Annotated in this window: 37 protein-coding genes; 34 read left to right on the top strand and 3 right to left on the bottom strand. The window is 37.7% G+C overall.

Going from position 1 to position 41,366, the window contains the following annotated elements:
- From FYJ25_RS11695 to FYJ25_RS11675, 5 genes are all read left to right on the top strand, one after another.
- Window positions 1-614 (top strand): RNA-guided endonuclease TnpB family protein (locus FYJ25_RS11695; protein ID WP_154581363.1); only part of this gene is annotated, 614 nt, incomplete at its 5' end.
- 129 nt (window positions 615-743) lie between these two features.
- A complete protein-coding gene (locus tag FYJ25_RS11690; RefSeq protein ID WP_167513823.1) occupies window positions 744-1,445 on the top strand; it encodes a helix-turn-helix domain-containing protein in 702 nt (233 codons plus the stop codon).
- 134 nt (window positions 1,446-1,579) lie between these two features.
- Window positions 1,580-1,852: a hypothetical protein gene (locus tag FYJ25_RS11685; protein ID WP_005347742.1), complete on the top strand. Its 273-nt coding sequence runs from the start codon at window positions 1,580-1,582 to the stop codon at window positions 1,850-1,852.
- The gene (locus FYJ25_RS11680) at window positions 1,836-2,114 is read left to right on the top strand and encodes a DUF4160 domain-containing protein (protein WP_005347744.1); all 279 of its coding nucleotides are present in this window, start codon (window positions 1,836-1,838) and stop codon (window positions 2,112-2,114) included. Before FYJ25_RS11685 ends, FYJ25_RS11680 begins: the two co-directional genes overlap by 17 nt.
- A gap of 147 nt (window positions 2,115-2,261) precedes the next feature.
- Window positions 2,262-2,669: a recombinase family protein gene (locus FYJ25_RS11675; protein ID WP_021906721.1), complete on the top strand. Its 408-nt coding sequence runs from the start codon at window positions 2,262-2,264 to the stop codon at window positions 2,667-2,669.
- Window positions 2,670-3,083: 414 nt separating this feature from the next.
- On the opposite strand, the gene FYJ25_RS11670 is transcribed toward FYJ25_RS11675, so the two are convergent.
- The gene (locus FYJ25_RS11670) at window positions 3,084-4,313 is read right to left on the bottom strand and encodes an argininosuccinate synthase (protein ID WP_096240432.1); all 1,230 of its coding nucleotides are present in this window, start codon (window positions 4,311-4,313) and stop codon (window positions 3,084-3,086) included.
- A gap of 445 nt (window positions 4,314-4,758) precedes the next feature.
- On the opposite strand from FYJ25_RS11670, the gene argC reads away from it, so the two are divergent.
- From argC to holA, 11 genes are all read left to right on the top strand, one after another.
- Window positions 4,759-5,799, top strand: a complete 1,041-nt coding sequence (argC, locus tag FYJ25_RS11665) for an N-acetyl-gamma-glutamyl-phosphate reductase (protein WP_021906723.1) — start codon at window positions 4,759-4,761, stop codon at window positions 5,797-5,799.
- Between the two features lie 65 nt (window positions 5,800-5,864).
- The gene (argJ, locus tag FYJ25_RS11660) at window positions 5,865-7,091 is read left to right on the top strand and encodes a bifunctional ornithine acetyltransferase/N-acetylglutamate synthase (RefSeq protein WP_096240430.1); all 1,227 of its coding nucleotides are present in this window, start codon (window positions 5,865-5,867) and stop codon (window positions 7,089-7,091) included.
- 15 nt (window positions 7,092-7,106) lie between these two features.
- Window positions 7,107-8,003 carry an acetylglutamate kinase gene (argB, locus tag FYJ25_RS11655; protein WP_096240428.1) on the top strand — a complete coding sequence of 299 codons (897 nt, stop codon included), beginning with the start codon at window positions 7,107-7,109 and terminating at the stop codon, window positions 8,001-8,003.
- Window positions 8,004-8,134: 131 nt separating this feature from the next.
- On the top strand, window positions 8,135-9,337 hold the full coding sequence (locus tag FYJ25_RS11650) for an aspartate aminotransferase family protein (RefSeq protein WP_096240426.1): 1,203 nt from the start codon (window positions 8,135-8,137) through the stop codon (window positions 9,335-9,337).
- Window positions 9,338-9,458: 121 nt separating this feature from the next.
- Complete coding sequence (locus FYJ25_RS11645) at window positions 9,459-9,899, top strand: DMT family transporter (protein ID WP_096240424.1); 441 nt, start codon at window positions 9,459-9,461, stop codon at window positions 9,897-9,899.
- A gap of 143 nt (window positions 9,900-10,042) precedes the next feature.
- Window positions 10,043-10,660, top strand: a complete 618-nt coding sequence (locus FYJ25_RS11640) for a helix-hairpin-helix domain-containing protein (RefSeq protein WP_162290856.1) — start codon at window positions 10,043-10,045, stop codon at window positions 10,658-10,660.
- Between the two features lie 8 nt (window positions 10,661-10,668).
- On the top strand, window positions 10,669-11,358 hold the full coding sequence (locus FYJ25_RS11635; RefSeq protein WP_021906729.1) for a response regulator transcription factor: 690 nt from the start codon (window positions 10,669-10,671) through the stop codon (window positions 11,356-11,358).
- Between the two features lie 79 nt (window positions 11,359-11,437).
- Window positions 11,438-12,802, top strand: a complete 1,365-nt coding sequence (locus tag FYJ25_RS11630; RefSeq protein WP_147607473.1) for a sensor histidine kinase — start codon at window positions 11,438-11,440, stop codon at window positions 12,800-12,802.
- 11 nt (window positions 12,803-12,813) lie between these two features.
- On the top strand, window positions 12,814-13,815 hold the full coding sequence (locus FYJ25_RS11625; RefSeq protein ID WP_154581360.1) for a GerMN domain-containing protein: 1,002 nt from the start codon (window positions 12,814-12,816) through the stop codon (window positions 13,813-13,815).
- A 143-nt stretch (window positions 13,816-13,958) separates the two neighbouring features.
- Entirely contained in the window at window positions 13,959-16,415 is a 2,457-nt protein-coding gene (locus FYJ25_RS11620) for a DNA internalization-related competence protein ComEC/Rec2 (RefSeq protein WP_154581359.1), read from the top strand.
- 19 nt (window positions 16,416-16,434) lie between these two features.
- Window positions 16,435-17,421 (top strand): DNA polymerase III subunit delta, encoded by a 987-nt coding sequence (gene holA / locus FYJ25_RS11615; protein WP_096240416.1) that lies wholly within the window; start codon window positions 16,435-16,437, stop codon window positions 17,419-17,421.
- A gap of 146 nt (window positions 17,422-17,567) precedes the next feature.
- Here the strand turns inward: holA and rpsT are convergent, their stop codons facing one another.
- On the bottom strand, window positions 17,568-17,831 hold the full coding sequence (gene rpsT, locus FYJ25_RS11610) for a 30S ribosomal protein S20 (RefSeq protein ID WP_021906734.1): 264 nt from the start codon (window positions 17,829-17,831) through the stop codon (window positions 17,568-17,570).
- A gap of 202 nt (window positions 17,832-18,033) precedes the next feature.
- Between rpsT and hemW the strand changes: the two genes are divergently transcribed.
- The 11 genes from hemW to trpS all read left to right on the top strand — a co-directional run bounded on the left by hemW (window position 18,034) and on the right by trpS (window position 32,457).
- Complete coding sequence (hemW, locus tag FYJ25_RS11605) at window positions 18,034-19,224, top strand: radical SAM family heme chaperone HemW (protein WP_243145743.1); 1,191 nt, start codon at window positions 18,034-18,036, stop codon at window positions 19,222-19,224.
- 126 nt (window positions 19,225-19,350) lie between these two features.
- Complete coding sequence (hrcA, locus tag FYJ25_RS11600; protein ID WP_096240412.1) at window positions 19,351-20,400, top strand: heat-inducible transcriptional repressor HrcA; 1,050 nt, start codon at window positions 19,351-19,353, stop codon at window positions 20,398-20,400.
- Window positions 20,401-20,415: 15 nt separating this feature from the next.
- Complete coding sequence (gene grpE, locus FYJ25_RS11595) at window positions 20,416-21,015, top strand: nucleotide exchange factor GrpE (protein WP_096240410.1); 600 nt, start codon at window positions 20,416-20,418, stop codon at window positions 21,013-21,015.
- A 47-nt stretch (window positions 21,016-21,062) separates the two neighbouring features.
- Window positions 21,063-22,928 carry a molecular chaperone DnaK gene (gene dnaK / locus FYJ25_RS11590; protein WP_096240408.1) on the top strand — a complete coding sequence of 622 codons (1,866 nt, stop codon included), beginning with the start codon at window positions 21,063-21,065 and terminating at the stop codon, window positions 22,926-22,928.
- A gap of 289 nt (window positions 22,929-23,217) precedes the next feature.
- The gene (dnaJ, locus tag FYJ25_RS11585; protein WP_154581358.1) at window positions 23,218-24,390 is read left to right on the top strand and encodes a molecular chaperone DnaJ; all 1,173 of its coding nucleotides are present in this window, start codon (window positions 23,218-23,220) and stop codon (window positions 24,388-24,390) included.
- Between the two features lie 11 nt (window positions 24,391-24,401).
- Window positions 24,402-25,367 carry a 50S ribosomal protein L11 methyltransferase gene (gene prmA, locus FYJ25_RS11580; protein ID WP_154581357.1) on the top strand — a complete coding sequence of 322 codons (966 nt, stop codon included), beginning with the start codon at window positions 24,402-24,404 and terminating at the stop codon, window positions 25,365-25,367.
- Window positions 25,368-25,566: 199 nt separating this feature from the next.
- Window positions 25,567-26,505, top strand: coding sequence for a GPR endopeptidase (gene gpr / locus FYJ25_RS11575; RefSeq protein ID WP_154581356.1), 939 nt, complete (start codon window positions 25,567-25,569; stop codon window positions 26,503-26,505).
- Window positions 26,506-26,616: 111 nt separating this feature from the next.
- Window positions 26,617-27,837 (top strand): stage II sporulation protein P, encoded by a 1,221-nt coding sequence (spoIIP, locus tag FYJ25_RS11570; RefSeq protein WP_096240400.1) that lies wholly within the window; start codon window positions 26,617-26,619, stop codon window positions 27,835-27,837.
- 441 nt (window positions 27,838-28,278) lie between these two features.
- Window positions 28,279-29,286, top strand: a complete 1,008-nt coding sequence (gene trpD / locus FYJ25_RS11565) for an anthranilate phosphoribosyltransferase (RefSeq protein ID WP_154581364.1) — start codon at window positions 28,279-28,281, stop codon at window positions 29,284-29,286.
- Between the two features lie 212 nt (window positions 29,287-29,498).
- Window positions 29,499-31,313, top strand: coding sequence for a translation elongation factor 4 (lepA, locus tag FYJ25_RS11560; RefSeq protein WP_096240398.1), 1,815 nt, complete (start codon window positions 29,499-29,501; stop codon window positions 31,311-31,313).
- Window positions 31,314-31,395: 82 nt separating this feature from the next.
- Window positions 31,396-32,457: a tryptophan--tRNA ligase gene (gene trpS / locus FYJ25_RS11555; RefSeq protein WP_021906745.1), complete on the top strand. Its 1,062-nt coding sequence runs from the start codon at window positions 31,396-31,398 to the stop codon at window positions 32,455-32,457.
- Window positions 32,458-32,573: 116 nt separating this feature from the next.
- On the opposite strand, the gene nagB is transcribed toward trpS, so the two are convergent.
- Window positions 32,574-33,299, bottom strand: coding sequence for a glucosamine-6-phosphate deaminase (nagB, locus tag FYJ25_RS11550; protein WP_021906746.1), 726 nt, complete (start codon window positions 33,297-33,299; stop codon window positions 32,574-32,576).
- Between the two features lie 364 nt (window positions 33,300-33,663).
- Here nagB and FYJ25_RS11545 point away from each other — a divergent pair, with 364 nt between their 5' ends.
- The 7 genes from FYJ25_RS11545 (at window position 33,664) to yajC (ending at window position 40,730) form a co-directional block, all read left to right on the top strand.
- Window positions 33,664-34,365 carry an N-acetylmannosamine-6-phosphate 2-epimerase gene (locus tag FYJ25_RS11545; RefSeq protein WP_154581355.1) on the top strand — a complete coding sequence of 234 codons (702 nt, stop codon included), beginning with the start codon at window positions 33,664-33,666 and terminating at the stop codon, window positions 34,363-34,365.
- Between the two features lie 3 nt (window positions 34,366-34,368).
- A complete protein-coding gene (locus tag FYJ25_RS11540; RefSeq protein ID WP_154581354.1) occupies window positions 34,369-35,208 on the top strand; it encodes a MurR/RpiR family transcriptional regulator in 840 nt (279 codons plus the stop codon).
- Between the two features lie 13 nt (window positions 35,209-35,221).
- The gene (nagA, locus tag FYJ25_RS11535; protein WP_154581353.1) at window positions 35,222-36,445 is read left to right on the top strand and encodes an N-acetylglucosamine-6-phosphate deacetylase; all 1,224 of its coding nucleotides are present in this window, start codon (window positions 35,222-35,224) and stop codon (window positions 36,443-36,445) included.
- A gap of 659 nt (window positions 36,446-37,104) precedes the next feature.
- On the top strand, window positions 37,105-37,851 hold the full coding sequence (locus FYJ25_RS11530) for a 16S rRNA (uracil(1498)-N(3))-methyltransferase (protein ID WP_096241604.1): 747 nt from the start codon (window positions 37,105-37,107) through the stop codon (window positions 37,849-37,851).
- A gap of 121 nt (window positions 37,852-37,972) precedes the next feature.
- The gene (gene aroC / locus FYJ25_RS11525; RefSeq protein WP_154581352.1) at window positions 37,973-39,082 is read left to right on the top strand and encodes a chorismate synthase; all 1,110 of its coding nucleotides are present in this window, start codon (window positions 37,973-37,975) and stop codon (window positions 39,080-39,082) included.
- Window positions 39,083-39,150: 68 nt separating this feature from the next.
- The gene (gene tgt, locus FYJ25_RS11520; RefSeq protein WP_021906695.1) at window positions 39,151-40,293 is read left to right on the top strand and encodes a tRNA guanosine(34) transglycosylase Tgt; all 1,143 of its coding nucleotides are present in this window, start codon (window positions 39,151-39,153) and stop codon (window positions 40,291-40,293) included.
- Between the two features lie 116 nt (window positions 40,294-40,409).
- On the top strand, window positions 40,410-40,730 hold the full coding sequence (gene yajC / locus FYJ25_RS11515) for a preprotein translocase subunit YajC (RefSeq protein WP_021906694.1): 321 nt from the start codon (window positions 40,410-40,412) through the stop codon (window positions 40,728-40,730).
- The last annotated feature ends 636 nt before the right edge of the window (window positions 40,731-41,366 follow it).

The following is a 41,366-nucleotide window of genomic DNA, read 5'->3' as shown; positions in this document are numbered from 1 at the left end:
TTTTTGAGTATGAAGACCAAGTACAGGAAAAGGAACTGCAAAAGTTTTTAGGCTTAGATTTTTCCATGCATGAATTATATCGTGACAGCAACGGTAAGGAGCCTGCCTATCCAAGGTATTACAGGAACGCAGAGAAAAAATTAGCGAGAGAACAACGTAAGCTTTCTAAAATGCAGAAAGGTTCGAACAATCGCAATAAGCAGAGGCTTAAAGTGGCAAAACTTCACGAAAAGGTTTCCAATCAACGAAAAGACTTTCTGCATAAGCAGTCAAGACAGATAACCAATGCTTATGATTGCGTATGTATAGAAGATTTGGATATGAAAGCGATGTCGCGATCACTGAATTTTGGGAAATCTGTTTCGGATAACGGCTGGGGAATGTTCACAACATTTTTGAAATACAAACTGGAGGAACAGGGGAAAAAGCTTGTGAGAGTGGACAGATTTTTTGCAAGCAGCCAGACCTGTTCTGTTTGTGGTTACAAAAATGCAAAAACGAAAAATCTTGCGATAAGAGAGTGGGATTGTCCGCAGTGTGGAACCCATCATGACAGAGATATAAATGCGGCGATAAATATCAGAAATGAAGGAATGCGACTAGTAAATGCATGACCGCAACATAATAACCTAATACAAACCGTGGGACACACGGGGATAGCTCGCATATGCTTAGCACAGTAGTGTTATCGAACGAGAACCAACCTCGGCAGGTGGGGGAGGATGTCACGGGAGCGTGAAAATATGGTTGAGCCAATAAAAGTAGGAAGGTTCATAGCACAAAATCGAAAGAATCTAAATTTGACACAAAAAGAACTGGCAGAAAAATTAGGAGTAACAGACCGGGCGGTTTCAAAGTGGGAAAATGGACGATCTATACCAGATGTAGGAATTATAGAATCTCTTTGCAAAGAATTGAATATAAGTATTGGCGAATTCTTTGCGGGAGAAAAAATACAGGAAAAAGAATATAAAAAAGAAACAGAAAAAATGTTACTTGCTTCCCTTGATGAAAAACAGCTTTATGGAGTACAGATAGTAATCTATATTCTCGAATTTGTGAGCTTGGAATTGCTCATGCTGCCATTTCAATTATCTGAAAAATGGCCTTTTATTAATAGAATAAATATAATTTACTGGATCTTGGCAGCAGTAATTTTTTTCTGTATGTGTTATCTTGATAAAAAAATGCCAGAAAGAAAATTGCGTAATTCAAATAAATGGATACAGGGAATCGAAGCGGCTGTAGGATTCTTGTGGGTGGTATTTCCAATAGCATCAAAGGAAAGAATGAATATATTTCAAGGTATGAGTATTGAGGAAAGTATAGCAATAGGTCTTGAAATAATCATTGGATTTATTATAGTAGTTGGCGTGGCAGTTATACAATCAAAAACGAGAAAGAAAGAATGGGAAGAAGAAAACAATAGTAAAAAACCTGATTGAGCAACATGGTTGTGCCATAGCTTTCCTAAGCCATCACGTCGCGATGTTGTTCAATCAGGATTTAGATTTGAGTTGTTGCAATGTATTATTACTTATATTACAATAAATATAACAGATAGAAGGGAGGGATATTTATGATGTATCCTTTTATGACACTGAATGATGATACGGAAATCACTCATTCTGAGATGAAGGCAGATGGTAGTGTAAAAGTGTATATTGAAACTCCAGATGAAGTAGGTGGATTCCATAATGCAACATGTTGGTTGCCAGCCTATAAATGGGAAAATATTGAAGGATATAGTGATACAGAAATATCCTATTTTAAACAGTTGATTCGTAAGAATGCTCATCTTATTATAGAGTTTTCGCAAGAAGGGGGCGTTTTAAATGCCGCAACTTCTTAGAATTGGACCATACAGTATTTATTTTTGGTCTAATGAAGGTGATCCGTTAGAACCTATTCATGTCCATATATCTGAAGGGCGAGCTAAATCCACTGCAACAAAAATTTGGATTACCAGCACTGGGAATGTAATTCTTTCTAATAATAATTCACAGATTCCTGAAAGAATATTAAAAAAATTAATGCGGATGATAGCTGCAAACAGTGATGATATCATAAACGAATGGATTAACCGTTTTGGTGAAATAAAATATTTTTGTTAACATAATTCTTGGGCTTTGTCTGTTCCTTTATCTCACTCCACATATTTCCCAGATTTTGTGTGAATCTGTATCTATATTAGATTACCTGCTGTTTTATAATAAATAATAATTATTTTTTTTATTATAAATGGACGGGGTGGAATGAAAATGAAAAAGAGAATAGGTATTTATCATTATCAATACTATAGAGGGGCCTGCAAACTATGTTACAGACATTTTATTCAAGAGATGGTAGAATCCTATGAAAAATGCCATGAAGTAGCGGAAGAAATCTATGGAAAAGAGAATTGTGAGTTCCTTCATTATACAGATTTTGGACAATATGATTCAGAAAATACAGACAGACCAGGCTTTCGCCGTATCATGGAAGCGATAGAGAAAAAAGAGTTAGATGTAGTGATGTGTTATGGGCTGAATAACATTACGATCAATGAAGAGCTTTTAATTAAGTTCTATAAATATGTTCGCTCACAGGGAATGGAATTTTTAACAGCTGATCATGGAAGAGATGCGATGAAATATATAGATATCTACATCGAGAAAAATAACTTGTGAGGTTGCAAGACAGACGAACTCCTAAAGATAAATAAAGCATATTTGTGACTTTAGTCGCTGCAGGTTGAATGTTCGCTTAACTGTTTGTATTCAACCTTTGCCCCTAGGCCACAAATATGCTTTATTAAAATGCTTTCTATCAATAATTTAAGCGGCAGGCTTCAGAACTTTAATTTTTCGGAAAGCCACAACCTGCTGGCGAATCCTCAAATCCTCCAACATTAATTCTGATTTTGTTTCTGCAGTTACAGCCAAAGACAGCTCCCCAAAAGAAATAATAACCTATATTTGTGGCCTTAGAGCGAGGATTGAATGTGAGCCTATAAGCGAACATTCAACCCACAGTGATAGAGTCACAAATATAGGTTATTATTTCTTTTAGGGAGCGTCTACCCTGCCTGCAGCAACTCAGAATTATTTACTATGGTTCTTCTCTAATTCCTGCATTCTCATTGCACGAACTTTTAATGGAAGTCCGAATAATGTGATGAATCCTTCAGCATCGTGGTGATCGTACTGATCGCCTGTTGTAAAGGATGCAAGTGTTTCGCTGTAAAGGCTGTATGGAGAAGTTGTTCCGGCTTTGATGATGTTACCTTTATAAAGCTTGAATTTAACTTCACCAGTTACATATTTCTGTGTGGATTCTACGAATGCCTGGATTGCCTCACGAAGTGGTGTGAACCATTTTCCTTCGTATACAACCTGAGCAAGCTTATTACCCATATCTTTCTTTACTGCCATAGTGTCTCGGTCAAGTACGAGTTCTTCTAACTGTCTGTGTGCTTCCATAAGGATTGTTCCGCCTGGAGTTTCATAAACACCACGTGACTTCATACCAACAACGCGGTTCTCTACGATATCAACGATACCGATACCATGCTTTCCACCTAATTCGTTTAACTTACGAATGATATCAGCAACTTTCATTTCTTCGCCATTGATTGTTTTAGGAACGCCGGCTTCAAAAGTCATTGTAAGATATTCTGGTTCATCAGGAGCTTTTTCTGGAGAAACGCCTAATACTAATAAGTGATCATAGTTTGGTTCGCAGGCAGGGTCTTCAAGTTCAAGGCCTTCGTGGCTGATATGCCATAAGTTACGGTCGCGGCTGTAGCTGTTATCTACAGAGAATGGAAGGTGAATGTCATGTGCCTTACAGTATTCAATCTCTGCATCACGAGAATCCATCTGCCACTTGTCATCACGCCATGGAGCGATGATCTTTAAATCAGGAGCTAAAGCTTTGATACCAAGTTCAAAACGAATCTGGTCATTACCTTTACCGGTAGCACCATGACAGATTGCAACGGCATTCTCTTTACGTGCAATCTCAACTAATTTCGCTGCAATTCCAGGACGTGCCATAGAAGTACCGAGAAGGTATTTGTTCTCATATACTGCATCTGCCTGTACGCATGGCATAATGTAGTTTTCGCAGAAATCGTCTGTAATATCTTCTATATATAACTTAGAAGCACCGGAGTAGAGAGCACGTTCTTCTAATCCGTCAAGTTCTTCGCCCTGTCCACAGTCAACACAGCAGCAGATTACATCATAATTATATGTTTCTTTTAACCAAGGGATAATTGCGGTAGTATCAAGACCACCGGAATAGGCTAAAACTACTTTTTCTTTACTCATTCTATATATCCTCCTAAATTTTTCATCAGATGATTAAATTGTCTTATATACTATACGTCATTATAAAGGAAAATGCAAGAGCTTTTTTTGCATATTATTAATAAAAATTAATTAATACTTGCATAAATCGCTTTTTAGCTGTATAATTATGAATAATTTCGAATAAATATGCAAATAAACATGCAAAAATGATGCCTCTTGTTTTTTGGAAAACTTTGTGGGATAATAGAAAACTGAAATTGATTTGCGGTTTTCATATATAGATTATGTATATTCAAGAATGTCTTGGCATTCTTGCTGCGAGATGCGCATCATCTCACATCTGATATAAAAGATGACTACAAAGAGTAAAAAGAATGATAAGGATGCTAAGAATAAAATGTACTCACAAAATCAAGTGAAAGAAAGACTCTGAGAGTACATTAAAGAGAAAGGATGATAAAGAATGATAAGAGCTGGTATTATTGGTTCGACAGGATATGCAGGACAGGAGCTTGTCCGCATTTTACTTGGACATAAAGATGTAGAGATTAAGTGGTATGGTTCTAGAAGTTATATAGATCAGGCATATGCGAGTGTATTTCAGAATATGTTCCAGCTGGTGCCGGATATTTGTAAAGGAGAAGATTTAGAGCAGCTTTGTGAGGAGGTTGATGTTGTATTTACGGCTACTCCGCAGGGGCTTTGTTCTTCTTTAGTAAGTGAGAATGTATTATCTAAGGTAAAGATTATTGATCTGAGCGCTGATTTCCGTATTAAAGATGTAGACACATATGAGAAGTGGTATGGAATCAAACATCAGAGTCCACAGTTTATTGAAGAAGCTGTTTATGGGCTTTGTGAAGTGAACAGAGATAAGATTAAGAATGCCAGATTGATCGCAAATCCAGGATGTTATCCGACCTGTTCTTTCCTTTCTATTTATCCGTTAGCTAAGGCAGGGCTTATTGATATGAAGTCAGTGATCGTAGATGCAAAGTCTGGAACATCTGGAGCTGGAAGAGGAGCTAAGGTTGCGAATCTTTACTGTGAGGTTAATGAGAGTATTAAGGCGTATGGTGTAGCAACACATCGTCATACACCGGAGATTGAGGAGCAGTTATCTTATGCATCCGGACAGGAAGCGGTTATTAACTTTACGCCACATCTTGTTCCGATGAACAGAGGTATTTTAGTAACAGCTTATGCAAATCTGGTTAAGGATGTTACGGAAGAAGAGCTTCGTAAGATTTATGAAGATGCATATAAAGATGAACAGTTTGTACGTTTCTTAAATGCAGGTGTATGTCCGGAAACCCGCTGGGTAGAGGGAAGTAATTATGTAGATGTCAATGTGAAGTTAGATGAGAGAACACATCGTGTCATTATGATGGGTGCGATGGATAATCTTGTAAAAGGTGCAGCCGGACAGGCTGTGCAGAATATGAATTTATTATTTGGTCTGCCGGAAACAGAAGGACTTTTAATGCCTCCTGTATTCCCATAAACAATTATTTTGATTTTTACAAGGTAAACATATAAGGTAAATATATTCTGAAGCTGGAGGTTATTATGAGAGTGATAGAAGGTGGCGTTACTGCCGCAAAGGGATATAAAGCAGCAGGTCTTCGTGCCGGGATTAAGGCAGGAAAGACAAATAAAGATATGGCAATGATTTATTCTGAAAAAGAAGCAGTTTGTGCAGGAACATTTACAAAGAATGTTGTGAAAGCAGCTCCGGTTTTTTGGGATAGAGATGTTGTATATAAGGAAGGAAAGGCACAGGCCGTTGTCGTAAACAGTGGAATTGCGAATGCGTGTACAGGAGAAGAAGGGCTTGCGAATTGTAAGAAAGAAGCACAGAAGGCAGGAGAACTTCTTAACGTAGCACCAGAGCATGTGCTGGTAGCTTCTACCGGAGTAATTGGAGCACAGCTGGTGATGGATGTTGTCGAAAAAGGAATTGAGATGCTGGTTCCACAGCTTGCTTATGGAAAGGAAGCTGGAGAGGATGCCGCAACAGCTATTTTAACAACAGATACCTGCAAGAAAGAAATCGCAGTAGAATGTACGCTCGGCGGAAAGACAGTAACACTTGGCGGTATGTGTAAAGGTGCTGGTATGATTCATCCAAATATGGGAACCATGCTTTCCTTTATTACAAGTGATGCGGCAATTGATCAGAAGCTTTTACAGCAGTTTTTAAGTGAGATTGTAGAGGATACCTTCAATATGATTTCCGTAGATGGAGATACTTCAACGAATGATACCTGCCTTGTACTTTGTAATGGTATGGCAGAGAATTCGGTAATTACAGAAGAGAATGAGGACGCTGAAGAATTTAAGGCAGCACTCGCTTACGTTATGGAATATCTTGCAAAACAGATTGCAGGAGATGGCGAAGGATGTAACCGTCTTTTTGAAGTAACCTGTAATGGGGCTGCAACAAAGGAGGATGCGAAGATTATCAGTAAGGCTGTTGTATGTTCGACTTTAACAAAGGCAGCTGTATTTGGAAAGGATGCTAACTGGGGAAGAATTCTCTGTGCGATGGGATACAGTGGAGTAACATTTGATCCAGGGAAAGTAGATATTGTTTTAGAGAGTGAAGAAGGAAGCCTTGCTATTGTAAAAGATGGTATTGCAACGGATTACAGTGAAGAAAAGGCAACACAGATTCTTTCAGCAGATCCGGTGAAGGCGATTCTCGATATTCATGCCGGAGAGGAAAAAGCAACCGCATGGGGATGCGACCTTACTTACGAATATGTAAAAATTAATGCAGACTACCGTTCATAAAGAGGAGATAGAGATATGACAGAAATGGAAATCAACAACAATGTAGATGAAATTATGACAAAAGCGAATACGCTGATTGAAGCGTTACCTTATATCCGTCGTTTTAATGGAGCAACAATTATTGTAAAGTATGGTGGAAGTGCCATGCTTGATGATCAGTTAAAAATGAACGTAATTAAAGATGTTGCTTTGCTTAAGTTAGTTGGTATGCGTCCGATCATTGTTCATGGTGGTGGAAAAGAAATCAGTAAGTGGGTAAAACTCAGTGGAAAAGAACCAGAATTTTATAATGGTCTTCGTGTGACAGATAAAGATACCATGAATGTTGCGGAGATGGTTCTTAATAAAGTAAATAAAGAACTTGTTGGTCTGATGCAGAAGATGGGTGTCAATGCGGTAGGTCTTTGTGGTAAAGACGGAAATATGATTCGTGTTAACAAGAAGATGCCAGATGGAAAGGATATCGGATTTGTAGGTGAAGTTTCTACAGTAAATACAGATCTTTTAAATACATTAATGGATAATGATTTTATTCCTGTAATTGCACCAATTGGTCTTGATGATGAATTTAATGCGTACAATATCAACGCAGATGATGCTGCCTGTGGTGTAGCAAAAGCGATGAATGCAGAAAAGTTAGTATTTCTTACAGATATTGAAGGGGTCTTTATTGATCCAACGAATAAAAAGACATTAATTTCTGAGATGGATATTAAATCTGCAAAAGAATTTATTGAGAATGGTGTAGTTGGGGGAGGGATGCTTCCAAAACTCAATAACTGTATTGATGCGATTGAACAGGGCGTTTCAAGAGTACATATCTTAGATGGCCGCGTGGCACATTGCCTTCTTTTGGAGTTCTTTACAGAAAAGGGTATTGGTACTGCTATTTTAAAAGAGCCTCTTTTTTAATATAAGATGTACTCTCGGAGTCTAAATCAAGCACAAAACGATTCCGAGAGTACATTATAGAATAAAAAACAGAACTTCAAACAATTATATAAATACTTTACAGTGGTTAAATTAAGTGAGGAGTGAACAGTATGACAAAGATGCAGGAATATATGCAAAAGGGAGAAGATTATATTTTAAAAACATATAATCGATATCCGGTTGTATTTGAAAAAGGAGACGGTGTTTGTCTTTATGATATGGATGGAAAGAGATATCTTGATTTTGCAGCAGGTATTGCAGTATTTGCATTAGGATATAATAATAAAACATACAATGATGCATTAAAAGAACAAATTGACAAGATCTTACATACTTCTAATCTTTATTATAATCAACCGGCGATCGATGCCGCAGAGAAAATCGTTAAGACTTCAAAAATGTCTAAAGTATTCTTTACAAACAGCGGTACAGAAGCGATTGAGGGTGCTTTAAAAGTGGCAAGAAAGTATGCTTATTTAAAAGATCCTTCCAAAGACTATGAATTTATTGCTATGAATCATTCTTTTCATGGAAGAAGTCAGGGAGCATTATCTGTAACAGGCAATGCACATTATCAGGATGGTTTTGTACCGGTAGAAATGCGTGCAGTATTTGCAGATTTTAACGATCTTGATGATGTAAAGTCTAAGATTACTGATAAGACATGCGGTATTATCTGTGAGGTTGTTCAGGGTGAAGGCGGAATTTATCCAGCAAAGAAAGAGTTTTTAGAAGGACTTAGAAAACTTTGCGATGAGAAAGATATCCTGCTTATATTTGATGAAGTACAGTGTGGTATGGGAAGATGCGGTTCTTTGTATGCTCATGATCTTTATGGAGTGAAACCGGATGTTATGGCACTTGCCAAAGCACTTGGCTGTGGTGTTCCGGTAGGAGCTTTTGTAACAAATGAGAAAGCTTCTCATGCCTTAGTGCCAGGAGATCATGGAACAACTTACGGTGGAAATCCATTTGCAACAGCAGCGGTGTGTGAAGTATTCCGTCAGTTTGAAGAAAGGGATATCGTATCTCACGTGAATGAAGTGGGAGCCTATTTATATGAAAAGCTTGAAGAAGTGAATAATCAGTTTGCACAGATTAAAGCACATCGTGGTGTTGGTCTGATGCAGGGACTTGAATTTGAAAAACCTGTTGGGGATATTATTGTTACTGCTTTGAAAAAGGGTCTGGTTATTATTTCAGCAGGAGCCAATATTATTCGTTTTGTTCCGCCGCTGGTTATTGAGAAGAAAGATGTGGATGAAATGATTGCCATTCTTACGGAAACATTGAAAGAGAATGGAATTCAGTAAAAATTAAATATCGTATAAAAAAGTAAAAAATCTCCATACTAAAAGAAAGGTACTCAGGGAATCTTTCTGTGCTTGATTTTGTGAGTACATAAAAATAAAGGAAAAAGTATGGAGGTTTTTTATGTTTGGAATTATTGCAGCGCTGCTATCCGGAGCGCTTATGAGTATTCAGGGAGTTTTTAACACAGAAGTAACGAAGCAGACAGGGACATGGCTTACCAATTCTTTTGTGCAGTGTACGGGTTTTCTTGTCTGTCTTATTATATGGTTTTTTAAAGAAAGAAAAAAGAATCCGCCAATAGAAATTTTGACAGTAGAACCGAAATATTATCTTTTAGGAGGGGTTATAGGGGCATTTATTACATTTACTGTAATTGCAGGGATGTCAGCGTTAGGACCGGCAAAAGCAGTGATGCTTATTGTGGCGGCACAGCTTATTGTGGCATATCTTATTGAAGTATTCGGAATCTTTGGAGTGGAAAAAAGTGGATTTGATTGGATGAAATTATTAGGAACGGGACTGTTTCTTGCAGGAATCATTCTATTTAAAGCAAGAGAGTAAAAGAAAATTGTCATATCCTCTTGTGTTTTTTTTAGATATTCGGTATTATTAATAAGACTATGGACAATATGCAAAGGCAACATTTTCTGCGGAATATGAAGAAATATTCCGGAACTGTTTCAGTAAGGAGGAGAATTCCTGATTTGAGACGGAGTATAGTGAGAAGGTTGATTAGCACAGCACTTGGAATCGTAATGATTATTTTGTCAGGCTGTTCTTTTTCTGTTCCTGTAAGAGAGGAAGAAAGTATAGATTCTACAGCTATTGTAAGGGCAGAAAGAAAGACAGAATGGAATACAGAGCAGACGAAAGAGACAGAGATTTATGTTCACGTCTGTGGATGTGTGAAGAAGCCGGGAGTATATTCGTTACATTTTGGTGCGAGAACGCAGGAGGCGATCAATGCCGCCGGAGGTTTTTCGGAGAAAGCGAATCAGACAGCATGGAATTTGGCGGAAGTTCTTCAGGATGGAATGCAGATTTATGTTCCGTCAAAAGATGAGGCGAAGGAAGCGCTTAATGAAGAGCAATCTTCACAAAAAGATTTGTCAGCTTCCCAAAGAAAAGATACGGTGAACATTAATAGAGCATCGAAAGAGGATCTGGTAACCCTGCCGGGGATTGGAGAATCAAGAGCAGATGCGATTATTGCCCGCCGGGAAGAAAAGGGAACCTTTACTTCCATAGAGGAAATTAAAGATGTCGCTGGAATAGGAGATGGCATTTTTAATCGAATAAAAGATTTAATTACAGTTAACTGAGGTGTGTTATGGGAAAAAAAGTGCTGGTTGTCGATGATGAGCGTCTGATTGTAAAGGGAATTAAATTTTCTCTTGTACAGGATGATATGGAAGTTGACTGCGCCTATGATGGGGAAGAAGCCCTTGAGATGGCTAAGAAGACAGAGTACGATATTGTTCTTCTTGATGTGATGCTTCCGAAGATGGATGGGTTTGAAGTCTGCCAGAGGATTCGGGAATTTTCTAATATGCCAATTATCATGCTGACAGCAAAAGGTGATGACATGGACAAGATTCTCGGTCTGGAGTATGGAGCAGATGATTATATTACAAAACCATTTAATATTCTTGAAGTAAAGGCCAGAATTAAGGCCATCATGCGCAGAAGCTCCAAGAGAGTAACAGAAGATGAGAAGAAGAAAGTATTTGAGAAGAATGGATTGAAGATAGATTGCGACAGCAGAAGAGTATTTGTTGAGGGAAGTGAAGTGAAACTTACCGCCAAAGAATATGATTTGTTAGAACTTCTTTCTTTCCATCCTAACAAAGTTTACAGCAGAGAGAATCTGCTCAATATTGTATGGGGGTATGATTATCCGGGGGATGTTCGTACAGTGGACGTACATATCCGAAGGCTTCGTGAAAAGATCGAAAAGAATCCGGGTGAGCCGCTTTATATTCATACAAAATGGGGGGTAGGATACTATTTCCAAGATTAGTATAAGGAGAGTTTTCCGCTATATTTCATTATATCAGGTAGTCGGAATCTTAACATTTTTCCTGATTAATATTTTTTTGATAGTGGGAATTTCAAGTCAGATCAATTATTATGAGAAAAAGGCGATTGATCAGAGAGTACGGTACACACAAAAGCAGTGTGCCGTACTTTCTAATCAGATTGTAAATAACGGATTCCGAAATTATAATATGAGCAGTCTTTCGGGAGAGTCTGGGGCGAGTATATTTGAAGTGGAGCAGCTTGCCAATAATCTTGAGGGGAGGATTCTGTTAATAGACAGCCGCTTTAAGATTCTTGCTGACACATATAATCGTAACTGTGGAAAGTACCTTGTTACAAAAGAGACGATTCATGCTATGAACGGTGAAGAAGTTTCCTACCGATATATAGGGGATCAATATCTTCAGATTATTCTTCCCATAGAGGATAAGAGCAGTGAAAAGCCAGATATAAGAGGATTGATCATTGCAGTTGTTTCGCTGCATAATTGTAATGAGATGTCGGAATATCTATATGATCAGAGAGATAATCTTCTTGGTATTTTTATAATCATTACAATAATTTTCAGTGTTCTCGTTGCACTTCTCATTCGTAATAGTTTTCGAAGAATGCAAAATGAACTTGATATTATTGCAGCAGGACATCAGGAAGAAGGATTGGTTGAAGAGAATTTTAGAGAATTTTATAATCTTTCCTCTACTTTTAATAAGATTATTAATCGATATAAGGAACTGGAGAATACAAGACAGGAATTTGTATCGAACGTTTCTCATGAATTAAAGACACCGATCACTTCTATGAAGATTCTGGCAGATTCCCTGTTGATGCAGCCAGATGTTCCAGTGGAGCTTTATGAAGAATTTATGAATGATATTGTTCATGAGATTGACAGGGAGAATCAGATCATTACAGATTTGCTTACATTAGTGAAGATGGATAAAACGCAGGCAAATTTAAATATTTCCTCTGTAAAGATTAATGATCTGTTAGAGGTGTTGTTAAAGAGGATTTCTCCTATTGCGGAAAAGAGAGGCATTAAGATTCGTTTGGAGACGATGCGTGAAGTAATAGCAGAAGTAGATGAGGTAAAGCTTTCTCTGGCATGCAATAATCTTATTGAGAATGCTGTAAAGTATAATGATGATAACGGAAGTGTAGATGTTTCACTGAATGCGGATCATAAGTTCTTTTATATTCGTGTAAAAGATACGGGATGTGGTATTCCGGAAGATTGTCAGGAACAGATTTTTGAACGTTTTTATCGGGTAGATAAGGCACGTTCAAGAGAAACAGGCGGTACCGGTCTTGGTCTTGCTATAACAAGAAATGTTATTTTAATGCATAAAGGTTCCATTCGTGTTCACAGCAAGGAAGGAGAGGGTTCAACATTTATTATCCGTATCCCTCTCAATTATATTGGATAGGAGACAGACACATGAGAAGATTAAAGAGAAAAGGATATCTGTTATTTTTCCTGAGTCTGCTTTTATTAAGTACTTTGTGTGGATGCGGTGGCAATACGGCATCTTCCGCAGCATCAAAGGAAAAGACGGACAGTGGGGAAGGGATAACAACAGAAGCGGCAGAAGATAAGAATACGATTAGCTTATATTATCTGAATGCAGAAGAAGATGGGTTTAAAAAGGTTCCATATACTTTACAGAATCCGAATGATTCGGTAAAGGCATCTTATGAAGTACTTTATAAACTTTCCGATACGGAAGGGAATAATACAAGTGAGTATAAGGCATCCATTTTTGATGGGATTGCAGTGAATGATGTTTCTCCTTTGGAAAACGGAAAGGAGAATATAGACTTTGGTGCGGCCTATGGTCAGCTTAGTCATGTAAAAGAAGTATTACTTCGTACATCTGTTGTGAAGTCGCTGCTTCAGATCAAAGGAGTTGAAGGGATTACTTTTTCTGTCAATGGTTCTAGTTTATTAGATACAGATAAAGTTCCGGTAGGGCTGATGAATGAGGATACTCTTTTGACAGATGATGGAGAGAAGAGTATTTATTCAGAAAAGAAAAAAGTAAAACTATATTATACGAATAAGACAGGAGATAAGCTTATTTCCTGTTTTAGAGAAGTGGAAGTAAAGAATAATGTTCCACTTGAAACGCAGGTTCTTCTTATGCTGAAGAATCCTCCGGCTTCAAAGAAGAATTTGAAGAGTCCGCTCTCACAGGATTTTCATGTGAATCAGACGCAGATTATGAATAATACCTGTTATGTGGATTTGAGCAGTGATATAGAGAATGCTGTAGCAGATGTAAAGGAAAAGATTACGGTGTATGCGATGGTGAATACTCTTACTGATCTAGATACTGCTTATCAGGTTCAGTTTACGATTGATGGGAAAAGAGTCAGTAAGTTAAATGAATTTGAAAAGTTCGATACGCTTCTGACAAGTAATTTTTCTTTATGTAAATAATATGATGTCAGGGTTAAAAGGTCAAAACGCCGTTCGTGCTTGTACGATAAGGTGTTTGACTTTGGGACCCTAACATCATAATATTGACCGTAGATCAGGTATACGTATAGGTGATTTGCGATGAACCAATAAAGGGAGAATAAGTGAAAAGACCATTTTTTCTGTTTTTTATGGGGCTTGTGCTTGGAGAGGCTGCAGCCATTTCTTTAAACAGGACAGGTTTTTTTGTGATGGCTTTGTTTCTTTTTATTCTTATTTTAATCTGTTTTGGATTGTATCAGAGAATAAAAAGAAAACGGAGCCTTCTTTTTATATATGCAATTATATTTTATGGTTTATTTTTTGCCGGAGGTCTTTTGCTTCTTAGAGCAGAATACCCGGATACGGCAGATCAGATACTTGCGAAAAGAGAGATTGATGGTACATTAAGCGGAAATGTAGAGTTTGTAAAGAAAACAGCGGAAGGGGAGTACCAGCTTACATTAAGTGAAGTTTCATTTTGGGAAGAAGGGAAGGGTTCTTTAAAGTATAAAAAAGAAAGTTATTTTTTTGAAAATTATAAATTAAGGGCGAAATGCCGTATTTTAAAGATTAAAGTATCTGAAAAGAAGATTTATCCGGGAGATCAGATCAGTTGTACAGGCAGACTGAGTGCAATCAAAGAAACTTCTAATCCAGGAGAATTTGATGCAAGAACATATTATTATTCCTTAGGAATCCGCTATCAGTTTTTTGGAAAGGCGATTAGCAGAAAGAAGGAACGGCCTTTGTCAGTATATCGGATGGCAGGCAGGGTAAGAGAAAGAATGGATGCAGTTTATCGCTATATACTTTCTGAAAATGAATATGGTTTATTAAAAGCAATGTTTCTGGGAGATAAGACAGAACTGTCTAGTGAAGAGAAACGTTTATATGAAGAAAATGGAGTGGCGCATCTGTTGGCCGTTTCCGGTCTTCACGTTTCTATCGTTGGAGGAATGTTGTTTCGTTTTTTAAGAAAAAGAAAGTTTAGTTATGCTGTTTCATGTATCTGTTCAAGCTTTGTTCTGTTATTCTATGCGATTATGACCGGTTTTGGAAATTCTGTTTTCCGGGCGGTCATTATGTTTTTGATTTTTTTACTAGCACAATATTTCGGAGCGGAATATGATATGGTTTCTTCTATGAGTCTGGCGGGAATATTAATGTTATATGACGATCCGCTGAGAATTCTGGAAAGTGGATGTATTATTTCATTTACTTCTATTTTTGCCATTGGAATGATTGTTCCTTTTGCGAAAGAACTGGAGGAAAAACGAAGAAAAAGTAAATTGATACCGGGTGAATTCTTAATAGAAAGCAAGTGGAAGAAAAGAATAAGGCAGGATTTTTTAACAAGTGTTATTATTTCTATGGTAATTGGTCCGTTATTGCTGCGGTTTTATTATCAGTGGAGTCCATATAGTGTTTTGCTGAATCTTTTTGTAATTCCGGCAATGAGCCCGCTTTTGCTTAGTGCGATTACAGGTGGAGTCGTGGGATTGTTTCAGCTATGGGCAGGCATGGCAGGATGTATCCCCGCAGTCCTATTGTTAAGAGGCTTTCATGTGATATTCCAGTTTATTCATAAGATGCCGGGTGCTGTTATTGTAACAGGGTGTCCATCATGGTGGAAGATTCTCCTTTTTTATCTGGTAGAACTGTGTCTGTTTATTTGCTGGTATTATCGTTTATGGAGTGTGGGATGTGTTTTTATACTTATCTTGATTGCAGGAAGATTCTGCAGACCGGTGCCTCCTTTACAGATCAGTATGCTTGACGTAGGTCAGGGAGAATGTATTTTTTTAAAAACCCCTGCAAACGAAACCGTATTGATTGATGGGGGCAGTACATCAAAGAAACATATCGCAGACTATACGATTCTTCCTGCCTTGAAATATTATGGAACAGATCATCTAGATTATGTTATAATAACCCATACGGATGAGGATCATATTTCGGGGATAAGAGAATTGTTAGAAGAAGAGTATCCTGTGAAAAATATTATTCTTCCGGATACGTTAGCGATGCGTTTCCCTGAACAAAAGACAGAAAAAAGGGAAGTACAGGAAAAAGACAGAGAAAGCAAGAAAAATATATTGGAAGTTATAAAAAAGAGTAACGCCAATGTTTTAAAAATAAGTAAGGGAGATATTATAAAGCTTGACAGAATAAGCCTATCTTGTCTTCATCCAGTAAAAGGATGGGATGATGAAGATGTTAACAGTGGTTCTATAGTATTTGCTCTCTCATATGAAAAGTTTACGATGCTGTTTACAGGTGATCTGCCAGGAGAACAGGAAGCATTGTTCATGAAAGAGGTACCGTCACCTGTTTCTATTTTAAAAACAGCGCATCATGGCTCAAAGAATTCTACGACAGATTTATTCTTAAAAATGGTGCATCCTCAAAAAGCAATATTGTCAGCCGGAAAAAATAATTTATATGGGCATCCACATAAGGAAACCATAAAAAGACTGCAAAAAAATGGAGCAGATATTTACGGAACTTTATGGGGAGGTGCGATTCATATCGAGAGTAACGGGCAAAAGTATCAGATAAATTATTTTAAAAATCAATGAACACGAGGAATTTATTTTTATGAAAGAAATAAAAAAACAGATAAAAGAAAAATCTTTTTATAAAGTCTATCTTCTGACTGGAGATGAACCATATCTTATCCTTCAGGCAAAGCATATGCTGAAGAATGGAATGATCAGAGAAGGTGATACGATGAACTACGCAGAATTTACCGATGCGAAAGTAGATATCAATACCTTGCAGGAACTGGCATTTACCTATCCGTTCTTTAGCGAAAAACGTCTTTTGCTTTTAGATGGAACAGGAATCTTAAAAACAGGAAAAGATGAATTTGTGAATATTATGGATAATATGCCGGAAACGACCTGTATTCTTATATGCGAATCAGAAGTGGATAAACGTTCTAAAGTATACAAGTGGATAAAAAAGAATGGTTATATTGGAGAATTTTTGAAAAAGAATCAAACAGAAAAAGTTCTTCTGCGCTGGATTGCAGCTTTGCTTGGAAAGGAAAAGAAGCAGATTCGAGAAAATGATGCAATATATTTTCTACAAAAAGTTGGAGATGATATGTTTCAGATAAAGAATGAAACAGATAAGTTAATCGCCTATGTCGGAGAAAAAGAAGAAATTACAAAAGAAGATATTGATGCGATTACATCCGGGGAAGTACAGGATAAAATATTTGACCTTGTAGATGCCATTGCCAGAGGAAATAAGCCGGCGGCACTTGGGTATTATAATGATCTTATTCTTTTAAAAGAACCGCCAATGCATATTTTATTTCTGATCGTGCGTCAATATCGGATTCTTCATATTATTTCCAATATGCGCACACTTCGCAAACCAGATGATGCCATCGCCAAAACCGCTGGAATCCCACGATTTGCCATTCGAAAAAATGAACAGCAGCTAAGAGGTTATGGAGAAAAAACATTAGAAAGATGTATCGAGGAATGTATTCAGATAGAAGAAGACATTAAAACCGGAAAAATAGGAGATCAGATTGGAGTAGAAGCTCTGATTTGCAAATTACTTTTGCCCTAATATCATACAATTTGGCAAAATAACAAGATAAATTCAAGTCGAGCAGCCGTCACTCACGACCTGAAAGAGGTGGGAGTCTTCTCGACTGAGATAAAAAAATCTCCGAAAAGCAGCCGCTCTTTTCGGAGATAAATGTTTTATTTTAATTAAGCAATTCCGTTAACCGCTTTTGTAAGACGGGAAACTTTTCTTGCTGCTGTATTCTTGTGGAAAATTCCTTTAGAAGTAGCTTTGCTGATTTCAGAAATAGCAACTGTTAAAGCAGCCTGTGCAGCTTCTTTGTCACCCTTTGCTACAGCAACTTCTACGTTCTTAATACAAGTTTTTACTTTAGATTTAATAGATTTGTTCCTTAATGTCTTTGTTTCGATAACTAAAATTCTTTTTTTTGCAGATTTGATGTTAGCCAATCTGTACACCTCCAAATATTATTACTTATAATTATTATTATGTTTATATTGTTTTGCATTATTTCGGACACGGACAATCTAATGTAAACATACTTCTATATTCTATTGATTTTCGAGCAGTTTGTCAAGCGTAAAATGAATTTTTTTTTGAAATATGTTATACTGAGATAACGTTTTTAAATTTAAAAGGAAAGGATCATTTATGGGTGCAATGTGTGAGATATGTGAGAATAGAAAAGACTTGGAATTATATATCCATATTCCATTTTGTATAAAGAAGTGTAACTACTGTGATTTTCTTTCTTTTCCTTCAAGTGCAGAAGACAGGGAAGAGTATGTTCGATGTTTGGTAAAAGAGATAGAGAAGACAGGTATAGTTTTAAATGATATTTTAAATAATAAAGATACTTATCAGGTAAGAAGTGTTTTTATAGGAGGAGGGACCCCATCTCTTCTTTCCGGCGATCAGATAAAGAATATTATGCAGGTAGTTCAGAAATACTTTCTTATAAAAGAGGAAGCAGAGATTACAATGGAGGCGAATCCGGGAACTCTTACAAAGAAAAATCTTTCTGCATATAAAGATGCAGGTATAAACCGTCTGAGTATGGGATTGCAAAGTGCGGATAATTCCTGCCTGTATTTATTGGGAAGAATTCATACATGGGAAGAGTTTTTGAAAAATTATGAGCTGGCTAGAAAGGCTGGATTTGAAAATATTAATATTGATCTGATGAGCGGTCTTCCGGGCCAGACGATGAGTATCTATAAGAAAACGCTTGAAAAAGTAATGGCATTGCGACCGGAGCATATTTCTGCATACAGTCTTATTTTAGAAGAAGGAACCCCTTTTTACGAATCAGAAGAGATTCATAAAAAGATTCCGAATGAAGAAGCAGACCGCGAAATGTATCAGTTTACAAAGGAGATTCTTGCAGAAAACGGATATGACAGATATGAAATTTCTAATTATGCATTAAAAGGAAAGGAATGTATTCATAATCTTGGATATTGGAGCGGGGTTCCATATATTGGCTTTGGGCTTGGCGCATCTTCTTATTTTGAAGGAACTCGTTTTTCAAATGAGAGAAACTTGGAACATTATAAAAAAGAGCCGTATGTTCCTTTTATGATGAGGGAAGATTATACTGTATTAAGCCAAAAAGATAAAATAGAAGAATTTATGTTTTTAGGGCTGCGCAAACGAGCTGGCATTTCTAAAAAAGAGTTCAGGGAGTGTTTTCATAAAAATATCATGGACGTGTACGGAGAAGTGATATCTAAATATGAAAAGATTGATCTGCTTGAATGGATAAAAAATGGGGAAATGCTTCGTCTTACAGATGCAGGAATCGATGTGAGCGATTATATTTTCTGTGATTTTATGTTGTAAAAAGATTTTAAGAAAAAAATCGAAAATATACTTGACAAGGATTGCAGATAGTGATAACTTAATGAATGTAGATATTAGCACTCGATAATGATGAGTGCTAATAACTAAGAAGGAAGGGAGTAAGAGATGGAACTGGATGAACGTAAGATGAAAATTTTAAAAGCAATTATTTCTACTTACTTAGAGACCGGAGATCCGGTAGGAAGCAGAACGATTGCCAAAGATTCTGATTTACATTTGAGTTCAGCAACGATTCGTAATGAGATGGCGGATCTCGAAGAACTTGGATATATCCTCCAGCCACATACTTCTGCCGGAAGGATTCCTTCAGATTTAGGATATCGTTATTATGTGAACTGTCTGATGGAAGAGAATGATGAGATTCGAATCAGGGAAACCGAGAGGGAGAAGGAACATCAGGATCTGATTAATAAGATGGATCGCATGGAAGAGGTTCTGAAGAACGTTGCAGATTTACTTGCAGCGAACACGAACTACGCTACATTGATTTCCACACCACAGATTAAGGAATCGAAGCTTAAGTTTATTCAGCTTTCTATGGTGGATACACAGAGGCTTTTGGTAGTAATCGTAGTTGGGAATGATACGGTAAAGAACGTACTCATGAATATGGATGAACCACTTGGAAATGACGAGATTTTAAAACTTAATATTTTGTTGAACTCTTTTCTTCAAGGACTGACACTGAATGATATTAATATCGAGTTAGTTCATATGATGAAGGTGCAGGCAGGGATGCATGCAGATATTTTAGAAGGAGTTTTCAGTGGAATTGTAGAGGCAATTCACGAAGCAGACAACATGGAGATTTATACCAGCGGAGCAACGAATATGCTTAAGTATCCTGAGCTTGTTAATCCTGAGCATACAACAGCACTTCTTGATACATTAGTGGAGAAGAAGCAGCTTGTAAAGCTTGTGGATGATACAGTGAATCAGGAAGAAAAACATGGCATACAGGTTTATATCGGTAACGAGACGCAGGTACAGTCTTTAAGGGATTGCAGTATCGTAACTGCCACTTATGAATTGAAGGAAGGCGGAACAGGAACGGTCGGAATTATCGGACCGAAACGAATGGATTACCGAAAGGTTGTAAATACTCTCAGAAATCTAACCGATGATTTAGATGAGATTTTTAATAATAAATCATAGAAAGGTGGTACTTAAGTGGAAGAAGAAAAAAAAGTATCCGACGAAAGTATCGTAGAAGAGGCGAAGGGAGAGACTCCGGAAGAAACAACGACGGAGGACGGAACGGAAGCCAAAGAGACAAAAGAAACAAAGACGAAAAAGAAAAAGAAGTCTGCAGCCGCTCTTGAAATTGAATTAAAAAAGAGTGAAGAAAAGGCAGCAGAGATGACAGATAAATATCAGCGTCTGATGGCAGAATTTGAGAATGCCAGAAAGAGAAATGCAAAAGAGCAGAGCCATATGTATGATGTAGGAGCGAAAGAGGTTCTTGCAAAGTTACTTCCGGTTGTTGATAATTTTGAAAGAGGTTTGGATGCTCTTTCAGAAGAAGAGAAGGAAGGGGCATTTGCTCAGGGATTTATCAAGATTTATCAGCAGATGATTACCGTACTTGAAGAAATCGGTGTAAAACCGATGGATGCTGTAGGAAAGGAATTTAATCCAGATTTTCATAATGCAGTTATGCATGAAGAGAATGAAGAGATGGGTGAGAACCTTGTATCTGAAGAGTTCCAGAAAGGATATATGTACAAAGATGGAGTTCTTCGTCACAGCATGGTAAAAGTAGTTAATTAGTCATATTTTAGATATATGAATTTGACAGAATACAGGAGGAAATAATTATGGGTAAAATAATCGGTATTGATTTAGGTACAACAAACTCATGTGTAGCAGTAATGGAAGGTGGAAAACCTGTTGTTATCACAAATGCAGAAGGAATGAGAACAACTCCTTCCGTAGTAGCTTTCACAAAAACTGGTGAAAGAGTTGTCGGTGAGCCGGCAAAGCGTCAGGCAGTAACAAATGCTGACAAGACTATTTCATCAATCAAACGTGAAATGGGTACAGATTATAAAGTAACAATTGATGATAAAAAGTATTCTCCACAGGAGATTTCCGCAATGATTTTACAGAAGTTAAAATCTGATGCAGAGAATTACTTAGGAGAAAAGGTAACAGAAGCAGTTATCACTGTTCCTGCATACTTCAACGATGCTCAGAGACAGGCAACAAAAGATGCAGGTAAGATTGCAGGCCTTGATGTAAAGCGTATCATTAACGAGCCTACAGCAGCAGCTCTTTCTTATGGCCTTGATAACGAGAATGAGCAGAAGATCATGGTATATGACTTAGGTGGTGGTACATTTGATGTATCTATCATTGAGATCGGTGATGGTGTTATCGAAGTATTATCTACAGCCGGAGATAACCGTTTAGGTGGAGATGATTTTGATAATGTAATCACACAGTATATGTTAGAGGATTTCAAGACAAAAGAAGGTGTAGATTTATCTACAGATAAGATGGCAATGCAGAGATTAAAAGAAGCTGCTGAAAAAGCGAAAAAAGAGCTTTCTTCTTCTACAACAACAAACATCAACCTTCCTTTCATTACAGCAACTGCTGAGGGTCCAAAGCATTTTGAGATGAACTTAACAAGAGCAAAATTCAATGAATTAACAGCTCACTTAGTAGAAAGAACAGCAACACCTGTTTCTAAAGCATTAAACGATGCAGGCCTTAACGCTTCTGAATTAAGTAAAGTATTATTAGTTGGTGGTTCTACAAGAATTCCAGCTGTACAGGATAAAGTAAAACAGTTAACAGGTAAAGAGCCATTCAAGGGAATCAACCCAGATGAATGTGTAGCAATCGGTGCTTCTATTCAGGGTGGTAAGTTAGCAGGTGATACAGGTGCCGGCGATATCCTTCTTCTGGATGTAACTCCATTATCCTTATCTATCGAGACAATGGGTGGTGTTGCTACAAAGTTAATCGAGCGTAACACAACAATCCCTACAAAGAAGAGCCAGATTTTCTCTACAGCAGAGGATAATCAGACAGCAGTAGACATCCATGTTGTACAGGGTGAGAGACAGTTCGCAAGAGATAACAAGACTCTTGGACAGTTCCGTTTGGATGGTATTCCACCAGCAAGAAGAGGTGTACCTCAGATTGAAGTAACATTTGATATCGATGCAAATGGTATTGTAAATGTATCTGCAAAAGATTTAGGAACAGGAAAAGAACAGCATATCACAATTACTGCTGGATCTAATATGTCTGATGAAGATATCGATAAGGCTGTAAAAGAAGCTGCAGAATACGAAGCACAGGATAAGAAGAGAAAAGAAGGTATTGATGCAAGAAACGATGCAGACAATATGGTATTCCAGACAGAGAAAGCATTAGAAGAAGCAGGAGATAAGATTGATGCTTCTGAGAAAGCTACTGTTGAAGCAGACATTGCGAAATTAAAAGAAGTTCTTGACCGCACGACTCCAGATAACATTTCAGAAGCAGATGTAGCAGCTCTTAACGAAGGTAAAGAGCAGTTAATGAAAGATGCACAGTCTTTATTTGCTAAGATGTATGAGCAGGCTGGCGGAGCAGCAGGTCAGGCTGGTCCTGGACCACAGGCTGATGCTGATGCAAATGCAACTTATAATGCAGATGATGTTGTTGATGCAGACTATAAAGAAGTATAAACAGATAGAAATGTGTTTTATAACACTTGTTTAAAATGTAAATATTCCTCTTTCTTACTCCTGCCTGTTTTTACAGGTGGGAGAGAAAGGGGAAATTTGTTTATCTCAGTCGAGAAGACTCCCACCTCTTTCAGGTGGTGAGTGACAGGGTTGCTCGACTTGAACAAAAAGTTCCCAGTGTATTGTATCATTCATAATTATTTTGATTTTTCAAAACACCTATGGTATCTTAACTATTCAGGAACATAAAACTTTATGAATGATAGAGTACACCAGGTTGGAGGATAAAATGGCAGAAAAAAGAGATTATTATGAAGTCTTAGGCGTAGATAAGAATGCGTCAGAGACGGAAATTAAGCGTGCATATCGAAAGGTTGCAAAGAAGTATCATCCGGATATGAATCCGGGAGATAAAGAGGCAGAGGAGAAGTTCAAAGAAGCTGCAGAAGCTTATGAAGTACTTAGTGATCCGGAAAAGAAGAGTAAATACGACCAGTTCGGTCATGCTGCATTTGAGCAGGGTGGCGGTGGAGCCGGTGGCTTTGGCGGTTTTGATTTCGGAGGAGACATGGGAGATATCTTTGGAGATATTTTCGGAGACTTCTTTGGCGGAGGCAGACGAGGCGGCGATGCCAGAAGAAACGGACCAAGACAGGGAGCGAATCTTCGTGCCGGTGTTCGTATCACTTTTGATGATGCCATTCGCGGTGTAGATAAAGAACTGGAGATTACATTAAAAGAAGAATGTAAGACTTGTAACGGAAGTGGAGCGAAACCAGGCACAAGTCCGGAAACCTGTCCGAAATGTAAAGGAACCGGTCAGGTTGTATTTACACAGCAGTCTATGTTTGGAACAGTTCGTAATGTTCAGACTTGTCCGGATTGTAACGGAAGCGGACAGATTATCCGTAACAAGTGTAGTGACTGTTCCGGTACGGGATATATTAAGGTTCGTAAAAGAATTAAAGTACCGATTCCAGCAGGTATCGACAATGGTCAGAGTGTAAGAATTCGTGAAAAGGGAGAACCAGGTATTAATGGCGGACCAAGAGGAGATTTACTTGTTAATGTAACTGTGTCCCGTCATCCTAAGTTCCAGAGACAGGAATATGATATCTACTCTACAGAGCCAATCACATTTGCACAGGCAGCACTTGGTGGAACGATTAAGATTGATACCGTAGATGGTCCTTATGAGTATACTTTAAAACCGGGAACACAGACAGATACAACGATTCGTCTGAAAGGAAAAGGTGTTCCTACCCTTAGAAACCGAAATATTCGTGGAACCCATATCGTTAAATTTGTTGTGCAGGTTCCTGAAAAAATGAATGCAGCACAGAAAGAGGCACTTCGTAACTTCCAGGAAGCAATGGGAGAAGTTGTCCCTTCCGAAAAGAAAGAAGAAGCTCCGCACGAAAAGCACGAAAAACATAAGAAAAAAGGTTTCTTTAAGAAGTAGGAGGAAAGCTTATGAAGTGGAATAAACTCACTATTGAAACAACAACTGCAGCAGAGGATATGTTAAGCTATGAGCTTTCTGAGATGGGAATGGAAGGTGTCGAAATCGAAGATCATGTGCCATTATCTGAAGAGGACAGAAAGATTATGTATGTAGATCTTCTTCCAGATGAGATTGCACCGGACGATGGTAAGGCACGTATTTCCTGCTATGTAGATGAGAAAGAAGATTTACAGGCTGTTATTGCTAAAATAAAAGCAAAAATCGAAGAATTATCTGCATTTTTACCAATGGGAAGCGGGGAGATCACCTTAGGCGTAACGGAAGAAGAGGACTGGATCAATAACTGGAAAGTATTCTTTAAACCATTTCGTTTAGACGATAATATTGTGATCAAGCCAACCTGGGAGACCCTTTCTGATAAGAAAGACGGTGATATTGTAATAGAGATTGATCCTGGAACTGCATTTGGAAGCGGATCTCATGAGACAACAAAGCTCTGCATTTCTCAGCTTAAAAAATATATTAAAAAAGATACAGAACTTCTTGATGTTGGAACGGGAAGCGGTATCCTTTCTATTATCGGATTAAAATTAGGTGCGCATCACGCGATGGCAACGGATATTGATCCGAATGCAATTCGAGCAACGAATGAGAACTTTGCCATTAATGAGGTATCTGAACAAGCAGAGGTCCAGCAGGTAAATATTCTTGATAAAGAGGAAGCAGACAGTTTTTATGAGAAAAATAATGGAAAGAAATATGATGTTATTGTAGCAAATATTCTTGCAGATGTTATCATTCCACTTTCTGGAATTGTCGCTCCATTATTGAAGAATGACGGTGTTTTTATCACTTCCGGAATCATCAATACAATGGAAGAGGCAGTAAAAGAAGCAATGCTTGCCAATCATTTTGAAATCCTTGAGATTAATCATATGAAAGACTGGGTAAGCATCACAGCTAAAAAAGCTTGATTTATCAATTTATTAAAAATATAAGTAAAAGTACACTATCTTTACAGATGCGATAGTGTGCTTTTTTTGTTTCCTCTTATTTTGGTAAAATAGATTTTTTGAATACTTTTTTTGTTTTTTTACATAATATTTAAAAGGGTTTGGTCAGAATAATATGGTTAGTGTAAAAAATGTATATTACAGATTTTGGGAGGTATTCATGAATATTTTACATTCTTTTTCGCATACAGATTTGGCATTGGAATTGAAGGATGAGCTGGAGGAATCTTGTGAAAGAGAGCAGTTTTTTGAAGGGATTACCGTCAGCCACAATGAGATTGGTGAAAAGGGGCTTAAGGAAACGGTGATTAAGATTGAAAGCGAAGCCGGAGAGAAACAGCTTGGGAAGCCACAGGGGATTTATATAACGCTTGAGGGAGAAAACATGGCAGGGAATGATGGAGGATTTCATGAGGAAATGAGCAATCATCTTGCAAAACGTCTTGCAAAATTACTTTTGGGAAGAAAAAAATTATTATTTATAGGACTTGGAAATGGGGAAGTGACACCGGATGCACTGGGACCACTCGTGATAAAAAATCTTTTTGTGACGAGACATTTGAAAGGCTGGAAGGAAGTGGAAGGATGTCCGGTAGTAGCGGCGCTGGCACCGGGAGTGATGGCACAGACAGGAATGGAAACGGGAGAAATCGTGGAGGGAATCGTGAAAAAGATTCATCCGGATGCGCTAATTGTAATTGATGCGTTAGCGGCTAAAAGTTCAGAACGTTTAAACCGGACAATTCAGATCAGCAATACGGGGATTGCACCGGGATCAGGGGTAGGAAATCAAAGAAATGAGATTACGGAAAAAACAATGGGCGTTCCGGTAATCGCGCTTGGTGTCCCTACTGTGATTTCTATTCCGTCACTGGCATGTGATATTATGGATTCTTTTTGTGCTTCACAGGGCGAAAAAATGGAAGATACATTTTCTTCTTGGCCGGAAAGTGAAAAGTATCGATTTTTAGGGAAGATTTTGGATGCTAAATTATGGGAGCTTTTTGTGACACCGAAAGAAATTGATGAGGCAGTGAAGAGAATCAGCTATACGCTTTCAGAAGGAATCAATCAATTTGTTTCAAGTAGAACTTCATAATCAAAAAGGACAAGCATAAGTTTATATTATGAGAATTATTTTGATTTTTGATACAAGCTGATGCTGCGTTTGCAAAAACTGCTAGAAGTTGTATGTTGATTGGGAGGTACTATGCGGGAGAAGAATTTAAAAACAATAGAGGGGTTATTGTTTGTTCTTTTTGTTTTATTATGGGGGTTATTTTTATCCGGTGGAAGCGGAAAGGTAAAAAGAAGGACACTTTCTTTATGGGAAAGTGTTCCCATACATACAGAAGTATTCCGAGAATTTTTTGAAAACGGAATACAAAAGGGGAAATATGGGATAGCACCGATTCTTGGATATGATACATACGGAGGGGAAAAACGGCTGCTGCTTCCTTTTTTTCGAAATGGAATGCAGACAGAGCTTTTTCCGATTCAACGGTTTGCTCTTGATTACTGGAAGGGGAAAGGGTACTACAAGGCAAAATATAGTGATAACGTACCAGGCTATTTTACAGAATCAGACGATCAGTCTGTAGAAGAAAAAAAGAAAGATCCAGGTAAAATGAAGCAGACTGGCACAGGAAGAACTTATACGATAAAAGAACTGGCAAGCTATTCTTTTTTATTAGAACATTTTTATATTGTTGATGAAACGACATCTATGACAAAACAAGAACTAAACGGGATAAAACTTGTAAAAACAGATTTGTCTGCAAAGCCTGGGAAAGGAGAACCACTGGTACTTATTTATCATACACATGGGAGTGAGACATATAAAAAGGTAAATGGAGAGGAAGGTTCTGTCATTGAAGTGGGAACAGCATTACAAAAGGAATTGGAAACCGTTTATGGAATCAAAACAATACATGACACATCAGTGTATGATATGGTTGACGGACAGCTTGATCGAAATGCTGCCTACAATTTTGCAGGTGACAGTGTGGAAGCAGCACTGAAAAAGAATCCTTCTGTAAAAGTAGTCATTGATCTTCACAGAGATTCGGTAGAAAGTAGTATTCATCTTCGGACCAAAATTAATGGAAAGTCCACAGCGCAGATTATGTTTTTTAATGGGGTCAGCCGTCTTGCAAAAAAAGGAGATATCGGATATCTCTATAATCCAAATAAAGAAGGCAATCTGGCATTTAGTTTACAAATGCAGCTTTTATGTGGGAAATATTATCCAGACCTGACAAGAAAAATATATATAAAAGGCTATCGCTATAATCTCCACCTGGTAAAACGGGCGATGCTTGTAGAAGTAGGAGCGCAGAATAATACTGTAAAAGAGGCAGAAAATGCAATGAAGCCATTGGCGGAGATGTTATATCGGCTTTTGTCAGGAGAAAAATCCTATAAAAAATAAATTGACAAATGATAAGGAGTATGCTTTAATAATATCAGAAAATTTAATTTTTCAAGTCAAACTGTTGAAGCGGAGATAAAAATAGTTGTGCACGCACAGAGAGTCCGGAAAGGTGAGAGCCGGGTGGAACGCAGATTATTAAATGGACCGCGGAGGGCACAGTCAAAGGTATCTTTTACTTAGTACACTGTGACGTGAGGGCATACGTCAGTTGCCGGGGATATGATGGTATCCTTCAGAGCGCACATTTTGTGAATCAAGGTGGCACCGCGGATGTGAAAGAATAAGTTTTTGAGATGAATTTATTTTGATAATACACCCGTCCTTGACAAAGTAGTAATACGTTGTCATGGGCGGATTTTTTTGTTTTATTTTAGTCGGGAAGGCTTCCATCCAGAAATCCGTATGGCAACATTGACAGCAGAAGAAGGAGGTAGCATTATGATTAAAGAAGCAATTATCAAATTAAGTAAAAAAGAAGATTTAAGTTATGAAATGGCACAGACTGTCATGGATGAGATTATGACGGGAGAAGCAAACGATATTCAAAAGAGTGCTTATCTTACAGCCCTTGCCATGAAGGGAGAAACGATTGATGAGATTACTGCTTCTGCAGCAGGAATGCGGACGCATTGTACAAGACTTCTTAATGATATGGATGTATTAGAAATCGTAGGAACAGGAGGAGACCGCTCTAATTCTTTTAATATTTCTACAACTGCCGCGCTTGTCATTTCTGCCGGCGGGGTTCCGGTTGCAAAACATGGAAACAGAGCAGCTTCAAGTAAAAGTGGAGCGGCGGATGTGCTAGAGGCTCTTGGTGTAAATATTACCGTTTCTCCGGCACAGAGTGCACAGATGTTAAAAGATATAGATATCTGTTTCCTCTTTGCACAAAAGTATCATACAGCGATGCGTTATGTGGCAAATGTTCGAAAAGAACTTGGAATCCGTACGGTATTTAATATTTTAGGACCTCTTTCTAATCCTGCAGGCGCAAACATGCAGGTTATGGGTGTTTATGATGAGAATCTGGTAGAACCTCTTGCAAGAGTCCTTTTTAATTTAGGTGTAAAAAATGCTATGGTAGTCTACGGTCAGGATTGTCTCGATGAAATTTCTATGAGTGCCAGGACAACTGTTTGTGAGATTAAAGATGGAATATTCCGCTCGTATGAAATTGAGCCGGAGCAGTTTGGATTTAAAAAATGTAGTAAGGAAGAACTTGTCGGTGGAAGCCCAGAAGAAAATGCAAAGATTACTTTGGCAATTTTAAATGGGGAAAAAGGCCCTAAAAGGGAAGCTGTTTTAATGAATGCCGGCGCAGGCTTTTATGTTGCCGGAAAGGTTTCGACTTTAGAAGATGGAGTGAAACTTGCCGCCGAACTGATTGATAGCGGGAAGGCAAAAGAAAGACTGGATGAGTTTGTCAAATTGTCCAATCAGTAATAAAAAGCAGTGAAATAATACATAAATAAATTGATAATACGTCCATTGCGTTAAAATTGTATCAGGATTAGGAATAAAAAATTGCAAAGGCAGGAAACTCATGATAGAATAGGACGGATAAGATAAAATGAATGTACTCTTGGAATCTTCTCACAAAAGTAAGTGAGGTGAAGACTTCGGGAGCACATATTATAAAACAGGAGGAAACTACCTTGGCTGGAATTGACCAGAGTAAAATAAGAAATTTTTGTATTATAGCACATATTGATCATGGCAAATCAACTTTAGCAGATCGTATTATTGAAAAAACCGGACTGCTGACAGATCGAGAGATGCAGAACCAGGTTCTTGATAACATGGATTTAGAAAGAGAACGTGGAATCACGATCAAGTCTCAGGCAGTACGTATTGTATACCATGCAGAAGACGGAGAAGAATATATATTTAATTTAATCGATACACCGGGTCATGTCGATTTTAATTATGAGGTGAGTCGAAGTCTTGCAGCTTGTGAAGGAGCGGTTCTTGTCGTTGATGCGGCGCAGGGAATTGAAGCACAAACTCTTGCTAATGTTTATCTGGCATTAGATCACGACCTTGAAATTATGCCGGTTATCAATAAGATTGATCTTCCGAGCGCGGATCCAGAGCGTGTAGTGGAAGAGATTGAAGATGTAATTGGAATTGAAGCGGAGGATGCTCCGAAGATTTCTGCGAAAAATGGAATCAATATCGAGCAGGTACTCGAACAGATTGTAGAGAAGATTCCGGCACCGGGAGGAAGCCCTGAGAATCCATTACAGGCACTTATTTTTGACAGTGTATATGACTCTTATAAAGGAGTTATCATTTTTGCCCGTATTATGGAAGGAACCATTAAAAAAGGTACGAATATGCTGATGATGGCAACTGGTGCGAAAGCAGAAGTTGTGGAGGTCGGTACTTTTGGTGCAGGTCAGTTCTTCCCATGTGATGAGCTTTCTGCCGGAATGGTTGGTTATGTTACCGCCAGTCTTAAAAATGTAAAGGATACTCGTGTGGGTGATACGGTCACAGATGCAGACAATCCATGTAAGGAGCCTTTGCCTGGTTATAAAAAAGTAAACCCTATGGTATTTTGCGGAATTTATCCGGCAGATGGAGCGAAATATCCAGATTTAAGAGATGCTTTAGAAAAGTTACAGCTTAATGATGCATCACTCCAGTATGAGCCGGAAACATCAGTAGCACTTGGATTTGGTTTCCGTTGCGGATTTTTAGGTCTTTTACATTTAGAGATTATTCAGGAACGATTAGAGAGAGAATATAATCTTGACTTAGTAACAACTGCACCGAGTGTTATTTACAAAGTGCATCAGACAGATGGAACCGTATTTGATCTGACTAATCCGACAAATCTTCCAGACCCATCTACGATTGAATACATGGAAGAGCCGATTGTATCTGCAGAAATTATGGTAACGAAAGAATATGTAGGAGCGATCATGACGCTTTGTCAGGAACGCCGAGGCACATATATTTCCATGGAATATATGGAAGAAACCAGAGCGCTTTTGAAATATGAACTGCCACTTAATGAAATTATTTATGATTTCTTTGATGCATTAAAATCCCGTTCCAGAGGATATGCTTCGTTTGATTATGAGATGAAAGGATACCAGCGTTCAGAACTTGTGAAGTTAGATATCCTCATTAATCGTGAGACAGTCGATGCACTTTCTTTTATCGTCCACTCTTCTACAGCGTATGAGCGAGCAAGAAAGATTTGTGAAAAGTTAAAAGAAGAAATCCCAAGACATTTATTTGAAGTTCCAATACAGGCAGCAATTGGAAGCAAGATTATTGCCCGCGAAACAGTAAAAGCTGTCCGTAAAGATGTACTTGCCAAATGTTATGGCGGTGATATTTCCCGTAAGAAGAAGCTTCTTGAAAAGCAGAAAGAAGGTAAGAAGAGAATGCGTCAGGTTGGTAATGTAGAGATACCACAGCAGGCATTTATGAGTGTATTGAAACTTGATGAAGACTAATTTTCTCTTGAAGTCTTTCTCCGCTAAATGAAGCACAGAAAAATTTCAAGAGCAGATAAATATATGAAGGAGAAACTATATAATGAAAAAAGTAATTTTAACTGGAGACCGTCCAACGGGTCGTCTTCATGTAGGACACTATGTAGGCTCATTATCAGAGAGAGTCAGATTACAGAATTCCGGAGACTATGATGAAATTTATATCATGATTGCAGATGCGCAGGCACTTACAGATAATGCAGAACATCCGGAAAAAGTACGTCAGAATATTATTCAGGTAGCATTAGATTATCTAGCATGTGGTATTGATCCGGAAAAGTCAACGATTTTCATTCAGTCCATGGTTCCTGAGCTTACAGAGCTTACTTTCTATTATATGAACCTTGTTACAGTTGCCCGCGTACAGAGAAATCCAACTGTTAAGTCTGAGATTAAGATGAGAAACTTTGAAGCGAGTATTCCTGTAGGATTCTTCTGTTATCCGATCAGTCAGGCAGCAGATATTACTGCTTTTCGTGCGACTACAGTTCCTGTAGGAGAAGATCAGATGCCGATGATCGAACAGTGTAAAGAAATCGTTCATAAGTTTAATAGTGTGTATGGAGAGACGCTAACAGATCCACAGATCGTTCTCCCATCTAATAAAGCCTGTCTTCGTCTTCCTGGCATTGATGGAAAGGCAAAGATGAGTAAGTCACTTGGAAACTGTATTTATCTTTCTGATGAAGCAGACGTAGTAAAGAAAAAGGTTATGTCTATGTTTACAGATCCAAATCACCTTCGTGTAGAAGATCCTGGTCAGGTAGAAGGCAATCCGGTATTTATTTATTTAGATGCATTTTGCAAAGATGAATATTTCGCAGAATTCCTTCCTGGTTACCAGAACCTTGATGAGTTGAAAGAACATTATCAAAGAGGTGGACTTGGTGATGTTAAGGTGAAGAAGTTCTTAAATAAAGTATTAGAAGCGGAACTTGGACCGATTCGTGAGAGAAGAAAGATGTGGGAACAGCGTATTCCGGATGTATATGATATTTTACACGAAGGCTCCAAAGTTGCTGAAAAGAAAGCAGCCGAGACATTGAATGATGTACGTGAAGCAATGAAGATTAATTATTTTGATGGAGATTTTGCATTAAATTAAATTTTGATCAGATTGATTAGAAAAAACGCTACGAGATAGCTTTGATCTGTATCTAGAATCCTAGGTACAGATCAAAGCTATCTCGTAGTGTTTTTTTCAATCAGGCTCTATAACAATTAAAATCTTTTTAATGCTGCTTCATCAGCTACGATAGTTACATCATTATGAAGCTGCAGAATTGAGGCTGGTACTTCAGGAGTAATTTCGCCATGAATGGCATTATATAAAGCATCTGCCTTATCTTCTCCACTTGCAACAACAAGAATCTTTCTTGCCTGCATGATATTTTTAATTCCTAAAGAATATGCCTGGCGTGGAACATCAGCTTCGGAAGCAAAGAAACGTTTGTTTGCCTCGATTGTACTTTCTGTAAGATCTACACAGTGTGTTTCTTTCTTAAATACTGTACCTGGCTCATTAAAGCCGATGTGTCCGTTTCTTCCGATTCCGAGAAGCTGCAGATCAATACCACCCTGCTTAAGAATATTCGCATTGTACTCAGCGCAGGACTTTTCTGAATCTGTGGCGAGTCCGTCTGGAACAAAAGTACGATTTTTATCGATATTGACATGGTCAAATAAATAAGTGTTCATGAAGTAGCGGTAACTTTGCGGGTCTTCTGGACTTAATCCTTTGTATTCATCAAGGTTGATACTAGTTACTTCAGAAAAATCAAGCTCGTCTTTATTATACCATTCGATTAACTGCTTGTAAGTTCCTATTGGAGAAGAACCGGTAGCTAAACCAAGGACACAATTTGGTTTCATAATAATCTGTGCCAAAATAATCTGAGCTGCCTTTCTGCTCATATCGTTATAATCTGTTGCTCTACAAATTCTCATAATAGCATACTCTCCTTAAAATTTGTTCTCATTTGTGTCTTTAGTATACTCAGAAAAAAGTAAAAAGCAATAGAATAAAAATATATGGAAGCTACTTTCAGTTTTTGATAAGAAGAAATACAAAAAAGAATCGTGGTTGAAAGTACTTTCAGAAATAATAAAAATATTTGAAAATAATTTTGAAAAGGATTATACTAAGCGGGAAATAATATTTTTTACTCAATAAATAACGAAGTCAGGGGAGAAATTACCAATATAAATTATCAATAAAAAATACGTTTAGAAAATACATTAGAAGTTTCCAATAAAAGAAATTATGAATAACGAGGCTAGAATGAAGTAGGAAAGGAATAGATTAAAGATTATGAATATAAATATAAAAGAAAAGATTAAAAATTTAAAAGGAAAATTAATTGTATCCTGTCAGGCTCTTCCTGAGGAACCTCTACATTCTTCTTTTATTATGGGGAGAATGGCATTGGCAGCAAAAGTTGGTGGAGCTAGTGGTATTCGTGCAAATACAAAGGAAGACATTAAAGAAATCCAGACGCAGGTAGAACTTCCGATCATAGGCATTGTAAAAAGGGATTATGAGGATAGCGAAATTTATATTACCCCTACGATGAAAGAAGTTGATGAGCTGATGGAAGTAAAGCCGGAGATTATAGCGATGGATGCAACGAGTTCTACAAGACCGGAAGGGAAGACGTTAGATGAGTTTTTTCACGAAGTAAAGAAAAAATATCCTAACCAGCTTTTTATGGCAGATTGCTCTACTGTAGAAGAGGCGGTTCACGCAGATGCACTTGGTTTTGATTTTATCGGAACAACCATGGTCGGTTATACAAAGCAGAGTGAGGGAGATAAGATTGAAGAAAATGATTTTGAGATTTTGAGAACAATTGTTTCTAAAGTAAAACATAAGGTCATTGCAGAAGGGAATATCAATACACCAGAAAAAGCAAAAAGAGTTTTGGAGCTGGGAGCATATAGTGTTGTTGTTGGGTCGATTATCACAAGACCACAGCTTATTACGAAGTCTTTTGTGGAAGTGATTGGAAAGTAAACAATGAATCATTATTTTAAATCAGTTATTCCGGTTATAGAGTCTAATTATAATAAGTTTACAACAGTTGAGAAATCGATTGCTGATTTCTTTATAAATAATCAGAAAAAGGCAGATTTTTCAGCAAAGGCAGTAGCATTGAAACTTTTTGTTTCGGAAGCTTCTCTTTCCCGATTTGCGCAGAAATGTGGATATCGTGGATATCGGGAATTTATTTATCAGTATGAGAAGAATTTTGTAGAGAAAAAGGAAACGATGGCAGGCAACACATTGATGATACTGAATGCTTATCAGGAACTTTTAAATTCTTCATATAGCCTTGTGGATGAAAAACAGATTGAAAGAATTGGAAATTATCTGAATAAAGCAAAGAAAGTTCTGGTATGTGGGAAAGGAAGTTCAGGTCTTGCTGCAAAAGAAATGGAAATTCGTTTTATGCGTATTGGTGTAGATGTGGACTCGATTACAGATACTGATCTGATGCGTATGCGGGCTGTGTTTCAGGATGAGGATAGCCTTGTTTTTGGATTTAGTATCGGTGGGCAAAAAGAAGAAATTATTTTTCTTTTAAAAGAAGCGAAAAAGCGAGGAGCCAAAACAATCTTATTTACTGCGAACAACAGAGATGATTATAAAGAGTTTTGTACGGAAGTTGTATTAGTTCCGTCTTTGCTTCATTTAAATCATGGAAATGTAATTTCGCCACAATTTCCGATTCTGATCATGACAGATATTATTTATTCTTATTATGTAGAGCGAGATGAAACAAAGAAAAAAATATTGCATGAACGGACATTACAGGCTTTGGAAAAATCTTATGCAGAAAAAATCGAAAGAAAGTGAGGAGATTATAACTATGATAATTGATAATGTAAAAGTATATACAGAATCCGGGGAATTCGTTTTAGGTGGTATTATCACACAGGGAGATACTATTACAGCTGTGTATACCGAAAAGGAAAAAGAAGTTACATTAAAAAAAATGAATATGACAGCAGATTCCTCTGTGCAGAAAGAAAAACTGACAGAGAATGTAATAGATGGAAAGGGAGCTTATGCCATTCCGGGATTAATTGATCTGCATTTCCATGGATGTATGGGGGATGACTTTTGTGATGGAGACAAAGAAGCGATTCGCCGTATTGCAGAGTACGAAGCAAGCGTTGGTGTTACTGCAATTGCTCCAGCTACAATGACTCTTCCGGTAGAAGAACTGGAGAGCATTTTAAAAACAGCGGCAGAATATAAAAAAGAATGTGAAAATATCAATCAGATAGAAACAAAGAACGATAAAAAGAGAGCGGACTTTGTTGGTATTAATATGGAAGGACCATTTATCAGTCCAATTAAAAAAGGTGCACAGGATGAACGGAATATTATCCCTTGTAATGAAGAAATTGCTCAGAGATTTTTAGATGCATCAGATCATCTCGTTAAATTTCTGGGGATTGCACCAGAAGAAAGTGCAAACGCAGTTTCTTTTATCAAGAACATGAAAGATAAAGTAAATATTTCATTAGCACATACCAATGCATCTTATGAAACAGCAAAGGAAGCATTGGAAGCGGGAGCAAATCATGTAGTACATTTATTTAATGCAATGACTGGTTTTACACACAGAGAGCCAGGGGTTGTCGGTGCAGCATCTGACGATGAACATGCCATGTCCGAAATCATTTGCGACGGAGTGCATATCCATCCATCTATGATAAGAGCAGCATTTAAAATGATGGGTGCGGAACGTATGATATTTATCAGTGATAGTATGAGAGCAACGGGGATGCCAGATGGACAGTATACATTAGGAGGACTGGATGTAAAAGTAACAGGGAACAGAGCAACTCTCGTTTCTGATGGGGCATTAGCAGGTTCTGTAACAAATCTTGCAGACTGCATGCGAACAGCAGTTACACAGATGGGAATTCCGCTGGAAACAGCCGTAGCCTGTGCTACAAAAAATCCTGCCATCAGCCTTGGAATCTACGAAGAAAGAGGCTCAATCAGTATTGGGAAAAAAGCAGATATCCTTCTCCTTGATCAGAACCTCACATTAAAAAAAGTAATAAAAAGTGGAAGATAACTATTTGATTCATTAGAGGAAAACAGACGAAAAAAGAAATAATACCATATCCCATCTGCTCTGTAGTCGCTGTATTTAAGATGCTTGTCCGCATCTTAAACACGCTCCGAAGCCGCATCTGGGATATGGTATTATTTCTTTTTTCTGTGTTTTGGCTCCAGAAGGAATGAATGCAATAGTTTTTGAGGAGAGAAGGGGACAGAAGGTTGTGGCTTATTCTGATGTCATTTTCACTTTGCTGAACCTTTTTCAAGTTTCACTGATGATAAGATGATACCGCAAGCTATTACTTTACATAATAATTTTATTATTATATTGTCGCAATATATCATTTTTCTCTTCTGGCGAGATATCTTCCGAACAAGTAGTAGACTTCTGATCTCTCCCCTTTATCTTCCCAAAGACTATTGAATTCATTCACGTAGAGCCAAAACACAGAAAATAAAAAGAATAGACCATAATAAATGTAATGTGAGAGCAAGTAAAAATGCCGAACAGGCATTTTCTACGCAGTGATATCTTTACATTTGTTATGGTCTATTCTTTTTATTTTCGTCTGTTTTCTTCTAAATGAATTAAATAGTAAATTGACATATTTTTTGAAAGAAGTTATGATATATGCATGTCTTAAAAAGGCAGAGAATGGAACGGAGGAATTTATGTATCAGTTTTTTATACAACCTGCTAGTGTTAAAGAAAAGGAAGTCTGGATTACAGATTTACAGGATGTGAATCATATTCGTAATGTGCTTCGGATGAAAAAGGGAGAGAAGATTTCTCTTTGCTGTGAGGAAAAGGGAAAGGAATATATTTGCAGCATAGAGGATATGCAGTCAGATATTGTAAAGGCAGTTATTGTTGATATTAATGGAGAATCTCGGGAACTTCCTGTAAAGATTACGCTTTTTCAGGGACTTCCCAAAAACGATAAAATGGAGCTGATCATTCAAAAAGCAGTAGAGCTTGGTGTTGCAGAGATTGTGCCAATGGCTACGAAAAGAGCAGTTGTGAAGCTTGATGCAAAGAAGGCAGCAAAAAAAGTACAGCGTTGGAATGAGATTGCAAAAAGTGCAGCGAAACAGTCGAAAAGAGGAATGATTCCAGAAGTAAAGTCAGTAATGTCGTTTAAGGAAGCGGTAGAGTATGGAAAAAGTATGGATATGTTACTGATTCCTTATGAGGATGCAGAAGGAATCGTACATTCAAGACAAGTAGTAGAATCCGTAAAGGGTAAAAAGAGTTTGGGAATATATATTGGACCGGAAGGTGGATTTCCAGAGGAGGAGGTTTCTCTTGCTATGGAAGCCGGTGCAGAACCGATTACACTTGGCCATCGGATTTTGCGTACTGAAACTGCCGGAATGGCATTACTTTCTGTACTAATGTTTATGTTAGAAGAAGAATAAACAGACAAAGTATGAAGGCTTACGAAAAGTGGAATCATGAATAGTATGGCGGTATAAAATAATAAAAAAGAGTGAGTAATATTAAGGACAATTAATGATGTGATTTTAGCAGGAGGAATATATGGCAGGTTCAACATTTGGGACATTGTTCCGTATGACAACATGGGGAGAGACACATGGAAAGGGAGTTGGTGTTGTGGTGGATGGCTGTCCGGCAGGTCTTTCTCTTTGCGAAGAAGATGTACAGAAATATCTAAATAGAAGAAAGCCTGGGCAGTCAAAGTATACAACAAAGCGAAAAGAAGATGATCAGGTAGAGATTTTATCAGGTGTTTTTGAAGGAAAGACAACAGGAACACCAATTTCGATGGCAGTGTTCAATAAAGATCAGCATTCAAAAGATTATTCGGAAATTAAAGATGTATATCGTCCGGGACATGCAGATTATACATTTGATAAGAAATATGGTTTTCGTGATTATCGCGGTGGTGGACGTTCTTCAGGAAGAGAGACAACGGCTAGAGTAGCAGCTGGTGCAGTGGCAGCAAAAGCGTTAGAAGAGTTAGGGATCGAAATATTTGCTTATACAAAGGCAATAGGACCAGTTCAGATTGACAGCAGCAGATTTTCAAAAGAAGAAAGAGATAAAAATGCTTTATATATGCCGGATGTACAGGCAGTAGCACAGGCAGAAGCCTATCTTCAGGAGAAGATGAGGGAACTGGATTCTAGTGGCGGTATTGTAGAGTGCGTGATTACAGGAATGCCGGTAGGAATTGGAGAACCAGTATTTGATAAATTAAGTGCAAATCTTGGCAAGGCAATTTTATCTATTGGGGCAGTAAAAGGTTTTGAAATTGGAGATGGATTTGCAGTGGTCCAGAGTGTTGGTTCTGAAAATAATGATGATTTTTATAATCATAATGGAAAGATTGAAAAGAAAACGAATCATGCAGGCGGGATACTTGGTGGAATGAGTGATGGCTCTGTGATTACATTTCGTGCGGCATTTAAACCAACTCCATCGATTGCGCAGCCACAGCAGACCGTAAACCGAGAGGGAGAAGATACGGAGATTGTAATTCATGGACGACATGACCCGATTATTGTTCCAAGAGCGGTAGTAGTGGTGGAAACTATGGCTGCAGTAACTGTACTTGATCTGTTGCTTCAAAATATGGGAAGCAGTCTTGAAGGTGTGAAAAACTTTTATAGAAGTGATAAAAAGTAAGGATAAAGGTTGTACATTTGCTTTGTTTATGATAAAATCAAATTTATGTGTAAAGTTAAGGAGAGTATATGTATAAGTTATTAACGAAAGATGGTATGGCTAAACGGGGAGAGTTTGAGACAGTCCATGGTACGATACAGACTCCTGTTTTTATGAATGTAGGAACAGTAGGAGCAATCAAAGGGGCTGTCAGCACAGATGATCTTCGCACAATTGGAACACAGGTAGAATTATCAAATACGTATCATTTGCATGTAAGAACAGGGGACAAGTTGATTAAAGAATTTGGCGGTCTTCATAAATTTATGGGCTGGGATAAACCGATTCTTACCGATTCCGGTGGATTTCAGGTGTTTTCATTGTCCGGTCTTCGTAAGATAAAAGAAGAAGGGGTATATTTTCAGTCACATATTGATGGTCATCACATTTTTATGGGTCCAGAAGAAAGTATGCAGATTCAATCAAACCTTGGTTCGACGATTGCCATGGCCTTTGATGAATGTCCATCAAGTCGTGCAGACAGAACTTATATCCAGAATTCTGTAGACAGAACGACGAGATGGTTAGAGCGATGTAAGATAAAGATGAAGGAGTTAAATAGTCTTCCAGACACGGTGAATCCTCATCAGATGCTTTTTGGAATTAATCAGGGTGGTATATTTGCAGATATACGTGTAGAACATGCTAAGAGAATCAGAGAATTAGACTTAGATGGATATGCGATAGGTGGTCTTGCAGTAGGTGAGACACATGAAGAAATGTACCACATTTTAGATGAAGTTGTACCATATCTGCCAGAAGAAAAGCCTACGTATCTTATGGGAGTAGGAACTCCGGCAAATATCATAGAGGCAGTTGACAGAGGGGTTGACTTTTTTGATTGTGTATATCCTTCTCGAAATGGAAGGCATGGTCATGTATACACACATCATGGAAAATTAAACCTTTTTAATAAGAAGTTTGAATTAGATCCTCGGCCAATTGAAGAAGGATGCCAGTGTCCAGCTTGCCGGACATATAGCAGAGCGTATATTCGGCATTTGCTAAAAGCAAAGGAAATGCTTGGAATGCGCCTTTGTGTTCTGCATAATTTATATTTCTATAATCATTTAATGGAAGAAATACGCGGAGCGATTGAGGCACATCGATATAAGGAGTTCAAAAAAACCACATTAGAAGGTTTTTTGACACCGGAAGAAGAATACCGGTAATATATTTATGATATCAGGGTCAAAAGGTCAGAAAGCCGATGCAATCTGGTATCAAGGGGTCAAAATACCTTTTGACCCCAACATCATATTTATAGAAGAATAATGGAGGTAAAGACATGTTATTAGCACAGAGTGCGAGCGCAGGCTCATCTATCACTATGATTGTTGCATATGTAATTCTGTTTGGAGCAATCATTTACTTTATGACAATTCGTCCACAGAAAAAACAACAGAAGGCAGCAGACGAGATGCATGCAGGAATGCAGGCTGGAGATAGCGTATTAACAACAAGTGGATTCTATGGTGTGATTATTGATATTATGGATGACACCGTTATCGTTGAGTTTGGTAATAACCGTAACTGCAGAATTCCAATGCAGAAAGATGCAATTGCAGCTGTAGAAAAACCAAATCTTACAAAAACAGAAGAAGAATAAAGCAAATAAAAAAGGAAGTCATGTTTTGACTTTCTTTTTTTTGGCGTGTTTTCCAAATAAAAAGCAAAAATGCAGTGACATTTTTTTAAATAAATGATAAAAAAATAACAATATATCAAAAAGAGAGAGCGAATCGGGAAAGAAAAATACAAAAAAAGTACAGTATACAACGCTTTTTAAGAAAAATAAAATTTATTCAAAAAAAGCTTGACTCATATATACTGTTATGATATTATAATATCCGTTGCACACGAGAAACCCATTTTTCTTAGGGGAATGAAAAGAATCTTAAAAGAAAGTTAAAAAACTTCTTGACAGATTAGAAGTTGTGTGATAACGTATAAAAGTTCACATTTGACAAAGAGAACGAACTTCTTAAAAAGAAGAAAAAGTTCTTGAAAAAAGTTCTTGACAAGAACTTGAAAGTGTGATAATATAATTAAGCGTTTTCGAAAGAAAACACAAAACCTTGATAACTGAATAACAAAACAACCTTGAACGTCGATTCAAAATTTCATTCGGGTTTTCCTGAGAGTGATGTCTGCAGGAAAGTCCATGGAACAGAACGAAAGTTCAAAACCTAAATAAACAGTAAAGACAGGAAAAGAACCAGTGGTTCTGGACCTCGATCTGACA

It is taken from the genome of Anaerobutyricum soehngenii (genome assembly GCF_009697165.1).
In the GTDB taxonomy this organism is placed as follows: Bacteria; Bacillota; Clostridia; order Lachnospirales; family Lachnospiraceae; genus Anaerobutyricum; species Anaerobutyricum soehngenii.
Note: the sequence above shows the minus strand (reverse complement) of the source record. Positions and strands in the feature narration are given on the sequence as shown.

Excerpts from the sequence above, each read along its gene's own strand:
- FYJ25_RS11690 (WP_167513823.1), top strand. The coding sequence starts at position 744 with ATGGTTGAGCCAATAAAAGTAGGAAGGTTCATAGCACAAAATCGAAAG.
- FYJ25_RS11685 (WP_005347742.1), top strand. The coding sequence starts at position 1,580 with ATGATGTATCCTTTTATGACACTGAATGATGATACGGAAATCACTCAT.
- FYJ25_RS11680 (WP_005347744.1), top strand. The coding sequence starts at position 1,836 with ATGCCGCAACTTCTTAGAATTGGACCATACAGTATTTATTTTTGGTCT.
- FYJ25_RS11675 (WP_021906721.1), top strand. The coding sequence starts at position 2,262 with ATGAAAAAGAGAATAGGTATTTATCATTATCAATACTATAGAGGGGCC.
- FYJ25_RS11670 (WP_096240432.1), bottom strand. The coding sequence starts at position 4,313 with ATGAGTAAAGAAAAAGTAGTTTTAGCCTATTCCGGTGGTCTTGATACT.
- argC (WP_021906723.1), top strand. The coding sequence starts at position 4,759 with ATGATAAGAGCTGGTATTATTGGTTCGACAGGATATGCAGGACAGGAG.
- argJ (WP_096240430.1), top strand. The coding sequence starts at position 5,865 with ATGAGAGTGATAGAAGGTGGCGTTACTGCCGCAAAGGGATATAAAGCA.
- argB (WP_096240428.1), top strand. The coding sequence starts at position 7,107 with ATGACAGAAATGGAAATCAACAACAATGTAGATGAAATTATGACAAAA.
- FYJ25_RS11650 (WP_096240426.1), top strand. The coding sequence starts at position 8,135 with ATGACAAAGATGCAGGAATATATGCAAAAGGGAGAAGATTATATTTTA.
- FYJ25_RS11645 (WP_096240424.1), top strand. The coding sequence starts at position 9,459 with ATGTTTGGAATTATTGCAGCGCTGCTATCCGGAGCGCTTATGAGTATT.
- FYJ25_RS11635 (WP_021906729.1), top strand. The coding sequence starts at position 10,669 with ATGGGAAAAAAAGTGCTGGTTGTCGATGATGAGCGTCTGATTGTAAAG.
- FYJ25_RS11625 (WP_154581360.1), top strand. The coding sequence starts at position 12,814 with ATGAGAAGATTAAAGAGAAAAGGATATCTGTTATTTTTCCTGAGTCTG.
- holA (WP_096240416.1), top strand. The coding sequence starts at position 16,435 with ATGAAAGAAATAAAAAAACAGATAAAAGAAAAATCTTTTTATAAAGTC.
- hemW (WP_243145743.1), top strand. The coding sequence starts at position 18,034 with ATGGGTGCAATGTGTGAGATATGTGAGAATAGAAAAGACTTGGAATTA.
- hrcA (WP_096240412.1), top strand. The coding sequence starts at position 19,351 with ATGGAACTGGATGAACGTAAGATGAAAATTTTAAAAGCAATTATTTCT.
- dnaK (WP_096240408.1), top strand. The coding sequence starts at position 21,063 with ATGGGTAAAATAATCGGTATTGATTTAGGTACAACAAACTCATGTGTA.
- dnaJ (WP_154581358.1), top strand. The coding sequence starts at position 23,218 with ATGGCAGAAAAAAGAGATTATTATGAAGTCTTAGGCGTAGATAAGAAT.
- prmA (WP_154581357.1), top strand. The coding sequence starts at position 24,402 with ATGAAGTGGAATAAACTCACTATTGAAACAACAACTGCAGCAGAGGAT.
- gpr (WP_154581356.1), top strand. The coding sequence starts at position 25,567 with ATGAATATTTTACATTCTTTTTCGCATACAGATTTGGCATTGGAATTG.
- spoIIP (WP_096240400.1), top strand. The coding sequence starts at position 26,617 with ATGCGGGAGAAGAATTTAAAAACAATAGAGGGGTTATTGTTTGTTCTT.
- trpD (WP_154581364.1), top strand. The coding sequence starts at position 28,279 with ATGATTAAAGAAGCAATTATCAAATTAAGTAAAAAAGAAGATTTAAGT.
- trpS (WP_021906745.1), top strand. The coding sequence starts at position 31,396 with ATGAAAAAAGTAATTTTAACTGGAGACCGTCCAACGGGTCGTCTTCAT.
- nagB (WP_021906746.1), bottom strand. The coding sequence starts at position 33,299 with ATGAGAATTTGTAGAGCAACAGATTATAACGATATGAGCAGAAAGGCA.
- FYJ25_RS11545 (WP_154581355.1), top strand. The coding sequence starts at position 33,664 with ATGAATATAAATATAAAAGAAAAGATTAAAAATTTAAAAGGAAAATTA.
- FYJ25_RS11540 (WP_154581354.1), top strand. The coding sequence starts at position 34,369 with ATGAATCATTATTTTAAATCAGTTATTCCGGTTATAGAGTCTAATTAT.
- nagA (WP_154581353.1), top strand. The coding sequence starts at position 35,222 with ATGATAATTGATAATGTAAAAGTATATACAGAATCCGGGGAATTCGTT.
- FYJ25_RS11530 (WP_096241604.1), top strand. The coding sequence starts at position 37,105 with ATGTATCAGTTTTTTATACAACCTGCTAGTGTTAAAGAAAAGGAAGTC.
- aroC (WP_154581352.1), top strand. The coding sequence starts at position 37,973 with ATGGCAGGTTCAACATTTGGGACATTGTTCCGTATGACAACATGGGGA.
- tgt (WP_021906695.1), top strand. The coding sequence starts at position 39,151 with ATGTATAAGTTATTAACGAAAGATGGTATGGCTAAACGGGGAGAGTTT.
- yajC (WP_021906694.1), top strand. The coding sequence starts at position 40,410 with ATGTTATTAGCACAGAGTGCGAGCGCAGGCTCATCTATCACTATGATT.